45 protein-coding genes are annotated in these 55,032 nt (G+C 60.4%); 12 read left to right on the forward strand and 33 right to left on the reverse strand.

Features of this window, described 5'->3' with window-relative positions; all coding sequences use genetic code 11:
- Together SH809_17040 and SH809_17045 are read left to right on the forward strand one after the other, a co-directional pair.
- Positions 1–1,933: DUF1553 domain-containing protein (locus tag SH809_17040; GenBank protein ID MDZ4701421.1), on the forward strand; the 1,933-nt coding region annotated here is incomplete at its 5' end.
- A gap of 52 nt (positions 1,934–1,985) precedes the next feature.
- Positions 1,986–3,428: a DUF1501 domain-containing protein gene (locus SH809_17045; protein MDZ4701422.1), complete on the forward strand. Its 1,443-nt coding sequence runs from the start codon at positions 1,986–1,988 to the stop codon at positions 3,426–3,428.
- Between the two features lie 14 nt (positions 3,429–3,442).
- Here the strand turns inward: SH809_17045 and SH809_17050 are convergent, their stop codons facing one another.
- Complete coding sequence (locus SH809_17050; protein ID MDZ4701423.1) at positions 3,443–4,624, reverse strand: Xaa-Pro peptidase family protein; 1,182 nt, start codon at positions 4,622–4,624, stop codon at positions 3,443–3,445.
- Positions 4,625–4,806: 182 nt separating this feature from the next.
- Between SH809_17050 and SH809_17055 the strand changes: the two genes are divergently transcribed.
- Positions 4,807–6,123 (forward strand): amidohydrolase family protein, encoded by a 1,317-nt coding sequence (locus SH809_17055; GenBank protein ID MDZ4701424.1) that lies wholly within the window; start codon positions 4,807–4,809, stop codon positions 6,121–6,123.
- A 47-nt stretch (positions 6,124–6,170) separates the two neighbouring features.
- Here the strand turns inward: SH809_17055 and SH809_17060 are convergent, their stop codons facing one another.
- The 5 genes from SH809_17060 to SH809_17080 all read right to left on the reverse strand — a co-directional run bounded on the left by SH809_17060 (position 6,171) and on the right by SH809_17080 (position 13,121).
- Entirely contained in the window at positions 6,171–6,842 is a 672-nt protein-coding gene (locus tag SH809_17060; protein MDZ4701425.1) for a CBS domain-containing protein, read from the reverse strand.
- A gap of 387 nt (positions 6,843–7,229) precedes the next feature.
- A complete protein-coding gene (hflX, locus tag SH809_17065) occupies positions 7,230–8,552 on the reverse strand; it encodes a GTPase HflX (protein MDZ4701426.1) in 1,323 nt (440 codons plus the stop codon).
- Between the two features lie 124 nt (positions 8,553–8,676).
- Entirely contained in the window at positions 8,677–9,240 is a 564-nt protein-coding gene (locus tag SH809_17070; GenBank protein ID MDZ4701427.1) for a hypothetical protein, read from the reverse strand.
- Between the two features lie 120 nt (positions 9,241–9,360).
- Positions 9,361–11,490 carry a BatA domain-containing protein gene (locus tag SH809_17075; protein MDZ4701428.1) on the reverse strand — a complete coding sequence of 710 codons (2,130 nt, stop codon included), beginning with the start codon at positions 11,488–11,490 and terminating at the stop codon, positions 9,361–9,363.
- A 197-nt stretch (positions 11,491–11,687) separates the two neighbouring features.
- Positions 11,688–13,121, reverse strand: coding sequence for a T9SS type A sorting domain-containing protein (locus tag SH809_17080; protein ID MDZ4701429.1), 1,434 nt, complete (start codon positions 13,119–13,121; stop codon positions 11,688–11,690).
- A 230-nt stretch (positions 13,122–13,351) separates the two neighbouring features.
- Here SH809_17080 and SH809_17085 point away from each other — a divergent pair, with 230 nt between their 5' ends.
- On the forward strand, positions 13,352–14,911 hold the full coding sequence (locus SH809_17085; protein ID MDZ4701430.1) for an AbgT family transporter: 1,560 nt from the start codon (positions 13,352–13,354) through the stop codon (positions 14,909–14,911).
- 7 nt (positions 14,912–14,918) lie between these two features.
- Here SH809_17085 and SH809_17090 read toward each other — a convergent pair whose 3' ends face one another.
- Positions 14,919–15,680 carry a c-type cytochrome gene (locus SH809_17090; protein ID MDZ4701431.1) on the reverse strand — a complete coding sequence of 254 codons (762 nt, stop codon included), beginning with the start codon at positions 15,678–15,680 and terminating at the stop codon, positions 14,919–14,921.
- A gap of 192 nt (positions 15,681–15,872) precedes the next feature.
- Between SH809_17090 and SH809_17095 the strand changes: the two genes are divergently transcribed.
- Positions 15,873–17,252: a sodium:solute symporter family protein gene (locus SH809_17095; GenBank protein MDZ4701432.1), complete on the forward strand. Its 1,380-nt coding sequence runs from the start codon at positions 15,873–15,875 to the stop codon at positions 17,250–17,252.
- A 1-nt stretch (position 17,253) separates the two neighbouring features.
- Here the strand turns inward: SH809_17095 and SH809_17100 are convergent, their stop codons facing one another.
- The 5 genes from SH809_17100 to SH809_17120 form a co-directional block, all read right to left on the reverse strand.
- Positions 17,254–17,598, reverse strand: coding sequence for a pentapeptide repeat-containing protein (locus SH809_17100; GenBank protein MDZ4701433.1), 345 nt, complete (start codon positions 17,596–17,598; stop codon positions 17,254–17,256).
- A 106-nt stretch (positions 17,599–17,704) separates the two neighbouring features.
- A complete protein-coding gene (locus tag SH809_17105; GenBank protein MDZ4701434.1) occupies positions 17,705–18,121 on the reverse strand; it encodes a MaoC family dehydratase in 417 nt (138 codons plus the stop codon).
- 2 nt (positions 18,122–18,123) lie between these two features.
- Positions 18,124–19,281 (reverse strand): glycosyltransferase family 4 protein, encoded by a 1,158-nt coding sequence (locus SH809_17110; protein MDZ4701435.1) that lies wholly within the window; start codon positions 19,279–19,281, stop codon positions 18,124–18,126.
- 10 nt (positions 19,282–19,291) lie between these two features.
- Positions 19,292–20,197: a hypothetical protein gene (locus SH809_17115; protein MDZ4701436.1), complete on the reverse strand. Its 906-nt coding sequence runs from the start codon at positions 20,195–20,197 to the stop codon at positions 19,292–19,294.
- Between the two features lie 5 nt (positions 20,198–20,202).
- Positions 20,203–20,688 carry a hypothetical protein gene (locus SH809_17120; protein ID MDZ4701437.1) on the reverse strand — a complete coding sequence of 162 codons (486 nt, stop codon included), beginning with the start codon at positions 20,686–20,688 and terminating at the stop codon, positions 20,203–20,205.
- A 114-nt stretch (positions 20,689–20,802) separates the two neighbouring features.
- On the opposite strand from SH809_17120, the gene SH809_17125 reads away from it, so the two are divergent.
- The 3 genes from SH809_17125 (at position 20,803) to SH809_17135 (ending at position 25,173) form a co-directional block, all read left to right on the forward strand.
- Positions 20,803–21,750 (forward strand): hypothetical protein, encoded by a 948-nt coding sequence (locus SH809_17125; GenBank protein MDZ4701438.1) that lies wholly within the window; start codon positions 20,803–20,805, stop codon positions 21,748–21,750.
- Between the two features lie 112 nt (positions 21,751–21,862).
- Complete coding sequence (locus tag SH809_17130) at positions 21,863–22,588, forward strand: DUF3047 domain-containing protein (protein ID MDZ4701439.1); 726 nt, start codon at positions 21,863–21,865, stop codon at positions 22,586–22,588.
- Positions 22,589–22,677: 89 nt separating this feature from the next.
- Positions 22,678–25,173 (forward strand): MMPL family transporter, encoded by a 2,496-nt coding sequence (locus tag SH809_17135; GenBank protein ID MDZ4701440.1) that lies wholly within the window; start codon positions 22,678–22,680, stop codon positions 25,171–25,173.
- A gap of 13 nt (positions 25,174–25,186) precedes the next feature.
- On the opposite strand, the gene SH809_17140 is transcribed toward SH809_17135, so the two are convergent.
- The 6 genes from SH809_17140 to uvrA form a co-directional block, all read right to left on the reverse strand.
- Entirely contained in the window at positions 25,187–25,942 is a 756-nt protein-coding gene (locus SH809_17140; GenBank protein ID MDZ4701441.1) for an alpha/beta family hydrolase, read from the reverse strand.
- A gap of 17 nt (positions 25,943–25,959) precedes the next feature.
- The gene (locus SH809_17145; GenBank protein ID MDZ4701442.1) at positions 25,960–28,203 is read right to left on the reverse strand and encodes a DUF5916 domain-containing protein; all 2,244 of its coding nucleotides are present in this window, start codon (positions 28,201–28,203) and stop codon (positions 25,960–25,962) included.
- 2 nt (positions 28,204–28,205) lie between these two features.
- Complete coding sequence (locus SH809_17150; GenBank protein ID MDZ4701443.1) at positions 28,206–29,639, reverse strand: alpha-L-fucosidase; 1,434 nt, start codon at positions 29,637–29,639, stop codon at positions 28,206–28,208.
- 115 nt (positions 29,640–29,754) lie between these two features.
- Positions 29,755–30,855: a glycosyltransferase family 4 protein gene (locus SH809_17155; protein ID MDZ4701444.1), complete on the reverse strand. Its 1,101-nt coding sequence runs from the start codon at positions 30,853–30,855 to the stop codon at positions 29,755–29,757.
- Positions 30,856–30,982: 127 nt separating this feature from the next.
- Positions 30,983–32,185 carry a glycosyltransferase family 1 protein gene (locus tag SH809_17160; protein ID MDZ4701445.1) on the reverse strand — a complete coding sequence of 401 codons (1,203 nt, stop codon included), beginning with the start codon at positions 32,183–32,185 and terminating at the stop codon, positions 30,983–30,985.
- A 256-nt stretch (positions 32,186–32,441) separates the two neighbouring features.
- Positions 32,442–35,324, reverse strand: a complete 2,883-nt coding sequence (gene uvrA, locus SH809_17165; protein MDZ4701446.1) for an excinuclease ABC subunit UvrA — start codon at positions 35,322–35,324, stop codon at positions 32,442–32,444.
- 203 nt (positions 35,325–35,527) lie between these two features.
- On the opposite strand from uvrA, the gene SH809_17170 reads away from it, so the two are divergent.
- Both SH809_17170 and SH809_17175 read left to right on the forward strand, forming a co-directional pair.
- Positions 35,528–36,091, forward strand: coding sequence for a hypothetical protein (locus SH809_17170; protein ID MDZ4701447.1), 564 nt, complete (start codon positions 35,528–35,530; stop codon positions 36,089–36,091).
- Between the two features lie 139 nt (positions 36,092–36,230).
- A complete protein-coding gene (locus tag SH809_17175; GenBank protein MDZ4701448.1) occupies positions 36,231–36,701 on the forward strand; it encodes a DUF3565 domain-containing protein in 471 nt (156 codons plus the stop codon).
- A 1-nt stretch (position 36,702) separates the two neighbouring features.
- Here SH809_17175 and SH809_17180 read toward each other — a convergent pair whose 3' ends face one another.
- The 4 genes from SH809_17180 to SH809_17195 form a co-directional block, all read right to left on the reverse strand.
- On the reverse strand, positions 36,703–37,707 hold the full coding sequence (locus tag SH809_17180; protein ID MDZ4701449.1) for an STING domain-containing protein: 1,005 nt from the start codon (positions 37,705–37,707) through the stop codon (positions 36,703–36,705).
- A gap of 5 nt (positions 37,708–37,712) precedes the next feature.
- The gene (locus SH809_17185) at positions 37,713–38,879 is read right to left on the reverse strand and encodes a hypothetical protein (GenBank protein MDZ4701450.1); all 1,167 of its coding nucleotides are present in this window, start codon (positions 38,877–38,879) and stop codon (positions 37,713–37,715) included.
- A 303-nt stretch (positions 38,880–39,182) separates the two neighbouring features.
- A complete protein-coding gene (locus SH809_17190) occupies positions 39,183–40,421 on the reverse strand; it encodes a cysteine desulfurase-like protein (protein MDZ4701451.1) in 1,239 nt (412 codons plus the stop codon).
- Between the two features lie 149 nt (positions 40,422–40,570).
- Positions 40,571–40,984, reverse strand: a complete 414-nt coding sequence (locus SH809_17195) for a hypothetical protein (GenBank protein MDZ4701452.1) — start codon at positions 40,982–40,984, stop codon at positions 40,571–40,573.
- 245 nt (positions 40,985–41,229) lie between these two features.
- Here SH809_17195 and SH809_17200 point away from each other — a divergent pair, with 245 nt between their 5' ends.
- The gene (locus tag SH809_17200) at positions 41,230–42,396 is read left to right on the forward strand and encodes a pyridoxal phosphate-dependent aminotransferase (protein ID MDZ4701453.1); all 1,167 of its coding nucleotides are present in this window, start codon (positions 41,230–41,232) and stop codon (positions 42,394–42,396) included.
- Between the two features lie 5 nt (positions 42,397–42,401).
- Here the strand turns inward: SH809_17200 and SH809_17205 are convergent, their stop codons facing one another.
- Together SH809_17205 and SH809_17210 are read right to left on the reverse strand one after the other, a co-directional pair.
- On the reverse strand, positions 42,402–43,031 hold the full coding sequence (locus SH809_17205) for an HAD family phosphatase (protein ID MDZ4701454.1): 630 nt from the start codon (positions 43,029–43,031) through the stop codon (positions 42,402–42,404).
- Between the two features lie 94 nt (positions 43,032–43,125).
- Positions 43,126–44,049, reverse strand: a complete 924-nt coding sequence (locus SH809_17210; protein MDZ4701455.1) for a hypothetical protein — start codon at positions 44,047–44,049, stop codon at positions 43,126–43,128.
- Between the two features lie 195 nt (positions 44,050–44,244).
- Between SH809_17210 and SH809_17215 the strand changes: the two genes are divergently transcribed.
- Complete coding sequence (locus SH809_17215) at positions 44,245–44,742, forward strand: YdeI/OmpD-associated family protein (protein MDZ4701456.1); 498 nt, start codon at positions 44,245–44,247, stop codon at positions 44,740–44,742.
- Between the two features lie 26 nt (positions 44,743–44,768).
- On the opposite strand, the gene SH809_17220 is transcribed toward SH809_17215, so the two are convergent.
- The 9 genes from SH809_17220 to SH809_17260 all read right to left on the reverse strand — a co-directional run.
- On the reverse strand, positions 44,769–46,001 hold the full coding sequence (locus SH809_17220; protein MDZ4701457.1) for a glutamate-cysteine ligase family protein: 1,233 nt from the start codon (positions 45,999–46,001) through the stop codon (positions 44,769–44,771).
- The gene (locus tag SH809_17225; GenBank protein ID MDZ4701458.1) at positions 45,970–47,469 is read right to left on the reverse strand and encodes a RimK family protein; all 1,500 of its coding nucleotides are present in this window, start codon (positions 47,467–47,469) and stop codon (positions 45,970–45,972) included. The genes SH809_17220 and SH809_17225 overlap by 32 nt, the downstream gene beginning before the upstream one ends.
- Entirely contained in the window at positions 47,466–48,185 is a 720-nt protein-coding gene (locus SH809_17230; GenBank protein MDZ4701459.1) for a hypothetical protein, read from the reverse strand. Before SH809_17230 ends, SH809_17225 begins: the two co-directional genes overlap by 4 nt.
- A gap of 136 nt (positions 48,186–48,321) precedes the next feature.
- A complete protein-coding gene (locus SH809_17235) occupies positions 48,322–51,339 on the reverse strand; it encodes a hypothetical protein (GenBank protein ID MDZ4701460.1) in 3,018 nt (1,005 codons plus the stop codon).
- A gap of 269 nt (positions 51,340–51,608) precedes the next feature.
- The gene (locus SH809_17240) at positions 51,609–52,418 is read right to left on the reverse strand and encodes a hypothetical protein (GenBank protein ID MDZ4701461.1); all 810 of its coding nucleotides are present in this window, start codon (positions 52,416–52,418) and stop codon (positions 51,609–51,611) included.
- Positions 52,419–52,440: 22 nt separating this feature from the next.
- Positions 52,441–52,920: a hypothetical protein gene (locus SH809_17245; protein ID MDZ4701462.1), complete on the reverse strand. Its 480-nt coding sequence runs from the start codon at positions 52,918–52,920 to the stop codon at positions 52,441–52,443.
- Between the two features lie 240 nt (positions 52,921–53,160).
- Positions 53,161–53,655, reverse strand: coding sequence for a hypothetical protein (locus SH809_17250; GenBank protein MDZ4701463.1), 495 nt, complete (start codon positions 53,653–53,655; stop codon positions 53,161–53,163).
- Between the two features lie 602 nt (positions 53,656–54,257).
- Positions 54,258–54,758 (reverse strand): GNAT family N-acetyltransferase, encoded by a 501-nt coding sequence (locus SH809_17255; GenBank protein ID MDZ4701464.1) that lies wholly within the window; start codon positions 54,756–54,758, stop codon positions 54,258–54,260.
- Positions 54,759–54,771: 13 nt separating this feature from the next.
- Positions 54,772–55,032 (reverse strand): peptidase M48 (locus SH809_17260; GenBank protein ID MDZ4701465.1); only part of this gene is annotated, 261 nt, incomplete at its 5' end.

Here is a 55,032-nt window from a genome sequence, read left to right on the forward strand (position 1 = left end):
CCTCGACGAACTCCGCGACGACAAAACGGCAAACCTCGTCAGACCAGCCATGCCCGGCGCCATCGAAGGTGACCGAGAGAAACCGCCCTCCGTTGTCGAAGGCCGCTTCGGAAAAGCTCTCGAACTCACCGGCGACAGCTGGGTCGAGCTAAAAAATGAAGCCTACCACTTCGAACGCAACCAGCCGTTTTCGCTCAGCATCTGGTTCAAGATCGTCGGCGATAGCGCCGTAGGGCCTCTGGTGGGTAAAAGCGGTGGTTACTTCAACGGTAACCGCGGCTATGTCACTATGCTCAACGAAGACCGCACGCTGTCGGCCAGCCTGAACCACGTCTTCCCCGATCACTCCATCGAGGTCAAGACCCGCCTGCCCGTGCCCGCCGGCGACTGGGTGCACTACGCCCTCACCTACGACGGATCCAGCCGCGCCGCCGGCATTCGCCTCTACCTCAACGGCGAGGCGATGCCGACGGATGTGGTGGTGGATAATCTCCACAAGAGCATCAAGTACACCTACAACCACTACAAAAACGAACGGGAGAACTGGGGCGGCGCCGGCGAATTACGGATCGGGATGATCGACGCCAACCAGACCCGTCTCGAAGGGGTTGCGTTTGATGAATGGCAGATCTTCGCGGGCCGGCTTACCCTCCCGGAAATCCGCGAACTGTACGGCGCTGCGGGGGCACTCGGCGCTCTGGCCGCGATGCCGGCGGCATCCCGGACGTCTGACGAACGCACCGCCCTCCGCACCTATTATCTCGAACGCCACGAACCCCGCTACCAGCGCGCCATCGCTGCCGTCGAGACCCTCCGCGGCGATGAAAACGAGATCATGACCGACCAGAACGAGGTGATGATCATGCGCGACCTGGCCGAGCCCCGGCCCACCTTTATCCTCAACCGCGGCATGTACGACGCGCCAACCGAACAGGTCTGGCCCGGCACACTCGCCGCCCTGCCTCCCCTCCCCGCCGACGCCCCGAAAAACCGCCTCGGCCTCGCGCAGTGGCTGACCTCGCCGGAGCACCCGCTGCTCGCCCGCGTCACGGTCAACCGCTTCTGGCAACAATACTTCGGGCGCGGCATCGTGGTCACGCCGGATGATTTCGGGAGCCAGGGCGAATTGCCTACCCATCCCGAATTGCTGGACTGGCTGGCCGTCACCTTCCGCGAGTCCGGGTGGGATGTAAAGGCCTTCCAGAGGCTGATCGTGACCTCGGCCACCTACCGGCAGTCGTCCGTCGCCGGCCCCGAACTCCAGGAGCGCGACCCGGCCAACGAACTCCTCGCCCGCGGCCCCAGCTACCGGATGTCCGCCGAGATGATTCGTGACAACGCCCTTGCCGTCAGCGGCCTACTGGTGCAAACCGTCGGCGGGCCCAGCGTCCACCCCTACCAGCCCGAAGGCCTCTGGGAAGAACTGGCCACTCGCAACGAAACGACCTACAAGCAGGATACAGGCGACAAGCTCTACCGGCGGGGCATGTACACCGTCTGGAAACGCTCTACGCCGCCGCCGTCCATGATCAGCTTCGACGCCGCCGAGCGCAGCTTCTGCACAGTTACTCGCCAGAAGACGAGCACCCCGCTTCAGGCGCTCGTTCTGATGAACGACCCGCAGTACGTCGAAGCCGCCCGGATGCTCGCCGAACGCATGATGAAGGAAGGGGGATCGACGCCCGAAGAGCAGATCGTGTTCGCCTTCCGGCTCCTCACCAGCCGGCGCCCCGAGCCGGCCGAACAGGTGATGCTCGCGGACCTGCTCGAAGCAGAGCGCGCCACCTTCAGCGCCGCGCCGGCCGACGCCCGCGATCTGCTCGCCATCGGCGAACACCCCCGCGACGTGAACCTGCCGGCCCCCGAAGTCGCCGCCCGCACCCTCCTCGCCAGCACCCTCATGAACTACGACGAGGCGTTCATGAAGCGATAATGACGATCAACGTCCAATACTTTGCATTTTACACTTTGCATGTTGCACCGCTATGAGCCACTGCCAGAACTTCACCCCCAACTACTCCCGTCGCGACTTCCTGTCGAAGACATCCCTCGGCCTCGGCGCGGCGGCGCTGGCCTCGCTGATCGGGCCGCGCGAGCTGCTGGCGGGTCCGGACACGGGTGTTCTGGGTACCCTCCACTTCGCCCCGAAGGCAAAACGGGTCATCTACCTGTTCCAGAGCGGTGGGCCGTCGCAGCTGGACCTGTACGACTATAAACCGCTCCTCCGCGAGAAGAACGGCGAGGAGTTGCCGGATTCCATCCGCGGCGGCCAGCGCCTCACCGGGATGACGGCGCACCAGGCCTCGTTCCCCATGGCCGGCTCCCAGTTCGAATTCAAAAAGTACGGCCAGGCCGGCCACGCCTTCAGCGACCGGCTCCCCTACATCGCCCGCATCGCGGACGACCTGTGCATCGTGAAGTCGATGTACACCGAGGCCATCAACCACGACCCGGCCATCACGTTTTTCCAGACCGGCTCCCAGCTCGCCGGCCGGCCCAGCATCGGCTCGTGGATCAGCTACGGACTGGGGTCGGACAACGAGAACATGCCGGCGTTCACCGTTCTCCTCTCCCGCAGCAACAACGGCGACCAGCCGCTCTACGCCCGCCTCTGGGGCAACGGCTTCCTCCCCTCCCTCCACCAGGGCGTCCAGTTCCGCTCCGGCAAGGAGCCCGTCCTATACTTAAATGATCCCCCCGGGATCAAATCGAGTAGCCGCCGGCGGATGCTGGATTACCTGCGCGACCTCAACGAGGCCCAGGAGGCGCGCGTGATGGACCCCGAGATCAGCTCCCGCATCGGCCAGTACGAAATGGCCTACCGGATGCAGACGTCCGTCCCCGAAACGATGAATGTGGACGGTGAGCCGGACTCGATAGTTGACCTCTATGGCCCACAGGCGCGCATTCCCGGCACCTACGCCGCCAACTGCCTCCTCGCCCGCCGGCTCGTCGAGCGCGGCGTCAAGTTCGTCCAGCTCTACCACCAGGGCTGGGATCAACACGGCAACCTGCCCTCCGAGATCTCGAAACTAACCGCCGACGTCGATCAACCTTCGGCAGCGCTTGTTATGGACCTCAAGCAGCGCGGCCTCCTCGAAGATACCCTCGTCATCTGGGGCGGCGAGTTTGGCCGGACGAACTACTCCCAGGGCAAACTCACGGCCGACAATTACGGCCGCGATCATCATCCCCGCTGCTTTACCATCTGGATGGCCGGCGCCGGCGTACGCGCCGGGCTGTCATATGGCGAAACCGACGAGTTCGGGTATAACATCGCCGAAAACCCGGTCCACGTGCACGACTTCCAGGCTACCCTCATGCGCCTCCTCGGCGTCGACCACGAACGCCTCACCTTCAAGCACCAGGGCAGGCGCTACCGCCTGACCGATGTCCATGGAAAGGTTGTAGATGCGCTGCTGGCGTAAATCTCATTGATCATTCACCCCAGAATCCGAACCGGCTCCCACTGCATGGCCGTGGTGACGATGGGCCCCTGTTCTGGGTCGACGTACACATCCACCTCCGACCGCACCCCGAACTCGGGCAGGTAGATGCCCGGCTCCACCGAAAACCCGATGCCGGGAAGCACGGCGCGGGTATCGTGAGTTTCAATGTTGTCCAGGTTCATGCCCAGCGCGTGCGGGGTCGGGCTCACGCCCATGCTGTGGCCGGTGCGGTGGGTGAAATACGCGCCATAGCCGGCATCCACAATCACCTTACGCGCCACATCGTCGAGTTGCCAGCCCTGGAGCGGGTTGCCGGCCTTCCAGTCGGCCTGCAGCCTCTCGATCACGGCATCGCGCGCGGCGTTGACGGCGCGGTAGACTTCCAGGTGTTTCGCCGGGATGTCGTGGCCGGCGAAACCGGTCCAGGTGATGTCGCAATACACGGCGTGCGGCTCGGGCTCCTTCGCCCACAGGTCGATCAACACCCAATCGCCTTTCACAATGGACGCATGTTCGGTGGCCGAAGGTTCGTAATGCGGGTCGCCGCTGTGGGCGTTGACGGCCACGATCGGTCCGTGGTCGATATAAAGCCCATGCGCGTCGAAGCCGCGGCGGATGAACTGCTGCACATCATATTCGGTAACACTCCGCCCCGAACGCAGCTGTTCGCCGATGTACGCGAATGCTTCATCCTTCACCATATTAACGAGCCGGCAGGCGCGCATATGGGAGTCTACCGATTTCTTCGACCAGGCGGTGGCGGCCGCCTGAAACAGGTCGGCGGACGAGACGATGCCGGGCCCCATCGACCGGATGAGTTCGAGGGTGCCGCCGTCGACAAACGAGCTCATCGGAATTTCGCCGCCCGGGGAGTATTCCATGGCCACCGTACGCGCGCCTCCGAGCAGCCCGCGCAGGTTCGACTGCATGTCGGCCCAGCCGGAGTAGAGCGTCATCGGGTAGCCGGCGTCGCGGAAGAGCTGTTTGTCGAGCCCGTTGGCCAGCATCCGCGCCGATCCTTCGGCCGGGATCCAGAGGTAGTTGCGGCGCGACGTGGCCTGCGGCCCGCCGAGAAGATGGGCAAAAACCGGGTTGCTGCCTCGGAAATCAAACAACAACCAGCCATCGATGGCATGTGCCTTCATGAAGGCGCGCGCCTTATCGAGAACGTCCATAAAAACCAGAACCTGAAGGGTGAATGAAGCGGCCGGCTGGTTAGCGTCGCTAACTGCTACGCCAGCGCAGAGGTATGGAGGTGGAATTGCGTTGCTTGCGGCGTTGAACGTAAGGACAAAAAGGAGTAACGTACAACCCTCTTTGACGCGTCTTCGTCACGTAGTCCTAACCCTTCGCCCTCATGATCCGTCGAACCCTTCTCCTCGGGTGCCTGCTCGCGGTAGCCTCCATCGCCGTCGTCTCGCCGGCCCGTGCCCAGCGCACGCTCATCCACGCCGGCACCCTGCTCGACCCCGGCGTTTCGATGACCCCCATGACGCAGCGGACCATCGTCGTCGAAGGGGATCGGGTGATCGCTGTCGCGGAAGGTTACCTGACGGCCGGCGCCGGCGATACGGTGATCGATCTAAAGAACCACTTCGTGATGCCCGGCTGGATTGACTCCCACACGCACCTCGACGGTGAGTCCCGTAAAAACGACTATATGGACGCACTCCGGCTCTCACCGCCCTACAAGGCCCTGATGGCGACACGGTACGCTAAAACGACGCTGTTGTCCGGTTTCACGACGGTCCGCAACGTGGGTGGAAGCGATGGGGTCGACTTCGCGCTGCGCGACGCCATCAACGCCGGCGTCATCATTGGCCCCCGCATGTTCGTGGCCGAAGGGCTTTCCGTCACAGGCGGCCATGGGGATCCTTCAAACGGGCTTCGTGAGGACATCTTCGGCATACCGGGTATCGAGCACGGTGTGGTGGATGGAATTGACTCGGCCATGCGGGGCACGCGGCTGGGCATCAAGCGCGGGGCCGATCTGATCAAGATAACGGCCACTGGCGGGGTGCTTTCCGTGGCGCGGGACGGCTCCGCCCCATCGTTTCTTGAAGATGAAATCGCCGCCATTGTCGAGGTGGCGCGGGGGTATGGCCTCAAAGTGGCCGCACATGCGCATGGTGACGAGGGCATGCAACGGGCCGTCCGCGCCGGGGTGGCCTCGATCGAACACGGGACCCTGATGAGCGACGAAACGATGCGGCTGATGCGCGAGCGCGGCACCTACCTCGTGCCCACCATCATCGCCGGCCGTAGCACGGCGGATTCGGCAAAAATCGAGGGGTACTACGCCCCCCTCGTCCAGAAAAAAGCGCTCGAGATCGGGCCCATGATCCAGGCCACGTTCGGCCGCGCCTACCGCGCCGGCGTACCCATTGCCTTTGGCACCGACGCGGGAGTATTCAAACACGGCCGCAACGCCATGGAGTTCGCCTACATGGCCGAAGCTGGCATGCCGGCGATGGAGATCCTCCGAACAGCCACGTACAACGCCGCCGACCTCCTCGGCCAGCGCGCCAACCTGGGCACCCTCGAAGTGGGCAAATACGCCGACATCGTCGCCGTGGCCACGAACCCTCTCGAGGACATCACCAGCCTGCAACGCGTGGCGTTTGTGATGAAGGGCGGCGCTGTTTATCTCAGGCCAGGGGACGGTTCAAGGTGACATGTACAAGGTTTAATGAAGACACCTTATACCTTAAACCCCGAACCTTAAACCTCGAGATACCGCATGAACTCTTGCAGCCGGTACTTGAACTCGTCGTCGTTCTGATCATCGCTGAAATAGGCGACGACGTGGTACCCGTAATGTTCAAGCAGGTGGCGCACGCGCGCCGTGTCCATGACGTTGAGCTTAAGCGTCACCCGCATGGTGTCGCCTTCCTGGTCAACGGCCGTGTGCTCGGCCGCGGAGGAGAGGATCTTCACCCGGTCCTGCTCGACGATGTGGGCCAACTGCGCGAGGGAATAGTCGCGAGGGTTGACTTCAAGCGCGATGATCGCCCCGCTTTCCTGCGTCGCGAGCATCCGAGCGAACTGATCGAACAGGTTGTGACGCTTGACGAGACCCACGTACTCTCCATCTGCGCGGGCGACGGGTAGCGCCGTCAGTTCATGATCAACGATGATCTTGGTGGCGTCGAAGATGTGGGCGTCCGGCCGAACGCTGATGGGTTCGAGGCCGAGCAACGACGAGACGGGAGCGTCCGGGCCGAAGGCGTCGAGCAGCATGTTTTCGGAAATCATGCCCACCAGCATGCCGTGCTCGTCGACCACCGGCATGTGCCGAACCCGCATTTCCAGCAACAGCCCCAGCGCGTGCTCTACCGAATCGGTGGGGAGGAGCGGAGGGGTATCTTCACTGATCAAGGTCTGGATGGTCATGTCGGAGCCTCCTGTAGCGTGATCGACGCGTGCCTGGCACGTCGTCGTAAAAGCGGTTAATCGCGGAGCGATCGCGAAGGTGTATGCATCCTGGGGGCAATACACTGCCGCGTCGAAGGAACCACTACATACCGATAAACAATCGGCATGCCACGGTGTCGACGCGAAGGGACTGTCTTCGCCAGTATGTACGCAACGGACCGCGCCGGGGGCCGTCTGGTTTAATGGCACTTACGCGTATCGAGGGGTTGAACTCCGGCCGAAAGCTTAATGATTTCTTCAGGTACAGGCAACTCTCGTTAGCGACAAAATAATTGCCCTGTGGAGCACACGTCATGCGCCGGCAGGCATCGGGTGGTACTCCGGCCGGACGCGCCAAAACCTCGCTTACGTAGGTATCGGCGCAAATCCAGCAAACTTATCGACCATCCGGTGCACATCGCCGGCAAGTTCGCGCGCCACCCGGAACCGCAAACAGGCGATGGCTACTGGGGGTTCATCCTCCCCATTCGGTGTGGTGTAGAGATATTCTTCGGACGTTACATCGGCCAACTGGTGGAGCTGCGCGATCGTGCGAGACTCTGCCACGGGCACGTACGCGATGTGCTCCTCGAAATCGTCCTGGATAAGGCTCAACAGGGCCTCTTTCAGCCCATCCATGCCGATCCCGCGAAGCGCCGAGACAAATACTGCATGGTGGTACTCTTCGCGAAGCGCCATCAATAGCCCGCGCTCCTCGAGTCTGTCCACTTTATTAAACACCATGAGCGTCGGACTGTCCTGAGCGTCCAGTTCCTTCAGCGTCTGGTTGACCACCTGGATGTGGTCCTCGAAACACGGGTGCGTCACGTCGACCACATGGAGCAACACGTCGCTTTCACGGACTTCGTCCAGCGTGCTCTTGAAGCTCTCAATGAGACCATGCGGCAACTTGCGGATAAAGCCGACAGTATCGGAAAGCAGAATCTCTTTCCCGGGCTCCAGCTCGACCTGGCGTGTCGTCGGGTCGAGCGTGGCGAACAGACGATCCTCCGCGAACACACCGGCATCCGCCAGCACGTTCATCAGGGTCGACTTGCCGGCGTTCGTATACCCTACCAACGAGACGCGCGTAAACGCCTGTCGGCCCTTACGCTGCGTCGTCCGCTGTTTGTCGATCTTATTCAGCCGCTCCTTCAGCGTCGCGATCCGGTTGGAGATCAGCCGGCGGTCCGTTTCGATCTGCGTCTCACCCGGACCCTTTGTCCCGATGCCGCCTTTCTGACGGGAGAGGTGCGTCCACTGGCGGGTCAGGCGCGTGCGAAGGTACTCGAGCTGGGCGAGTTCGACCTGGGTCTTGGCCGTGGCCGTCTTGGCCCTGCGTGCAAAAATGTCGAGGATGAGCGCCGACCGATCGAGCAGCTTGCACTTGACCTGCTTCTCGATATTGCGCAACTGTTTCGGCGACAGATCGTCGTCGAATATCACCAGATCGGACTCCCGCTCGGCCACGAGTGCGGCGAGCTCCTCCACCTTCCCACTGCCAATGTAGGTGGATGCGTGGATTCGCTGGGCGACCTGTACGATCCGATCCGTCACGCGTGCGCCAGCGGTGTCGGCCAGCAACTCCAACTCATCAAGCGAATCGTCCATTTCTTCACGCGTATGGCCTGAATGAACGACGCCGACGACGATGGCTGTTTCCTGTTTCTGCGGTGTGCTTTCTGTCAACGATTCCCTCTACAGTCCCATGCGATCCCTGCCAGCGGCCCGTTGCCGGCGGCCAGGAGGCTTTCGGGAGAATGTGCCCTTATTATACCGGACGTGATGGTGTGGGTTGCACCGGCCCACCACCTCACCCGAATGCGCGCTCGATGGGCTGGATGTCCCTATTTTCGACCAGGCGCGAAACGAGTTTCCGGAAACGGTCCTCGTGCGCCCGGGGAACGACCAACTCGAAGCGCGACCGCCGGCCATCATCGTCCCGATAAAAGAATACATAGTGATTCAAACGCCGGCCCGGGGTGACGAAGAAGTCCTCCACACGCCCCCACTCCAGCGTGTCCCGAGGGTCGTGAATCGACCGGATAAGCCGGTAATCGGTCACAAGTACTGCCCGCGACATCCGAACCGCCAGACACCAGCACAGCGCGCCCAGGGTGTAGCCCGATCCGAGCCCCATCAACCGATAATCCTCCTCGAACGCGGCATACACCGTAAGCACGAGGACGACAAACAGAAACCCACCCGGCCAGAAAAAAAACGACCGACCGCTATACCACGAAAAGCGGATCGGACGGACCCGTAACCGATTCAGGATCGAAATCGCCATCAGCGCCCCGGTGGCTACGAGAAAGGCGACGAGCAGCGTCACCTGAAGGACCGCCAACACATTCGGGATGAAAGTAGACGGGGTCATACGTTTGGGTTCGCGAGTCGCCGGCCTTGGAAGCCCGGAGCCAGAGGATATGGGCCGGGAGGGGAGTGGGCCGTGGGCACCATCTAGTACTGTAGAACGGTTACACCATACAAGAACCGCTTACGCTGCAACAGCTTCGGGACGCCATTGGCGCGCCAGCAGCATTTCCGCAACCAGAAAAACCAACGCAAGCAGTAGGAAGACGTTCCATAACTCTATTCCGCTCCGCTCTTCATCCAGCTGCTCGAATACACCTTCGATCCCCTCTCCGGCTGCCACATCGAGCAGACGTACGGGAGCATCCGCTCCCGCGTCCAACCGTTCGATCGCCTCGTCCGCCGGCCAAACGGCCAGATCGGACTCCTCCGTTTGAAGGTTCAGAGCCACCCGGCGCACAAGCGTCTGGCCGGCATACACATCATATAAACCCGGCGCGGTGAGCGAGGGATCGTTTTCTACCAACACAGCGCCGAGCAGGCTCCGCTGCTCCGGCGTGAACTCCTCGCCGTCCGGCGCCCGCAGCACGATGGGCTCCACACCCACCACACCCGTCAGTCGCCACTCGCCCGGCTCGCCAATGACCAGGGGTTCGCCGGCGCCCGAGTCATCGGCCGTCAGATAAAACATGGAGCGGTACACGAGGGGGATGAACAGGCCCCGCCGCGGAAGATCGCTCCACTGGATGTTGGGGGCGACGGCCATCAAAAACACGATGCCTTCGCCGTGACGCACCTCCTGCAAGAAAGGGAAGCCGTTCGAGAGCTGGATGAGGGTCTGCTCGTTGCCAGCGCCAGCGGTGTAGTTCATGGCGTGCGTAATGAGCGGGCGCTCGACTACCACCCGCGCGGGGTCACCAGCGTCTTCAAACACGCCCTCGAACAAGGGATGCTCTAGATCCACCCGATCAAACGAGGCGATCGACGTCTCCCCTCCCAACGCGCCGCTGAATCCGCTGAATTGCCCCGCGCCAACGGCCTCGAACAGGGCGTTATAATCCGCCGCCTGGCCGGCTTCACCCGGATAAAACAGGAGCCCGCCCCCATCGTTCACATACTGGGCCAGGGCCCCCACCTCGCCGCTGGACAGGGTGCGGACGCCGACCAGCGCCACGGCATCGTACGAGCCGAGGGTCCGAGTGGCCAACGCCGTTTCGGAAATCGTCTCCAGGTTAAAGATGGACCGGCCACGCGTCAGTTCGGGCGAAAGCGCCAGCGTGATGAAATCGGTGGCGTGCCCCTCGCCGGCTACCACCAGCAGACGGCGCTGTTCGGGAACGTTGAGGGTGAAATACCGCACGTTGTCGCTCTCGAACGCGTCATCTTCGATCCGCACTTCACCCGGCAGCCACCCCCGCTGTTGGGGCGACACCGTAAACGAGACGTCGGTCGGCACTCGCGGCGGCAGGTCAGCCGCCGCCTGCGCCACCCGCTCGCCCTCCAGAAACACACTCGCTACGTATCCCTCCATCGCCGCCTCCCCATAGTTGACCAGCGTAGCCTCGATACGAACCGGCTGCCCCGCCTCGACGATCCGGCTCACCACGTGGGCCCGGGTGATCGCGACATTGGGCTCCACCCGACCGCCAACCGGCACCACATACGTGCGCACCGGTTCAGCCCCCGCTCCGAGCACCGTGTCGGCCAGCATGTGGCGCTGCAGGTCGGACACCACGTATAATTCGCGATTGAGGTGGGACGCGCCAGCCAGCACCGTCCGGGCGCGGTCCATCGCCTCGAACAGGGTGGCGGACGCCGGCTCAATCCCGATCTCACTCACCACATCCTGCGCCAGCGCCCGCGTGGTGATCGGCTCCTCTCCGTTGCCCAGCGACCCCGTGGGCAGGATAAATACCTCGTCGCCGGTCTGCGTATACTGGATGACGCCGGCGGCCAGCGCCTTCGCCTGATCGATGTACGCGCCCTGGGCATCGCGCACGGCCATCGATCGCGAATTGTCGATCACCACGGCGATGGATGTACGCGCCCGGCCACCCATCACGCCGGACAGGGCCCCGGTGATGGTGGGGCGCGCGAACGCCATGGCCAGACACGCGAGCGCCAGCATCCTAAGCGCCAGCAGCAACAACTGTTTGATGCGCACACGCTGCATCGTGCTCTTCTGGAGCTCTTTCAGAAAGGCCAGCGAGCTAAAATCCACCCGGCGCGGCCGCCGGAAGTTAAACAGGTGGATGATCAGGGGGATGGCGGCGACAAGAAGCCCCAGCAGCAGGAGCGGGTTGAGAAAGGTCATGGATGCGTTTGCGCGTGAGATATATCCCCCGTACACGCGGAAGACGTATCGCGTTCCATTCAACCAATGGATGGATCGAGCAAGCGATGGATCCTTGTATGCCTTGTCGAAAAACGCCCTCGCCGCATAACAAAAGAAAGACCTTTGGGGTTTTTAAACCCCAAAGGTCTCTTCCCAACACAGGCCGTGGCGAGGTCTCAGCGAATGAGCGCCACCGTATGCGTCATCGTCTTGCCGCCAGCCTCGAGGCGGACGAGGTACAGGCCGGCCGGCTTGCCGTCGGCATCCCAGCGCAGCTGCTGCATGCCGGCGGGGACGCTCGCGTCCACGAGCGTGGCCACGCGGCGCCCAAGCAGGTCGTATACCTCCACACGGAGGTATCCCGGCGCGTCAAGCGTCACGTCCACCGTGAGGCGGTCGCGTACCGGGTTCGGGAACAGGTCGACCGCCGAGACGGCGAACCCGCGGGGCGCGTCCTCAAGGGCCGTCGAGGTGCCGTAGTTGAAGAGACTGCGCGCGACATCCTCCCAGCCGGCGCCGTTCCATGACTGCGTGAGTGAGACCGTGATGTCGTTATCGCCGTCGAACGTATTGACATCGCGATCCTCATTCACCCATTCCGAACCGCTCCACGACTCGAACAGGATCTGCGTATCGTTGCCGGCTCCGTCGTAGGTGTACGTTTCGCGTGCGATCGGCGAGAAGTCGCCCGAAAGAACATCGGCCGTTTCCTGTACCCCCTGGATCACGCGACCCTGGTCGTCATAGGTCGTCACGTCGCGCGAAATGGAAAACCAGTCTTCGCCGGCCCAGAATTGGCTCGTGCTCGTCGATGTATCGCCCGACCAGACAGTTTCGATCCGGGTGCCGTTTGTCCAGACCTCCTCGGTCTCATCATAGATTTCCGTCAACGATTCCGTCTCGCGATCCTGATCGTCGAACGACGTCGTGATGCGGGATGAGTTCACCCAGGCTTCGTTCTCCCACGACTGAGTTAACGAAGTCGATTCGTTGCCACCGTCGTCGTAGGTGTACGTCGTTAATGTGGCATTTACCCACGTTTCGTTTTCCCAGCTTTGCGACAGACTGGTCGAAAGATTGCCCCCGTCGTAGGTAAACTCGGAACGCGATTCGTTGACCCACTGCGTCCCATCCCATTCTTGAAACAGGGAGCTAGCCTGGTCGCCTTCGACGTATTCGAACTGGATCCGGAAATCATTAACCCATTCCGTGCCGTTCCATTCTTGGCTGATGATCTCGGAAGGGAACTCAGCATCGGAATAGGTCAGCAGAAAACGGGAGCTGTCCGACCAGGCCTCGGCGACCCAGTACTGCTCGACGACGCTGGTGAGCCGTCCATCCGCCGACGCCAGGCGCAGGTCGGGCAGCAAATTCAGGCCGGCAAGCATGAGGCAGCGCGCCGGGCCGTCGGCCGGGAGTACGCTGTCCAGCGCCGCCACGCGCTGCTCGCGCGACGCCTTCGAGTACGGCGCGGCCGGGGTGATGTGGGCGTCGATGCCGGCCCGGAAGGCCGCGGCGGCAACGGACGTCTCGCAGGATTGCGCGCTCGACGGGCGAACCGCGACAAGCGCAAGAAATACCAACAGGAGTGCGGTAGCGATGCGTTTCATAGGGGTGTGGGATTAGCTGTGCGTGAGCGGATTTGCCAGAGCGCTCTTTCTCTCGATGTAGAGGATTTCCAATACGATCCCCCCATCGGGATAGTACCGCTAAAAGCCGAGAGAGACAAGTGTGTGATGGCGCATGCCCTGTTACATCACACACCCAACGCCCTAGTTTGGATTTGCCGGGGAAGAATCTTAAGCTAGCACGCCCTCCTTCCAGGTTCCGAGAGATCCTCATGGCCGACACCGACACCACGAAGAAAGCCCCATCGGGCCTTCTCAATCGCTTCTTGACCGGCATCGAGGTCGTAGGCAACAAGCTGCCCGACCCCTCGATGTTGTTCCTCATCGCCTTGCTGATCGTGTGGGTGCTCTCTGCCCTGCTTTCACCGATTGCGTTCACCGACATCGACCCGCGCTCGGGCGAGGGTATCCGGGTGAACAACCTGCTGACGGGGTCCGCGCTAACAACCTTCATGGCCAGCATGGTGACCATCTTCACCAGCTTCGCGCCGCTGGGGGTCGTGCTGGTGGCCATGCTGGGAGTCGGCGTGGCGGATCAGGCCGGCTTTTTTAACACCAGTATCAAGCTGCTCCTGCAGCGCACATCCGTGAACCTGCTCACGCCGATGGTGGTGTTTGTGGGCCTGTTGAGCCACAGCGCCATCGATGCCGGCTATGTGCTCGTCATCCCCCTCGGGGGCATCATCTTTTACGCCGCCGGCCGGCATCCGGTGGCCGGCATCGCGGCGGCCTTCGCCGGGGTTTCGGGGGGATTCAGCGCCAACCCGGTGCCGGGCGCGTTGGACCCGCTCCTCCAGGGCTTTACCCAGCCGGCCGCGCAGATCATCGACCCCACCGTGCTCGTGAATCCCCTCGGCAACTACTTCTTCACGTCCATCTCCAGCCTGCTCATCGTGGGCCTTGCCTGGTATGTGACGGATCGTATCGTGGAGCCCCGGCTGAACCGGACGAGCCCGGTCGATGCGGACGCGGAGCGGGCGCCGGCGATGGACGTGATCGCGCCGCGCGAACGCAAAGCCTTCTGGTGGGCGGTCGCGACAATGGGGATCGGCCTCGCCGGCCTCGCGCTGGCGATGTGGCCAACGGGCTCCCCGTTCCGCGACGCCAGCGGATCGCTGAACTCGTTCCAGGCGCCGATCATGCAGTCGATCGTCCCCCTCATCTTCCTCCTTTTTCTTATCCCCGGAGTGGTGTACGGGTACGTCGCCGGCGTCTTCACGAAGTCGAAAGACATGGTCGATGCCATGACGAAGTCGATGAACGGGATGTCCTACTACATTGTGATGGCCTTCTTCTGTTCGCTGTTCGTGTACGCCTTCGGCCAGTCGAACATCGGCGCGCTGCTGGCGCTCAAGGGGGCGTCGCTGCTGAAAGCACTGGCGATGCCGGGCTGGGTGACGATCCTCGGCATCATCCTGCTGACGGCCTTCGTGAACCTGTTCGTCGGTTCCGCCTCGGCCAAGTGGGCGCTCCTCGCGCCCATCTTTGTCCCGATGCTGATGCAGGTGGGCATCTCACCCGAGCTCACACAGGCCGCCTACCGCGTCGGCGACTCGTCCTCCAACATCATCACCCCACTGATGCCCTACTTCCCGCTCGTGGTGGTGTACTGCCAGCGATACGTAAAAGCCTCCGGCATCGGCACGCTGACGGCGATGATGCTGCCCTATACGGTCGTATTCCTGGTGTGCTGGACGGCCTTCCTGATCCTCTACTGGACACTCGGCATCCCGCTCGGCCTCGGGGCATTTTATACGTACCCGGCGCCGTGAGGGGGTGTCACTGCTGCTTCAGCTCCTCCAGCCACTCCTTCAGCCGGCCGTTGTTCGGGTTGAGCTCGATCGCCTTTTCGACGCTCTGGATCGCCGCCGGCGTGTCCTCCTTGGCGACGTAGGCTTCGCCCATGACCGCGTACGTCTGGCTTGAGGTCGGGAAGAGCTCGGCGTTCATCGCCAGGAAGCGCAGCGCCGCGTCCGGGTTTTCGGCGTCGAGCAATTGCTGGGCAAGGCGGACGAGGGTCGGCTCCTGGAAGTTGTACGAGAACCCGCCGAGGTACTGTTCGCGTAGCCGCTGGTATTCAACGACCGCTTCTTCGACGCCTTTCTCCGACACATAATCGGCCAGCATGTCCTCCAGCAAGGCCGGCCGCGTCACGCCGCGGTGGCAGGTTTCGCAGGTCACGTTCAGCTTCTCGCCCTCACCCGGCGCCTCCGCGATGAAGTCGGTATTGACACTGTGCACCATCCGCATCATCACGCGGGAGACCTCCTTCACCTCCTTGTCGTCCGAGGCGAAGTCGAACGTCGAGGGGGGCTTGCCTTCTTCGCCGACATGGCAATACAGGCAGCGAACGCCCAGCGCCCGCGTGAACCCTTGCATGACACGGCGGACCTCGGGAAGCGGCATGTCTTCGGGCAATACCTTCAAGTTTTCAGCTTTCTCATCCTGCCCGCCAGGACCCGGCTGAGCCTGGACGACGGTAACGAGGGCGGCGAACACAAGGCTCATGAGAACGATGCGCTGTATCAGACGATGGAGCATGGACGTGTGCGTGATGGGCGTGACGATGGGTAAGACGTAGTACAAACACTCAAGGTAAGCCCTCTCCCGCTCCCATTCAAGGCACGCACGGATGCCCCATCCCACGAAAAGCCCCGCCGGCGGATGGCAACTATCCCGCGGCTTCATTTTATTCCGGCACATTCCCGTCAAGCCGTGTTGTCTATGGATTTCATGCTGCTAGCCATCCTGGGTTACGTTCTGATGCAACTGGGCATCGGGGCCTATATTTCTCGCCGCATCAAGACAGAGGAGGATTACCTCGTCGCCGGCCGGAGCCTCGGCTACGGGCTCACCACCTTCACGCTTTTCGCCACCTGGTTCGGGGCCGAAACCTGCATCGGCGCCGCCGGCGCTATCTACACCGACGGCCTCTCCGGCGGCAGCGCGGACCCATTCGGCTACGCCCTGTGCATCCTACTCATGGGTCTGGTCTTCGCCGTCCCGATCTGGAAGCGCAAGCTGACGACCCTCGCCGACTTGTTCAGGCAGCGCTATTCGACCACCGTCGAACGCACGGCGATCGCGCTCATGATTCCTGGATCGATGTTCTGGGCCGCCGCGCAGATCCGCGCCTTTGGTCAGGTGCTTTCGGCGACATCGGGGATAGACGTGACGTTGACGATCACCATCGCCGCCGGCATTGTCATCGTTTACACGATGTTTGGCGGCCTGCTGGCGGATGCCTGGACGGACCTCGTGCAGGGCATCGTGCTCATCGCCGGCCTGGTGACGCTTTTTGTGATTGTCGCCGGCAACCAGAGCGCCGGCATCGGCGCGTTGATCCAACCGGAACAGCTGCAGCTCTTTGGCGGGCCAGAGGTGGGTTGGCTGGAGGTGCTCGAAACCTGGGCGATTCCCGTGATCGGATCAGTCACGGCGGCTGAATTGCTCACCCGCGCTATCGCGGCGCGGTCTCCACAGGTCGCCCAACGGTCGGCCTTCATGGCCGGCGGGGTCTACCTGCTCATCGGGCTGATTCCGGTCACGATCGGACTGATCGGCGCTTCGCTTATGCCCGGCCTCGAAGATCCGGAACAGCTTCTCCCCCTTGTCGCCCGGCAGTACCTTCCGCCAGTCCTGTATGCTCTGTTTAACGGCGCGCTGATTTCTGCCATCTTATCCACCGTGGATAGCGTACTGCTGGTGGCCGCTTCCCTCCTGTCGCACAACATCATCGTCCCTCTGCGTCCGGGGTTGACCGAGCGCCAGAAAGTGATCATCGCGCGGGCGTCGGTGGCTGGATTCGGTGTGCTGGCGTACATCATGGCGATCCACGCGGAAGGCGTCTACGCGCTGGTGGAGGAGGCTTCCGCGTTCGGCAGCGCCGGGCTGTTCGTGATCATCGTGTGCAGCCTGTTTATCCCCTGGGGCGGGGTCTACAGCGCGATGAAGGCGCTTCTGCTGGGAATCAGTGCGTGGGTGCTGGGGGCCTACGTCCTCGATACGTCGTATCCCTATATAGTATCCCTGCTGGCAGCCGGCGGTGGGTATGCGGCGGCGGCCTTCGTAGAGACACAAGTAACCGCCCGGTGGGCAAAGGCCCCGGGGTGAATCAACGGTACCGCATGCGAGTGCCGTGAGTGAGTGAGAGTAGGATCTCGTCGGCGGAGAGCCCCTCGGGGAAGTACACACCCGAAATCTTGGCCGTGTGGATGCTGGCCCCTTCGAGGTTGCAGGTGCGCAGATCCAGGCCTCGCAGGTCGGCCTGGCGGAAGTAGCCGTTTCCGAAGTCGATATTCTCGGCATCGATCCCCCGCAGGTCGAGCCCGCGGAAGTCCATACCGGTGAAGTCGTAGCTCGGAAACCCGGCACGCTGGGTGTTAAACTCTTTGATCAGCCGAAGCCGGATAAGCTGATAGAGCCGATCCTCGGCAATGGCAGGTTCGACATGTGTCATACCGTACCTCTCGCGTTGATGGAAGGAAAGCGACGGCGCCGGCCCCGAGGGCCGCGCCCGTCACGCGCAACAGGTACGGAAGGACAACAGGCGTGCCATGGCGGCCTCAGCCGGCGGTAGAGGGCGGAATCAGCGTCGCCTCGCCTCCCACGCACATCTTGCCTCCGCTGTATACGTATAGCTTGGCGCGGATGTGTTTTCGATTCTCCACCTTTTCGGCAATCTTTACCTCCACGGTAATTTCGGAATCAACGACGACGGGGCGCAGAAACTTGGCGGACAGGGCCACGGCCACGCTGCCGGCGCCCGGAAAATCACGGCCCAGCACTTTTGATACGATGCCGAGCAAAAAGACCCCGTGGACGATCGGCTTGCCGAATGTCGTCGTCGCGGCAAACGCCGGGTCGATGTGCAGCGGATTGTCATCCCCCGACACGTCGGCGAAGGCCTGGACATCGGCCTGGGAGATGGTGCGGGTAAAGGAGAAGGTATCGCCGACCTTGAGGCTTTCGTAGGTGTGCATTATCAATGGGTATCGATTCGGGTGGGGGTGGTCATCTGGCTGAATATGCGCTCGGCGACGGCGTCCCAGGTCGACTCCTTCACGACGCGCTCGCGCCCCTGCCGGCCCAGCCGGCGGGCGAGGTCCGTGTCCTTCAACAGACGGAGGATGCCGGCCGTCAGCGCCTCGACGTCGCCGGGCTCGACGAGCAGGCCCGTCTCCCCGTGGCGTACCGCATCCGGAATGCCGCCCGAATACGTGCCAATTACGGGTTTTTCGCAGGCATTGGCTTCGAGGAATACGATGCCGAAGCCTTCGACCTCGGGCGGTTCGCCGCGGCAGGGCATGGTGACGACATCGGCCGCGTTATAATACTGTACGATGGCGGCATAGTCGACCCCCGCCAGAAACCGCACGTGCGACTCGATGCCGAGAGATACGGCGAGCGCTTCGAGCCGGGCGAGGTCGGGGCCGTCGCCTACCACCAGATAGATCAGATCCGGCACTTCGTGCAAGACACCCGGCAGCGCCCGAAGGGTGGTATCGACCCCTTTACGAGCGACGAGGCGGCAGACGGTCAGCAGCACCACTTTGCCGTTGAGCCCGAGCCGATCGCGAAGGGCGGTAGGATCGAGTGGGGCGAACAGTGCCGGGTCGGTGCCGTTGTTCACGACCGTGATGCGGCCGGCATCGACCCCCGCTTCGCGCAGGAGATCGCCCGTATAGCCACTGACCGGAAAGAGGCGCTCGGCTTCGGCGAAGACGCGCCGGCGTAGCCCGTTGTAGCCGGCCCGCACAAATCCGGGTGCCCGGTTCGGCTCAAAAAGAATCTCGCGGCCATGTACCGCGACGAAAAGGCGCTTCGGCGTCCCAAAGGGGTGCATCAGCACCACCGGCAGGGCCGAAAACCACTGCGCGCAAAACGCCGTGTCGAGCCGGCGCCGACGCGCGAGGCGCGCCGCATGGCGGGCTGCGTGGAAGGGAAACCAATCGCTGCTGGAGGATACTCGGTGCACATCGAAGGGCAGTAGGGCGTCGAGTTCCCGGGCGCGGGGGTAGTCCGGGGCAAGGACGACAAAGTCGTCCGTCCAGCCGGCGAACCGTCGCGCCAGCTCACCGGCATACGTCTGGATCCCCCCCAGCGCCGGGGGGAAATCCTGTGTGACAAACAACAACCGCATCAGGTCCTCCTCATCCTTCCTGCGACTCCAGGCCGCCGGTCAAGCGAAGCGGCTGCGCGAGGCCCGGGATCCCCCGCATAGCCGCGTTCGCCCAGCGGTCCCACGGGAATCCCAACACCAGGATCGCCACATTATTGGCCGGAAAATTGATGTTCATGGTGAGGAGGATGCCTACATGCATCGAAAATAGAAGCGCGGCAATGTAGGGACGCGCGCGTGGAAACCAGGTCAGAAATCCAAACAATTCCGTGAGCAGACCGAATGCCAGGATGGCGGTAGCCAGCGAATGAGAAGCCAGCGCCAGTTCCTGCAACATACCAAATTCCACGGCCCCCGTCATTGAAAAAGTGTCCACCGTACGTTCTGCGATCCACATCCACAGGTGACTGCCATCGACCCAGTGGGGCCCGGTGCCGATCAGCTTGCACAACGCCGCCGACGTATACCCCAGCCCGAGCGTGAAATAGCCGAAGCCCATCGCAAAACGTAAGGACCGTGTGCGGGTTTCGAAGGCGAGTGCCCCGAGCGCCAGACCCAGCAGGCAGATGCCGGCGATGTTCGAACCATGCGAAATCTCCCCGAGGCAAAAACGCGCCACGTACTGGACATGCATGAACAACAGGCTGGCGAGATAACCGTACCTCCAGATGCCAAAAAACCCCATCAGCACGGTCCCGGTCATCAGGCCGGCGTTCACCAACGCCGCCGGCCCGTTGAACATAAAGGAGATGTCGATATATTCAGCGATGCCCAGCGGAAGCACCACGTCGCTGATCTTGTCGATGTACAGACCCCAGCTCCAGGCGAAATAGATGACCCAATATACCACAAAGGCCTCGAACGCCCGGTGGTGGAGGGATTCCCCGGAGGTGAGCGGGCGATCGAAGCCAAACAGGTTCTCTGAGAAGGCAGCCATGGCGTTCAATTGGAAGCAAGCTCGAGGGACAGGTTAAACCGAGTCGTGTCGGGAGCCAGCAAGATGAACGGCGTATAGTGGACCTCGACTTCGTCCTGGTCGACCAGCCGGCCCTGCACCCGCATCACCAGGAGGGATCGCTCCTGCGTCGCCTCTCCGAAGATGGTGCGCAACGCAGCGACCCGATCGGCGTTCCAGGTGCTCGATTTGGCGACGAAGTTGGCGACGTCGTTCTGATTTACTCCCGTCGGATTGATCGGGAACGCCTCGCCAGGCAGGTCGTCAATCGAGACCGTGTGCCAGAGCAGCGAATCCGGTACGGCGGAGACATCTCGCACGATGGCGCGAGTCCACGTCCGCCCTCCCTGCGAAAACATGGGGTAAATACTAAACGGCCAGAACTCACCCAGGTGCGTGGCGACCAGCAGGGCGTAAACGACAATCGTTCCTCCCAGCAGCCGGCGCGCTCTTACAAGTGGTGCGGGGCGCATATGGATAAGGGGGTTCGGTGATACGTGATGTACCGCCTTTCTTCCGGCCGGATCCCTGGCGAATACATCAGATTTCTGTAAACAGCGCCCGCGGAGGCGAAGGAGTCAATCAGCATGCAACAACCCACGCTTCGCGACCGATGGTCCGCCCTCGCCGCCACGCGCGCAGGGCGCCACACCATCCGCGCCGTTCGTGTGGTGTTCACGCTGGGCATCTTTATTTACCTGATCAAGACGCTCCGCGACATCGGCTGGGGCCATATCACAGCGGCGATGCCCACCCACCCGCTGTTTTACCTCTGCGGCCTGCTGGTCTACCTCTCCATCCCCCTCACCGATGTGTTAACCTATAGCCAGGCCTGGGGCCGATCCCTCTGGTTCGGGATGCCGGCGTTTATTCAGAAGCGCATCTACAACCAGGATGTACTGGGCTACTCGGGGGAGGTGTTTTTCGCCGGCTGGGCGCAGAAACAGCTCCGACTACCGCTGGCGGACGTCCTGCGCACCGTCCGCGACCACAACATTCTCTCGTCCGTCGCCTCCACTCTCGTCGCCATCGGCCTCGTCGCGCTCTACCTTTCCGCCGGTGAAATCCGCCTGAAGGACCTCTTCGGTCAGCGGACACTATCCATTACGCTTGCTGCCGGCGTGGGACTGCTGGTCATCATTCCTCTCGCCATCCGGTTTCGCCACTACCTCTTTGCCATGCCCCGCCGGCTGGCACTCACCGTGTTCACCATCCAGTGCGCGCGTCTGCTCGCCGGCCAGGCGCTGCGTATCGCCCAGTGGAGCCTCGCGATGCCGGATGTACCGCTGCAGGTCTGGTTCTCGCTGGCCGCTGCCGCCCTCGTCCTCAGCCGTATTCCCATCGTACCCAGCCAGGATCTCCTCTTTCTGGGTATCGGCGTGGAAATGTCCACCATGCTGGGCATTTCCCAGGCCGCCATGTTCAGCATGCTGGCCGTTTCGAGCGCTGTCGACAAGCTGCTCAACCTGAGCCTCTTTACCTACTTCTCGATGCGTAGAATCGGCCAAAAACCTGCCGAAAAAGAGCCTTTTTAGAAGGTCCGGAAACAACGGTGGACCCTTCGCCCTAGAACCAGCACACCACCACCACATGATTGGTCCCTCAGTTGCGCGTCCGTTCCCCGATTGAACGAGAAGACAACACACCATGGTTGGAAAGTTACTTACGCCGGTCAGCCTCGTGCTTGCGCTTGCCGGCTTAATCCCCCGATCCGCTGCGCCGTCAGCTCAAGAGGCCATCACTATCGACGACTTCGAGTCCTACTCCGACGGAAGCCTGCCCACCCGCTGGAAATACCTCCAGGAACAAGAACTGGTATGGCTCGATCCGAGCCATATGCGGCCGAACGAGCAGTTTTATGTGACCCAGGATCCTGGCAACAACTTTCTGCGGGCCTATACCCACGACGAGGCCGTTCACCTTACCATGGCGAACGAAAAGGATGGGTTCGACTGGGACCTGCGTACCCATCCCGTGCTCCGGTGGGATTGGCGCGCCCTCCAACTCCCGAAAAACGCCCGTGAGGATTCCGAGCAAACGAACGATACCGGCATCGCCCTATACGTGTATTTCTCGTTCGAAGGGTTTATCATCAAACGGCCGAAAGGGATCAAGTACACCTACAGCTCTTCACTGCCGGTTGGCACGGTGCTCAAACAAGACAAGTTACGCGTCATCGTCGTAGCCAATGGCGCCGAAGGCTTCGGTCACTGGATGCGCATGGAACGCAACATGATCGACGATTACCGCGCTGTATTTGGCGATGATCCACCCCACCGGCCGCTTTCGATCCGCCTCTGGAGCGATTCGGACAACACCGGGGATTTCGGCGAAGGCGATTTCGACAACATCACGCTCGTGCCGGGCTCGTGACAGCCACGGCGCCCGTTCCCGGCGTCCCGCATCCTCCCACAACGGGTTGGATGTAATCCATCATACCGCCGGCAACGACCAGGAGGACTATGCACCGATTTTTTGAAGCGCTCCGACCGCTCATTCGATTCACCGTCCAGCATCCGCTCTGGATCCTCGCAATCGCCGGCCTTTTTACCGTGTTGGGTCTGTACAACGCCCGGCTACTCCGCGTCGATACCGATTTTGCCAACCTTCTCCCACACGATTACCCCAGCGTACAGGCCCTGGAGCGCCTCCGCGACACCGTAGGCAGCGAAAGCGGAGTCGATGTCGCCATCGTCAGCCCCTCGTTCGAAGCCAACCGACAATTCGCGGAGCAGTTCATCCCCCGCGCCCTCGCGCTTCGTGACGAGGAAGGCGGAGAGCCGGACTTCTCGCGAGTCGACTATCGCCATGAAACGGATTTCCTGAAGGACAACGCGCTCTACTTTGCCACGGACGCTGAACTCGATCAGCTCGAATCGTTCATCGACGATAAGATCGAGGAATCGCGCCTCGCAGCCAATCCCTTCTTCTTCGACCTGGAAGATGAAGAGGAAGAACCCGAGCCCGACTCGACGGCCCAGGCCATGGAGAAGGTGTACGACGACCTCGTCGGGAATGACTACCCGATTTCGGACGACAGCACGACGCTGGTCCTCCGCTTCATCCCTACGGGCTCCGCCACCAACATCCGGTTCATCGAACGCGTCTATGCCGACCTCGATGGGGTCATCGCCGAACTCGACCCGTCCCGCTTCCACCCGGACATGGAGGTCGTCACCGCCGGCCGACTCCTCCGTCAATACACCGAAATCTCGGCCATCACGAATGACGTGCGGCGCTCGTTCGGCGCTGGCGTGTTCACGGTGTTATTCGTCGTCGTGCTTTATTTTCTCTACAAAGGCTATCGTGCCCAGAAACACGGCGGATTTTCATGGTCCATCCTGCTTCGCCAGGCCGCCCGTATACCGGTCCTCGCCCTCCTCATCGCCATCCCGCTGCTGATGAGCCTCTCCTGGACGTTCGGTATCGCCTATGTCGCCTTCGAAACGCTCAACCTGATGACGTCCACCCTCGGGTTGGTTCTGTTCGGCCTTGGGATCGATTTCGGCATCCACTTCTACGCCCGGTACACCGAGGAACGCGGTAAGGGCAAATCCATGCCCCACGCGGCCGAGGATACCTTCGCCAGCACCGGGCAGGCCATAACGGTAGGCGCCCTTACGACCGCTGCGGCCATGTATGCACTTACGCTGGCCGATTTCCGCGGCTTCAGCGAGTTTGGCTTCATCGCCGGCACGGGGATCATTCTGGCGCTGCTGGCCATGCTGCTGGTGATGCCGGCACTCATCTCGGTCTTCGAACGCACCGGCCTGCTTCACTTCGGCGCGGTCGAAGCAGCCACAATTTCTACCCGCTATGCGCCCTTTCCCGCTGTAAAAACGATCCTGGCCGTCAGTGTTTCAGCCGTCGTCCTCGCACTCCTCTTCTTACCGCGTGTTGCCTTTGAATACGATTTCGGCACGCTCGAACCCACGTACGAAGCCTATAACGCCCGTCGCGATTACATCAACCGCGTGTACAATGACGGCGAGCGCCGCAATCCGGCCTATATCGTCGTAGACCGCCCCGAAGAAGTCCTGCCGCTCGTCCAGACTATCCGGGAGAGCGCCGCAGCGGATACCATATCACCCACCGTGCGCGAGGTGGAAAGCCTGCAGGAACGATTCCCCACGCTCCCCGCAGGACAACAGCGCAAGCTCAGCCGCATCGAAGCTATGCGGGAGCGCCTGGAAGACCCTTTCCTGAGCGCGGATTCATCGGAAGGCATCACCAGGCTCCGGCGCTCGGCCCAGACCAGCGCGCCGATCGACTTGAGCGTCGTGCCGGGCTACCTGAAGGACCGCTTCACGTCTCGCAATGGGGAAATCGGCAACTTCATCATCATCTACCCCTCCGTTGGCCTGTCCGACGGCCGGCAATCGATCGCTTTCTCGGACGACATCGGCCGCGTGGAAACGTCGGATGGCAAGGAGTATTACGCCAGCTCCTCCTCGCTCGTCGCGGCGGACATGCTCCGGCTCATGCGCTCCGAGGCGCCATGGATGGTCCTCGCCACCTTCGTGATCGTCCTCTGCCTCATGTACGTGAACTTCCGTTCGATCCGCTGGGCAGCCCTCGCTACCGTCCCCCTCTTAGTCGGCGTCCTCTGGATGCTGCTGGCGATGGAGTTTTTTGGGCTGAAGCTCAACTTCTACAACCTGATCGTCCTGCCGGCTGTGCTGGGTATCGGTAACGATGCGGGCGTCCACATTGTGCACCGTTACCGCGAGGAAGGCCGGCGCAGCATCATGCACGTGCTTCGCTCGACCGGCGAACATGTCTCAATGGCGTCGCTGACGACGATGATTGGCTTCTCCGGATTGCTGCTCAGCTTCCATCCAGGGCTGCACTCGATCGGCCAGCTCGCGGTGGTTGGCATCGGCGCCACGCTCCTCTCCTCCATGATCTTCCTCCCGGCCCTCCTCCAGTGGATGGAAAACCGGCAGCCGGCTGCCTGATCCATCCATGTCGTTAACGCGTGGCTTCGGACGCCTCCACCGCGCCCAGCAGCGTGAGCAGCGCATCGTCCAACGCCGCCTGCTGCACCTCCCGCGTGATCGACGCCCGCCCATCCCCCAGCTGGCGCCCGTACCAGGCAAACTGGGCGTGGTTGGCGCCAGCGACGCGCACCCACTGCGTGTGCGCCGGCAGATTTATCCCGAACGTGTCGATTTCATCTTCAGAAGCGAGGCCATCCTCCGAGCCATATACTTTCATGACCGGAATGGTCAGCGAACGCATGTCCTCTTCGCGGGGATGTGAGGTGGCGACAAGAAAGAGCCCGTCGAGCGCCCCCGCCTCCTGGCGCGCGAACGCCAGCGCAAACTTCCCGCCCAGCGAGTGACCGCCGGCGACCCACCGGCGATCCGCATCCGCCGCCATAAACGCCCTGGCCCGCCCATAGATCTTTTCTTGTGCTCGTTCAAACCACGACGCCATCAGCGGCACGTCTATCAGCACCACCTTGTAGCCGGCTTCAGCCGCCGCCCGCGCCATGGGCACATAGGCCTCGGTTTCGACCATCGAGCCCGGGAAAAACACCAGCGCCGTCCGGTGGGTGTCGGGCGCCGGCGTAAAGGAGTAGCCGGCATCCGTGGCTTCGACCGTCACACGAGCGTTGGTATGAAACATCGCCGGCGAAACGCCACGCGCCTGCATGTTATAAAACAACCAGCCCAGCACGGCGCCCCAGATCCCAAGTAGGGTGAAACGGAAGATGCGGCGCATGGAAGTCAGGGTCATCGTTACAACATCACCAGATACGTGAGCTTGAATACCCCGACCCGGTCGTTCAGGAGCAGGTCTCGCCGGGGATCAAACAGGACGTCGCCCCCCCGGGCAAAGTGGGACGACGTGTTGAACACCAGAAAGAGGTCGCTGCCCGGTGTGTGGATCCAGTTGATGCGGATGTTCGCCTGCAGATCGTGCGAGAAGTTATCATATTGAACCAATGCGCGGGCAAACAGCTTGCGATTGAGCGCTCCCAGGATCGACATCGACACCGTTGTCGCCTCGAAGGCGCCCTTCGCCACTGGAAGCCTGATGATCGAATGTTCGAGGAACGACTCAAGCGTCAGATGCCGCGACTGGCGGAATCCGATCGATCCTCCAAAGTCGGTGCGTGTACCGCTGTAAAAATCGCCCCGCGATGCCGACGCGACCGCGAACAACCGCCGGCTCGAATCCGTGTTGCCGACGATGCCGAATTCCCCGAACGCATAGTCCCCCGCCGAGATTTCGGCGTCGGGCGTGATCAAAAAAGGCTCTTCAAGCCGCTCGAACTGCCGGTTGTAAAACACCCGGACGAAGTCGCGACGCTGCAAATCGAACCGTACCCAGTACTCGCCTTCCGTAGACTGTTTTCGACCATCCTGCCCTTCGATATACGCGAAGTCGGCGTTCAAATACAGACGTCGCAGAAAAGGCAGCCCGTTGATGGCGACCAGAGGCGCATAATTCAGGTTACTGGCATACTGCCGCATATCCCGCCGGCGGACGAAGCCAAGCGCCGGATTATAGGTTTCACCGACGCTCGTGAATGCGGCCTCAGCCCCGTATAGATCGTTCTGCAACCGCAGACTCGCATGACCGGCCGCGTCGTCCAGTGCCCCGTTGCTCTCCCACACCTTCGTGTACCAGGCATTCACCGCGCTTGAGCTCCAGAACCGGTACTGCGCGTCGAAGCCGGCGGCGCGGTTGTAGTAGCCGGCCTCCTCGAAGTTGGTGACAATGGCGCCGGCCGTGCCACGCGTCAGAAAATCCGTTCGAACGCGCGCCACGGTGTTATTAGCGGAGCTCGTCCCCAGGAAGTCCCTCATCTCCTCACCGGTCTCGATATTGAGCAGACCGACAGAGAAACGCCCGACCTGTCCCGTCAACCGGCCACCGCCCAGGATCTGGTTAGTAAGCCCGATGCGCCGGGAAAAGAAGGTCTGGGTAGATCGCGGATTCCCGTGGTCGAAGAGGCCGGACCGCTCGAGGAAGAACTCACGTTTCTCGGGGAAAAAGAGGTTAAAGCGGGTCAGGTTGATCTGCACATTGTCGTCCTCGACCTGGGCAAAATCGGTGTTGACCGTAAGATCGAGCGTCAGATTGGAGGTGATGCCGTACTTGAAGTCGACCCCCAGGTCGCGCGTGAGGTCGACATCCGTGGCCTCTACCGCCAGGTCAGGACGGACTTCCTGGACGCCGGCGATGATATAGGGCTTGATCTCGATATTCTTTCCACGACGGATATCCTTCAGCCCCGTGAGGGTGCCGTACTGCGAAACGGCGGCGAGCGCCGTGAAGCTGGTGCCGAATTCGAGCCCGATATGCGGCCAGACAACGCGTTCATTCTTCCGATTCACCATCCGCGAGAGCATCAGCCCAAATTCGACCTCATCCCCCTTCGGAAACCGAAGCTGCCGGAAGGGAATCGATACCTCGAGGGTCCATCCGTTCTCGTTGATCACGGTCTCGCTGCGGTAGACGGCGTCCCACGAAAAACTGTCGAGCGTGAGACCTTCGTCGGAGATGGTGGCATCGTCCTGAGTACCCAGCGCGTTCATCTCGAACAGATAGGCATTCCGGTTATCGTTAAACGTATCTAACCCGATATAGGCGTGGTCGTCGCGGTCGTTTCGGCCGCCGCGCTCCAGATTCTTGGCCCGGATGAGTTCGGGGCTGCCGTCGTAAAAGGTGAAGGCGACATACAGGTTGTCCCGGTCGTAGGCGATCCGTGCCTCGGAGTGTTCGGTCCCCACGGCGCCATCCTCCGGCCAGATCTGAAAAAACCCGGTCACCGGCTCGATCGTCTGCCAGTAGGGTTCGTCCAGATGCCCGTCGATTTGGGGCGGGGTATCGACGAAGAAGGCGACCACCTCGCGGGGCGTGGTATCGGGTGTGCGGAGGCTGTCAACCGCTGGCAGATCGGCGGACTGCGGTTGAGCCAGAACGGCCAGGGGCGAAGCAAGAGCAAGCAACGCGCTTGCGAGGAGGATACGCATGATTACAGAGCAGTGTCGAGATATAAACCAAAACCAGCCAGCAGTGGACAGCCGCGGGCGTCGAGGAGGGTGATGCGGAGTCGGCCGGCGGTTGTCGTCGCAATCCGATCCAGCTTCCGGTAACCGATGGTAGTACCTTCCACGAGGGTCGACCATTGCCCGTCGCCTTCGGCTTCCACCCGGTACGCCCGTACGCGCTGACCGAGGTGGATGGGTTCGTTGAGGCGGATGACGTTAAACGTCTGACCGGCCGGTAAATCGACGATCACGGAGGCGGAGCGCACGGTATCGTCCGTCGCCCAGTAGGTCTCCATGTGATCGTCAAACAGGCCCGCCGGCCCAAACGCGTCGTCGCCGCCGCGCTGATTGGACACCATGGCCGTCGCGCCTCGTGCGAGGTCGTTCGTGAACACGGCCTCCCGCGCGGCCTTGAATTCCTGGAGCCGACGCACGTCCGCGTCATCCAGCAACCCCGCGCGGTTGGGGGGAATATTGAGGAGGAGTACGCAGTTTCGGCCTTCGGATTTGTAGTAGATATCCATCAGGTCGGCCACGGACTTGGGCTCCTGGTCCGCATGAAAGAACCAGCCGCGCCGGATGGACACGTCGCATTCGCCCCCCACCCAGTCCGGTCCGTCGGCGTCGCCTTCGTTGAGGTATTTCTCGATGCCGGTCGCGCCGATGCTCACCTTGGAGCGGTCGAAGGTCGACCAGCTGGACTCGCCGGCGAATCCCCGTTCGTTGCCGATCCAGCGCACATCGGGGCCGGCGTCGGAAAACAGGACGGCGCCGGGCTGGAGTTGCCGCACAGTCGCCCAGAAGGCGTGGAAGTGGTAGTTCATCGCCTTTGCGTTTTCACCCTTGGCGCCATCGAACCACATTTCAGTGATCGGCCCGTACTGCGTGAGGAGTTCGCGAAGCTGGGCCAGATAAAAGGCATTATAGCCGGCCTCGTCGCCATAGGACGGCTCGTGCTGGTCCCACGGTGAAAGATAGAGCCCGAGCCCGAGTCCTTCCTCCCGAACCGCCTCAGCCAGTGCGCCGACGACGTCGCCCCCTCCGCCCATCCACGAACTGGACGCGACGTCATGATCGGTATACCGACTATTCCAGAGTGCAAAGCCATCGTGATGCTTGGCAGTCAGAATGACGGTCGAGAACCCGGTCTCGCGTGCCACACGCGCCCACTGGCGGGCATCAAAACCCGCCGGCTGAAACAGGTCTGGCGACTCCGTGCCGTCGCCCCATTCTCGATCCGTAAACGTATTCACCCCAAAATGCACGAACATCCGCATGCCGCCCTCCTGCCAGGCAAGCTGGCGAGCCGTGGGGATGGGCAGGATCGGCGCGGGCGGTGACACCTGCTGCGCGCTTACCGGCGCAGCGCACAGGAGCAAGGCCAGAAGGCAATAAACGACGAGCGGGCTGGTCGACATGATCGGTCCGATTACTGGAATAGAGGTCACCAAAAGTACTAAACGATTCGGTAGGATGTGTACCCTTGCCCGCCAATTCTGCCGGCGGTCTATGCCAACCCCATGGCCGGGGACGTCAGCAACTGCATCGCAGCACGTCCACATATCTCCGCGCGACCGCCTCCCAACTATACGTTTGCCGTGTATATAATGCCGCCCGTTCAGACGCCAGTTCCAGGGCTCCACGATCCCGATCATAGCGCAGGATGGCCCGGACAAATCCGGCGGCATCACCGCTCTCGACAAAATGGCCGTTTTCCCCTTCGGCGATCACGTCCTGGATGCCCTCGAGCCGAGAGGCGACGGCCGGCAGCCCGCTAATTCCGGCCTCTAGCATCACCACGCCGAACCCCTCCATGGTCCCTGGAACCGGTATGTTAGGCATGATAAAGAGGTCAGCGCCCCGGTAGAGGCGCATGAGGTCGTTATCGGACACGCGGCCGAGCAGTCGTACGCGATCCGCCACCCCGAGCCGTTGAGCGGCGGCCTGGATGATGGGCGTCTCGGGCCCCTCGCCGGCGAGCCAGACGTGTACATTGGCCGGCAACAGCGGCATGACGTGTTCGACAAACCACGCAAACCCTTTTCGTTTCACCTGCCGGCCCACACTACACAGCAGCAGTGCGTTTTCGGGCAACATACGGGCCGGGTCGCCGAGGGCCTGCACCAACTCCCGGCGCATCGTCGGACGGGCCCCGAGCGGCGCAAACCGATCAAGCTTGACGCCGTTTGGCACCACGTGCAGCTTCTCCGGGGACAACCCTCGATCCGTACACTGGGCGCCCGTTGCCCGGCTGACGGGCAAGACGGCGTCGAGGGCGTCAAACACCTTCGGCACAAAACGCTGATAGGGTCCGAACGGCGTGGTTACATCCTGCCCGTGTACGATCGCCGCCGTTCGGATCCCGGCCTGACGCAGCGCCGGCTGCACCCGCGTGGCGACAGAAGCCGTGACCATGGACGAAAACAGGACCACATCCACGCTCCGTTCTCGCGCCACACGCGCCAGGTGATGTCGGACTCGCCACAGGAAAACGGGGATCCGCGCATGGGTCATCCGCCAGGACGTACGCAACAGCAGCCCGCTCAGCTCCAGGCCGTCCATTGACGCAAACGCATCGAACAACTCAGTCGCCACACGCTGCATCCCCCCAATGTTGGCGAGGGGGCGATCCATGGGTGGGAAGGAATGGGAGACAAACAGGAGGCGCAAGAACTGTCCGGATCGAAGGTTCACGATTCATCAAACGGCAACATACGGCGGCCGGCGGATACCAGGAACGGTTGAATCGTGAAAGCGCGTCTCAAACGCTGCCGGCCATGGCGGCGGCAGGCGCCAGATCCAGCGTACGCGTCGGGATTTCCGGATGCAGCAGCGCCTCGTAATAGCTCTCGATTTTCGCGAGAATGAGGGGCCAGGCATATCCCCGTGCGCGATCCAGAGCCTGGTGCCCCATGTGCGTGCGCAGGAGCGGGTTCTGGACAAGCTTGCTGACGCGATCCAGAAATGCCGCCGCGTTGAGTGGCTCGGCCAGGTATCCCGTAACGCCGTTTTTCACCAGCGAGCGGCTTCCGGTAGCGTCCGCACAAACCGTTGGCAATCCCGACGCCATCGCCTCAAGGGTGACATTGCCGAACGTCTCGGTATGGCTGGGGAAGAGGAACATATCCGACGACGCGTAGGCACGTCCAAGTTCTTCTCCGCGGAGAACACCCGCAAATACGGTATCCGGGAGGCGCTGCTGGAATTCGGCCCGGGCGGGGCCGTCACCCACGACCAGGCTTTTGTGCGGAATGCCGCGCGCTTTCAGGCCTTCTATGACCGCAGCGAATGTATCGAGCCCCTTTTCGACCACCAGCCGGCTCACGAACGAAACCACCACGTCCTCGTCGGCAAACCCCATCTGCCGACGCCAATCCAGCGAACGGCGCGATGGATTAAAGATACGGGTGTCGACCCCGCGTTCCCACAGATACAGCCGCTCGGATATTCCGTGCCCACGTAATACATCCGCCATCGATTGGGACGGCACATACACTTGCCGGCACTGCGCGTAAAACCAGCGCAGGTACTGCCAGACGGCGGGTTCGAGCCACGTCATCCGGTAATAATCGAAATACGACGTGAAGTGGGTATGGTACGAAGCGACCAGCGGTACATTCATCCGCTTCGCCATCCGAATCGCGCCGATGGCCGGCAGATCGGGCGAGGCCAGATGAATAATCGAAGGCTTGAAGGCTTTTAGCTCAGCCCGCATGTGTCGGGTCAGGCCGCGCGAAATCAAATACTCGGGCCGGCCGGGCATCGGGAAGGAGCGGGTCGGGATAATGCGTCCAGGCGCCGAGGGGAGCGCAGGGGTGTCTTTGGCCGGCGCGAAAACGAGCACCTCGTTACCGCGCGCCTCAAGATGGGAGACCAGACGGTTGAGCGTCAGCGAAACGCCGTCCGCGATGTGGTTGTAGGCGCCTGAAAAAAGGGCGATGCGCTTGGGTGTCAGGGGAGTCACCGGGTTCGTTGCACAGAAACTCTTCAGTACCGGGTACGCACGTGGTGATGCATGGACATTCGGCGCAGGGATCGAAGTGGCCTATGCCGGAAGCCTGTAAACGTTCCAGTAGACTACGAGATCATCGAACGTCTATATCCTATTAGACGCATACGACGACCGCTACGTACCCTCTCGAACGATGTTTCTTTACGGCGTTGCACGTATACGGCGTCTCGTCCCGTTCAGATGCGCCGCAGGTCCTCCCTGTTACACGTCACAACAACGGCTTCAGGAATACTCCGGTTACGCTGTTCGGGTTTTCGGCGATGGCCTCTGGCGTGCCTTCGGCGGACACAAACCCGCCCCGTATGCCGCCCTCCGGGCCCAGTTCGATCAACCAGTCGGCACTCTTGATGACATCCAGGTTGTGTTCGATGATGATCACCGAGTGGCCGGCTTCCACCAGCGCCTGAAACGCCCCGAGCAGCTTCCGGATGTCGTCGAAATGCAACCCGGTAGTCGGTTCGTCGAATAGATACAGCGTCCGCTCATGTGTCGTTTTTCCCAGGTGAGCCGCCAGTTTGATACGCTGCGCCTCGCCGCCTGAAAGGGTATTCGCCGGCTGCCCCAGCGTCAGATAGCCAAGCCCGATCTGGCGTAACACGGTCAACTTTTCAACCAGCCCGGTGTGGCCGGCGAAAAACGCCACGGCCTCGTCGACCGTCATGTCCAGGATATCCGCTACGTTTTTCCCCTTAAACGTGATCTCGAGGGTGTCCTGTTTGTACCGCTTCCCTTTGCACGCTTCACACTCCAGGTACAGATCCGCCAGGAACTGCATCTCGATCTTGACGATGCCCTCCCCCTGGCAGGTTTCGCAGCGTCCACCCGGGACGTTGAACGAAAAGTAGCCCGGACGCAGGCCGCGGATCCGCGCCTGGGACGTCGCCGCCAGCAACTCCCGAATCGCGTCGAACGCCTTGATATACGTCACCGGGTTCGACCGCGGCGAGCGGCCGATCGGGCTCTGGTCGACCATCTCGACATGCGTCACCAGGTGGTGCCCCTCGATGATATCGTGTTTTCCGATCCCGGACTCGCCATCGTGCTCGCCCTTGATCCGCCGCAGCCCCTGGTACAGGGTGTCGTGAACGAGGGTAGACTTGCCCGACCCGCTCACGCCGGTCACGCACGTCACGATTCCGAGCGGAAAGGTCGCGTCGACCCGCTTCAAGTTGTGCTGCCGCGCGTTGCGTACGACGATCACGTCCTCTGGATTCACAGGCCGGCGGTCGGTCGGAGGCTCGATCCGCTTACGCCCGCTCAGGTACGCTCCGGTCAACGACACCTCATCCACCAGGATCTCGGGATACGTGCCCTGAAACATCACGGCGCCTCCCAGTTTCCCCGAACCCGGGCCCAGGTCCACGATCTGATCCGAACGCCGCATCATCTCGGCCTCGTGCTCGACGACGATCACGGTATTCCCGATGTCGCGCAGGTGCTCGAGGATCTTGATCAACCGGCCGGTATCCCGCGGATGCAACCCGATCGAGGGCTCGTCGAGTACATAGAGCGATCCGACCAGCGACGAGCCGAGCGAAGTCGCGAGATTAATGCGCTGGCTCTCGCCGCCCGATAGCGTCTGCGAGAGACGGTCGAGCGTAAGGTAATCCAGCCCGACCTCCACCAGGTATTTCAGCCGTTTCCGGATTTCTTCCAGCAACCGGCCGGCAACTTCCTCCTCGTACGGCGAAAGGGTCAGGCCCTCGAAAAAAACGGAGGCGTCTCTGGTCGTCAGCTCACACAGCTCGCCGATGTGGTGGCCGGCGAGTTTGACGTATAACGCCTCCTTACGCAAGCGGTACCCGTTACATTCCGGGCACCGCATATAGCCCCGGTAACGTGAGTGGAAGATGCGGTAGTGCATCTTATAGGCGTTTTTCTCCAGATACTGAAAAAAGCCATTGATCCCAACATAACCTCCCTTGCCCGCCCATACCAGGAGTTTGGCCTGTGGCGAAAGCAAGGTGTACGGCATGTCCAGGTCGATCTTCTCCTCGGAGGCCATGCGGACCAGGTCCTTGAAATACGTGCCCCACTTGGCCGAGCGAAAGGGCGCCACCGCCTGCTGTCGGATCGACAATTCCGGATTGGGGATGATGAGGTCCTCGTCCAGCCCCTGCACTCGACTGAATCCCTGACATTTCTTGCACGCCCCAACGGGATTGTTGAACGAAAATAGATGCGGCGTAGGCTCGTCGAACCGGATCCCATCGCGGTCGAAGGTCTCGCTGAATGTCAACGTCGAGCCGTCCCTGGCCTTCACCACGCATCGCCCGCCGCCTTCGCGAAACGCCAGCTCGATGGAGTCGGCCATGCGCGATAGCGTCGGCTCGTCCCCTTTCTTCACCGCGAGCCGATCCACCAGTACCAGCAGCCGCTCGCGTGCCGTACGCACCGAGTCCGTCGCAGTCTCATTGAGATCGATGATGGTTTCTTCTCCGCCAGACTGGGCCTTTTTGTCCGTCGGCAATGCCAGAATCCGGAAAAAGCCGCGCTGTTTAAGGGCCTCCAGTTCTTTCTTCGCCGGCACCCCTTTGCGATCTGGAATCGGAAAGCAGAGGTAAAACCGAGCCCCATCTTCCAGTTGACGATCAATGGTCTCGGCGGCAGAACGGGGTGAATCCTTGGTCACTTCCTGACCGCTCACCGGGGAGATTGTCTTACCGATCCGGGCAAAAAGCAACCGCAGATGATCGTAGATCTCCGTCTGCGTCGCCACGGTCGATCGCGGGTTACGTGAGGTGGTTTTCTGCTCAATGGCGATCGCCGGAGCCAATCCCGTGATCAGGTCCACATCCGGCTTGTCCATCCGCTCCAGAAACTGCCGAGCATACGCACTCAGGCTCTCCACATACCGCCGCTGCCCCTCCGCATAGATGGTGTCGAACGCCAGGGACGACTTCCCCGAACCGGATGGTCCCGTAAATACGATCAACTTGCCGCGCGGCAACTCGATATCGATGTTCTTGAGATTGTGCTGACGCGCACCGCGAATGACGATGCTGCGTCTGGACCGCTCGCGATCCTCGTTCGACGCCCGGGAAGCAGCCGGCGCTTCAGGAAATGGGATGAGGGCGGACGCTTCGGACATGCATGTTGAATGACTGGCCTTAAAAACAACCCTCTTGTATGCCGGGAGTGACGATAAGATGCCGGCCGACTATCCTATTTCGGGCGAAACGGCAGTTAAGGTAAAAAATATGTGCGATATATGACATTCCTATCCATCTTGACACCCAGGATCCTTCTCCTCTCCCAGGTCGTGCAATGCGGATAACTTTATCCCCGGCACCCATGAGTCGATGGCGACACCTCCATTTCGTGCATAGTGGGGCCGGCTCGGTCGTGGGTGATCTTTCCTCTTTTCGCGAACGCATGACCGCGACGGCCCGGCCGGCTGCTGCTGAATTGGCACGCGTTTACGGCCTTCGCGTTGTCCCCATCCCACCCCATCGGCCCTGCCAGCGCATCGATCAGCCCGATCTCATCTTTACTACCCGTGCGGCGAAGCAACGCGCATTGATCCATGATATCGCCGCTCACCACTCACAGAGTCGGCCGGTCCTCGTTGGTACGGCCAGTGTTGCCGAGTCGGAGGCGTTGGCCGAATCCTTGCGCGAAGCCGGGATCGCCTGCCGGGTGCTCAACGCCCGAAACGACGAGGAGGAAGCGGAAATCATTTCGAACGCTGGCCTCCCCGGCGCTATCACCATCTCGACGAACATGGCAGGACGCGGGACGGACATACGGCCTGGCGGCGCCGACGAGCGGGAACGAGCACGTGTTATTGCCGCCGGGGGCTTGTATGTTATCGGTTCGGACAGGGTAACTCGGCGTTTGCTGCTGGCGCCGTACTGATGACCTGGCCCATCCTGCTCCTTTGGGGCGCCGCCCGCTGGCTAAAACGGTGGCGAGCGCTCCGCGCCTATCGTTTACTTGTACCCGGCGCCGAACAGCGACGTATCTTATAGCCCTGCGCACGCTACCGGAATCAACTATGGAACGCCACATCGCCGATTTCCATCTAGATGACGAGGGCGACTGGGTCGCCGAGCTCGATTGCGGGCACCACCAACATGTCCGTCACAATCCGCCGTTTTTCGAGCGACCCTGGGCCGTTACCTCGGAAGGCCGTGCTTCGATGATCGGCGCCCCACTCTCCTGCATCCTCTGCGACCGGATGGAGCTGCCCGATCAGTTCGTACTCCATCACCACTCGCCGTTGTTCGATCAGGACACGGTGCCGCCGGCGTTGCTCAAGGCACACCAGCTCAAATCCGGCGTGTGGGCACGCATCCATGTGATGGAGGGCTCGCTCCGATACTGCATCGACTCACCTTCACCGCAGACAATTCTGGTAGACCCCGAGCATCCGGGTGTGGTCGTCCCGGATGTGCCGCACCACGTGGAGCCGATCGGCAAGGTCCAGTTCTTTCTCGCTCTATACTCCAGCGCACCGGCCGGCTGAATCACGGCGCCGCATCGTCCAGTTCGTTGAGGTACAGGATGTGCACGTTGTCCCGGAAGTCTGCGGCCGCCGGCCGGCGCAGGAGCATGCGCAATGTCCGCTCAAAGTTCACAATCTCCCGCTGCTCCAGTTCCTGAATCTCCTCGTCCGTCGCGTTCTCGGGCACTGCCAGCAGAATCGCCTCCCGCGCCGCTCGCAGCGTCGTCGGATAGTCGTATAATGCCGCCCGGCCATTTCTCAGGGTTGAGTCGACGAAAAACGGGAAGGTGCGGGACTTCGACTCGCCCTCCAGTTCGACGCGGGTCAACCGATTCAGCCGGACGAACTTCGCGAAGCCCTCGTGCGAGGCATCGGAGCCTTCGTTGGGCAACACGATGTGGAAATCGAACATGTCCCCGGTGAGATCCACCACCTGATCGGCGATCCTGAAATCCTTCAGACCATATAACTTCCGGCACACCTGCAGCACGAAGTTATTGAAGTAACCAATGGCAAGGGACGTCGACGGCAGGAGCGTGATCTCCAGTGTCTTCGAGGCGCGTTCGATCGCCTGGACGAGTTGCGTGGCCACGCGACTGAGCGACTCGTCGTACTCCAACCCGCGCTCCAGGGTCGCGCGTAACTGGGTGATGCTATTCAGATCCGAGGGTAGCAGCACCTCGCGTCGTTCGCCCCCCCGGTTGTCGGTTATGACAAGCATCAGGCTCTTGCTCCGCCCAAGCGCACCCATGAAGAGGCCCAGTTCGAACAAGATGTTCGTCCGAGCCGAATACCCGACCTGTTGTCGCAATTCGATCACGTCATCCGGCGTCGCGACCATCAGTGCAAAGTCCGACCGGAGCACCTCGCGTCGCAAGCCATCCAGCGGATGATCGCCAGGGAAAAAGGCGTCTTCCCACACTTTCACATCCAACCGATCCTCCACGAGCCGGCCGATGGCGCGTGCGACGGGTAGCCCCTCCGTCGACGAACCGATGAACAGGTTGGGCTTTTTGTCGATCGCCATACGGGTCACTCCTTCATGTCTATCAGATGCAGGAACACCAGGTCGCTGTAGCTTCGCAGCGCGCCGGCGTCGAAAGATGCCAGCGTCGGCAGAATGGGTTGCATCAACTGCGTACTGATATGGCCGGAGACGCTCTGCGGATGTTCGTAACTAAATCGATTAAAGAGACTGCGAACGAACACGCTGGTAGAATCGAGCGGCAGGGCGCGCACATTCTCCAGGTACGTGCTGAAGATCCCATCCGATACCAGGTAGAACTCGACATTCGATGTGTAAAACAAACGAACGGTTTCGTTCTGCTCCCTCAAATACGCCCCGATCTCCCGCAGAGCATGCGGCCCTGCAAAATTCCCTACCACCGGGACGATCCGGTCCTGGCGCTGCATGTCCCGAAGAAACGCGTAATCCTCTTCGCTCGCGAGGTAGTGCTCCTGCCGGCCGTCGAGGTCCTGCCCCAGCATAAGCTGGCGATAGGTGGGATAATAGGATCGCGGCGATCGGTTGTGACTTGTAAACCGTAACTGGAGGCCTGCGGCTATAAACTGCCGGTGAAACCGCTCGATGGTATCAAGGGACGCCTCGTCCAGGGGAACACCAAACGACCGGACGGCATCAAGCACCCGGCGGATCGCCTCGTCCTCCACCGCTACCTCTCGGGGCTGGGCTTCGATCGCGTCGAGCAGGGCTTCCAGGGTGACGGGCGGCCGCTCGGGTACGGTGCGCCCCACATGAAGCGCCAGATAGGTTGCGCGATCATCCGACAATTCGAAGAGCGCTTTGTATAGAAGATGAAGTAGCAGGTTGTCGCGCCGGATATCCAGGATGATCGCGATGCTCGGCCGCTGTCGTGCGATGTACGAAAAATTCTGCCCCGGCCCTACACCCAGGTAGGCCCCCCCCTCAATGCCCTGCCGGCGCATCGCTCCAAGTACATGGAGGTAAGAGGTCTCATTCGATATCAGGTTGTCCGTGTCGAAGTACCCGCTCTCCTCGGAAAGCCGGGCAACCAGGCCGGCAAAGTCAACCGTCCCGCTCCCCCCCTGCGCCGCGGCTACGTCCGATGGCGCCGGCGCGTCCTGTCCCCGACACGCCTGCGGCACAACAGCCAGTACCAGCCACACCATCTGGCACAAGACCCAACTTGTTCGAGCGCGCGTCTTTCGGTATCGCATCGATTCCTGTGTTGTGCTCCGTCAACGACACCCCCGGGACCGTATTTCAGGCACCGAACAGCTCACATAACGGGCTATAAAAAAGATGGAAATAAATCCTGGTCATCCCTTAAAAAATGAGGCTCATAAAATCGATCAAACCGTGTACGTATACAGCGCGGGATGCTCAGGAACGTTTTATCGGGCTATCTTTCCCATAAGTATCACAAAAACAAAGCATTATACCTACTGCATTTCATGCCCGGGAACAGTGCCTAATTTGTGACCCTAAACTGTTTATTTACAAGTACTTAAACCGCTTCGCTACCGCGTGATAGCCTGAATGGCTTCGATGAGCCGATCGATTTCCTCGTCGGTCGTGTAGCAGGCACAGCCGATGCGCACCAGACCATCGGGCGCCAGTCCTAATTTTTCAATAACGGTCATGGCGTAGAAGTCTCCATGGGATGCAAACAGCGCGGAGTCCACAAGCCGGCGGGCGACCTCCTCGGCGGGAAGGCCCCGCACGGTAAAGACGACCGTGGAGGTGCGCGACCCATCTGGCGGTTGTCCGTACAGCCGGACCTCGGAGATCCGACCCAGTCCTTCCCACAACCGGCGTACCTGCTCGATACCGCGGTGATGAAGGACCTCAAGCGCACCAGCGAGACGTTCGCGTCGCCCACCGGCGTCCGGAGCGAGGCCGGCCAGAAAATTCACCGCTGCAGCCGCGCCAACGATCCCTTCGTGGTTTTGAGTGCCGGTCTCAATCCGGTCCGGCGCCGTGTTCGGAGCGGGGAGCAACTTGGGGACATCGAGCCCCTGCAGCAGTTCCATGCGGCCATACATCACGCCGACATGTGGGCCATAAAATTTGTAGGCCGAGCACACCAGAAAGTCGCAATCGAACGCGCCTACGTCCACCAGCTTGTGAGCCGCATAATGGACAGCATCCACATAATACAACGCGCCGGCCGCATGAGCGATTTCCCCAATGCGGGCGACCGGATTCACCGTGCCCAACGCATTTGACGCCGCGCCGACGGCAACGAGTCGAGTGCGGGAGCCGATCTTGGCCGCGAGATCGTCCATGTCCAGGACGCCGGCCTCGGGGTTCATACGGACGGTCTGGATGGTCACGCCTCGCTCGCGCGCAAGCGCTTTCCACGGATCCACGTTCGCGTGGTGATCCAACTCCGTAACCACGATCTCATCTCCCGGACCCCACATCCGGCCAAGTGCGCGCGACACGTGGAAGGTGAGCGAGGTCATGTTGTTACCAAACACCACCTCGTCGGGACGCGCATTGAGGAAATCGCCCAGTGTCTGCCGGGCCCATGCCAGCGCCGCGTCGGTTTCGACGCTTGTCGGGTAACACCAGTGGGTATTGGCGTTATGATGGCAAAGGTACTCCACCATCGCTTCAGCGACCTGGCGGGGGACTTGCGTGCCTCCCGGACCATCGAAATAGGCCACAGGTCGACCGGCGTGATGGCGCTGAAGTGCCGGAAATTGCGATCGGATAACCTCGACTGAGGCTACGTCGGGCAGGGATTCGGTCATGGCGTCGGTTTCGTTCGTAGACTTCGTCGGGAAGATACGAACGAAAGCGCCGTTGGGCATGCTCTGGCGCCAGCGCCGCAGAAACGATTACGTTCCAATTGGCGACGTCAGAACCCTGCTCCCAGCCTCACCGACGCTAGGCCTACTGCTTACCCGGCCAGCGCACGGGCCTCTGCCTGGTCCCGCTCGCGCATCTTTCGCTCCAGCAGGAGCCCCATGCCCACGATTACGATCGGGTACATGAGGAACGTCATGCCCGTTTCTGTCAGAAAGCCAAAAAACGACAGAGGCGCCGGTCCCAATAGAGCGATCGCGAGGTCAATCGAAAAACTAACCGAGAAACACAGCATCCCAAAGATGACGCCCTCACGGGCGAACGCTTCTTCGGTGGACCCCAGGTACAGCAAGCTAAAGAATACGCCGCATAACCCCATGCTGAGTGGCATGACGGTATCGAAGAGTGGATGCCCCTGCTCGCGCAAAGGGTGGATGGCGGATGAAGTGATGTAGGGGATAAGCCAGCCCATGAATGCATATAGCAGGGCTTTAGGACGTGCGTGCATGGTATACCTCCAGCGCTTGTAGCGCATTTGAGAACTGATACCGATTGTGAGACGATACACTATGTCGAGACAGAGGTGCCATGGATGCTGACGCTCTACAGGTGGATTCAACAATAACACACAGAGTTGCGGGTCATTTCCAGTCAGACGTGTAGGTGTTTTTTCCCACCATTTTATGCGCCTTGTAGGGTATTTCGCCTCCTCGAAAGGTATCTTCCCCTTACATGAACACCCTCGGCAGACCCATGGCGCACACCCAGTCGACGCGCATGCAGCGCGTTCAGGATCCCATTATACCCATCGTCGCCCGTCTCATTCGAGACAACGCGGGAACGATTTCACTGGGCCAGGGAGTAGTCCATTACGGCCCGCCCCCACAGGCGCGTGAGGCGCTGGCCGGCTTCTGGGAGTCGCCCGCTAACCATCTCTACAACAGTGTGCAGGGGATGCCGGCGCTCCGGGCGCGCATCACGGAAAAGTTGGCGCATGAGAATCAGATCGTGGTGGAGGACGAGCGGCAGCTATTTGTCACCGCCGGCGGCAACATGGCGTTTATGAATGCGCTTGCTGCCATCGCCAGTGCCGGCGATGAGGTGATCCTGGTGGCGCCGTATTATTTCAACCACGAGATGGCGATCACGATGTTGGATTGCCAGCCCGTGATCGTTCCGTCCGATGAGCGCTATCAGCTGGACCTGGAACGGATCGAACAGGCCATCACCCCCCGCACCCGGGCCATCGTGACGGTTTCACCCAACAACCCCTCGGGCGCCGTGTATCCCGAGGCAGATCTTCGCGCTGTGAATGCCGTCTGCGCCCGGCGGGGCATATACCACATCAGCGACGAAGCCTACGAGTACTTTACCTTCGGAAACACGGTCCATTTTTCACCCGGTAGTGTACCCGAGGCCGGCAATCATACGATTTCGTTATTCTCCCTCTCGAAAGCCTACGGGTTCGCCGGCTGGCGCATCGGCTACATGTGCGCTCCGGCGCCACTCCATATGGCCATCGCGAAAGCACAGGACACGATGCTCATCTGCGCACCCATCGTCTGCCAGCTCGCGGCCGCTGGCGCCCTGGAAGCCGGCCGGGCTTACTGCACGCCCTTTATCGCCGAGATGGGCCGGCTACGCGACCGGGTGCTGAACGCTCTGACCCCTTTGGGTGGGCGGGTGCGTATCCCCTCGCCGGATGGGGCCTTTTATGCGCTTCTGCGCCTGGATACCCCGCTGGCTCCGCTGGTCCTGGTGGAGCGCCTCATTCGCGAGCATCGGGTCGCGGTCATTCCCGGCACGGCCTTCGGTATGATGGACGGGTGTTATATCCGGGTAGCCTTCGGAGCGCTCCTAAGCGAGACGGTAGAAGAAGGCGTAGGCCGGCTCGTAGAAGGACTACAGCGGCTGATATAGACCCGTTAGAGCACTCCCATCAATTGCAATCCGCCCTCCAGCTGCTCCGGGGATTCATAAAGCAGCGTTTGAAATCCGAGCTGCTCGGCCACTTCGATATTGGCCGCCTTGTCATCGACAAACAGGCATTGCTGCGGTTTGCGTTTTATGCGGCGCAACAGGATATGGAAGATCGCCGGATCAGGCTTGGCTACCTTTTCTTCCCCGGATACAACCAGCTCCTCGAACCAAGACAGAAACGAGAACCGACGCTTCATGATTGGAAAGGTCTCGGCGGACCAGTTGGTTAGCGCGCACAGGTAACTATCGCCCGCGTGAAGCCTGGATAAAATGCGTACGGTTTCGTCAATCGGGCCCCCCACCATCTCATCCCACTGCGCATAATAGGCCCGAATGAAGGGATCGTAGGCGGGATATTCTTTAATACGCTCGGCGATGGCCCGCTCGAACGTGATGCCCCGATCCATCTGCTCGTTCCATTCCGCTGAGCAGATATGCCTCAGGAAGTACTCCATTTCTTCGAGATCGGACCCGAATAGCCGGCGATAGAGATACCGCGGGTTCCAGTCGATCAGAACCCCACCCACGTCGAAGACAATCACTCGTTTGTCCCGGGAGATAAGACGGCTTTCCATGATTTGCTGGCTGTCGAACAGAGTTTACGGGCCGGGGCCCGCTGTATCTGTTGAAGTATCGGCCGCCGCCAACTGGACGATAATGCCGAGTGGTTCACGTGAGATGCGTCTTTACAAACGCGGCCGCGCACTCCATCATGGTGCCAAAATCCGGATTCCGCGCCTCCAGCACGAGCGGTTCACCCGCTGGCCCGTGCGGCGCGAGTACATCCTTCTCCAAAACAAGCGAAGCATGCCGCACACCTCGCTCCTTTGGGATTCGGTAGAAGCAGGTGGTGGCCTCGCCACCGGTGTGATGAGAAACCAGTAGTTCCACTTCGCCTATATCCGTGACCGTATCGGCTTCCGAGTGGGCGACAAACAGGGGCTGCGCGATGTCCGCGTACTTCTCCCGGTCCGGATACCGGTCTTCGATATACCCTATGAGGCGGGCCAGCGCCGCCGCGCCTTCATAGTCGTGGCGCGAATAACGATAGGGATTGATCCCGATGAGCGGATGCTCGCGATCCTGGCGATCAGCCATGTACTTGACGAGGGGCGTAAACCGGAGGAGCGTTTCCGTGAAGTTTCCCAACGGGCCGGCCAAGTCCAGTGCGGCCGAGAACAAAAACAGTCCTCCTGTGATCATCTCGGGCGCCGTGATCGCCTTGTACACGCCGAGGGTGGCGCCGGTTGAAAGCCCTCCGATCGATACACGCGGAGCCAGGCGTACGGCCAGTTCGGTGATGAGGTCCACTTCCCGCATCCACTGCTCGGGAGTTACGCCTTTCATCCCATCCGGTGCTTTGAGTCCGTGCGCCGGCAGGAGCGGCAGGAGGACGTCGAAACCCATTGCATGCAATTGACGGCCAACGGCATCCACGTAGTATGGCGAGTCGGTCAAACCATGCACGAGAACGACCGCATTTCCTACCTGGCGTTCGTGCAGGTACAGGCGCGGTTCGCAGCCCGGCCGAAGTTTACCTTCAAGCGGTTCGTAGTGGCGATTCCACAGATCGCGAATTACGCGTTTCGGCATAGGTGATATCTCGGGGGACTATCAGACAACGAGTAGTACAGTGGACTCCGCGCAAGCGTGTCTCCTACAACGCATGCCGAGTGCGCACGTTCACGGCGTCTACGCCGCGTTTCGCGGTGAAACGAAATCTAGTGCGGCCGGGTTAATTTAGGCCCATTCCACATAGTGTCCACCTATCCACCGAGTCGATTTCCCATGGCTCCGCCGTCCAATGAACCCTTTGCCGCGGCTGTATTACGGCAAATCGGGGGATACAACTCCCACTACCTCCTGATCCCGCCGGAGATCGCGGATGGATATCGAAGCGCCGGAGTTAAACGCGTCATCGCCACGTTGAATGGCCGACCGTTTAACCGCGCCATCCTGGGTAATGCCGATGGGGAACGGTTCCTGGTCGTGGGATTACCCATCCTGCGTGACATCAAAGCCCGGCCTGGCGATATCGTCATGATCGAACTCATGCCGGACCCCGAACCCGACCGCATCGAACTGGGCATCGAGTTTACCGAAGTGCTGGAACTGGACGACGAGGCCGCGGAACGTTTTTACAGCTTCACCCCCGGCCGTCAGCGCTCGATGGCCTATTACGTCACCAGCGCCAGGAGAGAGGAAACCCGCATCAAGCGATCGCTCGATCTCGCACACAAACTCAGAACGCGTACGCTGTACGGAGACCGCGAACAGGAGCTATGAACAGTGTTTGACTCCTTTGCCTGGCCTCAGGCATCGAACAGCCTATTCTCCGCCAGGCACATCGCAAGTTCTCGGTACGTCTCGCGGATGGCCGCCGGCGTCGGTTTTGCGCCCAGCCGACGTATGATGCGACTCGAAAGTGAGCCTCGGGCCAGCACGGCCTCCAGCACATCAACCAGCTCGGGTTCCACATCAGCCCGGACCTGCTCGAAGAGGTGCTGCCACACGCTGCCGGCATCGGCCGAGAGGGCCGATAGGCCCATTGTCGCCAGATACGCTTGGTCGCGGATGATGGTGCGTTCGCCGGTGCAGATCACGTCGAGGAAGAGGGCCGCAAGATCGTCCTCATGCCAGCGCTTCTGCGCCTCGTAGCCACACCAGCGCTGATCCACGAGCGCCCTGGTGACCGCCGCGATCCCGGCGGTAATGGCCAGATCGGCGGCCGGGCACTCCTGAATGTCGACGATGCGGATTTCGATCGCGCTGCGGTCAAATCGAGCAATCGCTCCACGCGAGTTCATGAACGTGGATTGCAGGATGCCCTGGCCGTCAAAGGGCGCGATACCTTCCTGGATCGGGAGGTAGATTCGCTGGTGGTAGTCGGCCTGCGTGAAAACCGCCTCCGGGACCACCTTGCCGGCGATTGCAGGAATCCGTTTCTGGTTATGCCGATAGGTCTCGAGCCGGCTATCTAAGAATCCGGTATACGCCCCATCCAGCAGGGGTGTGCTGGCACTTAGCGCCGGGATGATGGGGAGCAGGAGGCGAATGGCCGCGTGTAGCCGACCGAACTCGTCGTCTCCATCAAACGGCAGGTTGATGTGAGTGCTCTGGAGGTTCGCCCATCCGTGTCCCCGGCAATCGAATATCTCGTTGTAGAGTTGGTAGACCTCGTTGAATTCGTGCGGCCAGAGCTGTGTCTCCTTGAACGGATCCATGAACGGATGGGCTCCGGTCGGCATCAGCATGGCGCCAAACGGCGCCAGATGGTCGTTCACGGCCTGGACGTTAGCGGCAAACAGCGCCGATAAGCCGGCAAGGGTGGGTGCTGGCCCGTTGGTTTTAAGCTCGATGACATGATTCACGAGCTCGTTCGACCAGCCGATGGCGCCATTTTCGATGTCATCATACGTGCCCGACACCGCAAATAACATGGCATCGACAATCGGGCGGATCGCGAGGGTATCGCGGTCCACCACCATGTATTCGAGTTCGACCCCGAAGGCCTCAAACAGGCCGTGACGACGGTTGAGCGGCATGCGCAATACCGAGTTTGGCTTCTATGCGCGTTTTTAAGGCCTGGATGATACGGACATAAAGCTCGTCTTTCAGCACATTGTCTTCGACCCCGACATCGATATTCGGGTTGTCGTTTACCTCAATCAAATAGGGCTTGCCATCAATTTCCTTCAGATCCACCCCGAACAGGCCATCGCCTATCAGGTTCGTGGCTTTTAATGCGGCCTCTACGATAGCCGGCGGAGCGTGTTCTACCGGGATCGTTGCATATTCGCCCATGATATCCTCCTTCTCCCCATGCCAGTTATAAATCTGCCAGTGCCCCTTCGCCATGAAGTACTGGCAGGCGAACAACGGCTTGCCGTCCAGGATGCCAATCCGCCAGTCAAAAGTAGTCGGTAAATACTCCTGAGCGATCACCAGCTCGGATTCACTGAGCATCCGGTCCACTTCCGCTTTGAGCTCCGCCGACGTTTGTACCTTTTTCACACCCACCGAAAACGACGAATCCGGCAGCTTCAGGACGCACGGAAGCCCCAATTCTTTCTCTAACGTATCCAGATTGTCCGCATGTACGATGACTGTTTTCGGCGTGAGGATCTTGGCCAATTGGAGCACTTCCGCCAGATAGACCTTGTTCGCGCAACGAAGAATGGCCTTCGGCGTGTCGATCACGGCCATCCCTTCGGACGAAGCCCGGCTCGCAAACCGGTACGTGTGATGATCGACCGCTGTGGTTTCACGGATAAACAGGGCGTCGAACTCGCCGATTCGGCTGTAGTCCTCTCGCGTAATCAATTCGACGCTGAAACCCAGTTTTTCCGCGGCGTCGACGAATTTCTGGATGGCCTTGGGGTCCGACGGCGGCGATTTCTCCTCGGGGTTCACCAGTATCGCGAGGTCGTACAGGAATTCGCTCGCCTTCGTTTTATCGTACCGTTTCTTGGCAAAGTACTGCCGCGCCGTCTGTTGGACGAAATCCACATGACTATCTGGAATCTCACTGCGGTCGATCGCGCGAATGCTCTGTAAGATCCATTTTTTCAAGCTCTTACTCCACGTAAAACGAGCCCTCAGCAACGGCGCCTGGAACAGTTTGTATAGCTCGAGGCTGAGCCGGTCGTGTTGCGTCGCAATGTTTTTACCGAAGTAGATACTCAGCACGAACTCCTCCCCCTTGATCCGTCGGAGGCTCCGTTGAATGAGATCGTCCAGCTCGTCGGACTCAACACGTACCACCGACGGGTTCTTCAGGTCCTGAATGGTCTTCACATTTGGGATTACCTTGTGGCCGCGCGCTTCGGCGAGAAGCGAGACATAATAGCCGCGCGACTGGTAGCTGTAGCTCCGGCACAGGTTAAACACCCGTACGTTCTTGAGCGCGGCGAATTCGGGATTGGTCAGGTATTGCTTGGCGGACACGACCTCGACGCCTGGCACATCGAGCGTCCAGAGTTTAGGGTAGTGTACTACGACGAGCTTTTTCATGGAGACGAGAGTGGGGATATCATCAACAGATTGGCATCGTACGTCACGACGCCCAGCATGATGGCATTCACGAGACGATTCAGGCCGACCTTGTAGTAACTCTGGCCTGTAAGCGGATTACGCTTGTAGGGATCGGCAACGATCACGGAGCCGTTTTCGAAACCACAGAGCACCACGAAGTGCCCCATCGGCTCTCCTTTGAGATCATCGTATACAGACTGATCCAGATGGTTGGTGTACTCTCGAGTGCAGGCGTACAGGTAGGTGGCGCTGAGTCCGGCGAGGATTGGAAGCCGACGGTCGAAATACCGTCGCAGCAGTTCATGGGTCAGATCCTCGAAGAGAAAGCTGCCTCCGGCTTCGAGGAAAGCGATGTAGGCATCCGTCGTTGCTTTAAACTTCTTTCCCGTTTTATAACGGAGTTGATCTTTCAGCTTTAGAATCAGCGTTTCATTAGGCAACAAATCCCAGCTCGGGTCCAGAATCTTGAGGTTGTATGAGTAGATCTGCGCCTGAAACCCGCGACGGAGTGCATCCAACCCGAGAAAAACCGCCAGCGTCCCCCCCTCCTCCAGATTTTCCACCGAGCCGATCACTTCCTCAAGCTGGACTGGGTCGCCGAAGTACTGATAGACCGCCTGAAGACTCGTCGGACCGCACGTGACATCGTCGGGCTGTTCGAGCATCTTGATGTCAAGTACCGGAGAGAAGGGCATGGCGGAGGAGCAGGGCTGGGTATGGTGCGGATCAATCGAAGTTGTGCGCCAATGTTCCAGCCGTCCGTGAGGAGCTGGCGATACATGGCGTGGAAGCGGTCCCTGATTCCGGCCCTCCGCTAACGAACAATTCCTATCAACCCTTCCTCGCTTCACGCAAACGCCCCGCAAGATGCAGGAAAAGCAATAGTAAGCCTACCATGAATACAAACTTGAGCCAGAGGGGCATCGGCTCCACCAGGCGCGATCCTTCACTCGGCCTGGTTTGGTCCTGCTGGACCTCTTGCCCGTGCGCCACGGGCACTACCTCGGAGCAGGTGGCCATCTGAACAAAAAGGTAGTTCTCTTTGGTCTCTCTCGGGGAGACGATTGCGCAGAGACCTGACTGATCGGGGGTGGAAGCTCCCCTCGCTTCCTGGACAAAGCGCCGGCGTGCTTCGTTATCGTGACGCAAGCCGTAGGGCAACACCATCAGATGGACCAGCGTTCCATCCTCCGCATCAAATGCCGTATACACCTCCCCTACGCCTCGAGTGCCCGCCTTGTCCAAAATACGGTATTCCAGAAAGAGCTGGCCAACAGGCCATTCTGTCCGCTCTTCGGGCCTTTTCATAAGTGGTAGCCCGTTCTGGCCTCCCTCTTCGCCGGCCGTCGGTGCAATCACACGACCCGCTGAGGGTGGTGCGACCGGTTTTAATTCGAGCACGCCCGTTTGCACAATCTGAATTGGTTTCCGTTTTGGAAGGACTTTAATATCAACATGCTGATTGGCACCTGGCGCCAGGTCGTACTCGTTTTTTTTGAGTTCTATATAATGATTAAGTGGAAGTGAGGCCGGCTCTATCGTCAGGGTCCAGCGACCCGGACGCAGATCGGTGTACGAGAATTGGCCTCTCCGATCCGTCGTCTGGACGAAGTGTTCGGGTCCGTTGCTGATCTCGACACGGATGCCAGCCAATCCTCCTGACTGCTGAATGCCATTACCCCCCTCTGGCCCTTCGACAAAGAAATACTGCCGGACTCGACCTGATATGGATACGCTGCGGACTATCATTATATCAAGTTCCGTCACTTTGTCGCTTATGGCCAGCTCAATCGGGAGCGCTTGTGTCGGGAGGCGATCCAGACCTATGGTGGAGCGGTCGATAAACAGGTAGTGTGTGCCCGCACTCGGGTAAAGGAACTGATATTTCCCCTCCGTGTCGGTGAGCGTGTGGTTTTTTCCAAGCCTCAGCAACACGTCGGATATCCCTAAGCCGGTCTCTCCATCGATGACGCGCCCTGAAATCATTTTAGGCGAAGCTTCCCTCCAAGTGGGCACATCCAGCGGAACCGTATAGCTCAACGCATAGTCGCTGCTACCATGCTTGATGCCGCCGCCGAATGTGTTGTAGCGTGTTTTAAACGAAATGATATGACCAAAGGGTAGGCGATGGTCGTAACCAATCGTTGCCTGGGTGTATTCGGGCAGACGTGAGTTCTTTTCTATACTCGTGTACAAGCTCACATCCATACGCGACCGCCCTGAAAGGGTGACATTAGCGCTTATGTTCGCCAGCCAGCGCTGCTGCTGGCGAGCGCTGTAGCGTGTTTGACCGTCGAGATGTTCTACGGACAAGTTATAGGCAATCCGGGGCATTTCGATGCGGGAGCGCAGTTCGATGCGTTGGTACGTGCCCGTGTTATCAATGCCCGAGCTTTTTAATCGATTTTGCCCTTGCTCGAATACGCCTGTCAAACCAAAGCCCTGCGCCGTGAAGCCGGACGAGACACGTATGGCCGTGTAGGTGCGATCTTGTTGGGCTACATGCTGAACCTGGTCGTCATAATACACGTCAAAAAATGCCGATCGCTGAGCAACCCGGCGCCATAACCCACCTCCGAATCGATAGGCTCGAGTCGTTCGATTCGCCGGGTCCGCGATGGATTCGCTTTCAAAGCCTCGCGACTCGGCCCGCCAACTGCCCTCGAAACGCAACCAGCGCACGGGTCTGAAGATGAGATTCGCTGAACCGAGGTCAAGATCGCTGTAGTAGCCCGGGTATAGTGGATCGGCATGGACCAGACGGGCTCCGTACGCAATCAGGGACTGGTTGCCGACTAGTTCAAATGAGGCGGCTTTGGTCAACTTCCCCAGTCGACGTCCGACCCCCACTTCGGTGTCGATCTGTGTGTTGAGTGCCGGCCTGACTACGCCGCGTAGTGTAACGGCCTGCCCTTCCACATAACCTGTCCGACGAAGGGCGTTAGCGCTCAATTCTGTTATCGAATTGAGCCTGTAACGCACAAAAGCGGTCTGTTGGCCTTGTTCCCCGACCGTTTGCCGGCCCTGACCGTGGAAGGCGCCAATCCCAAAGCGCCCGACACTCGTTTCTCCGCCTGCACCGAACAGATACCGGCCCCATTCGGTTAGTGGCGACAGTACATGCGTTTGATCACCAAGTCGTAGGGAGCCTTTATCTCCTGAAAATGCCAGCCGATATTCATCACGTAGCCCAAAGGACGAGCGGTCACGCCGATCGGGTGCGCGCAATAAAATATCCATTGTAGTCCCCCCTGGGCTCCGGCTCCGACCGGTCACTTCCAACTGCGTTCCGGCTCCGCGTTGATCCCCGGTCGTTCGCAGGGTGGTCGCCAGTGGGTATTCGCGAGCGACTCGCGGGACGTGCGGGGCTCGGGGAATCACGTCAATACGTGTAGACGCGTCCACCGTATGCTCGGGGGCATCCCGTACCGAGGCCTCGACTCGCAACGCATAGTGTGTCGTGACAGGAATTAGACGTGGCGTTTCAACGACCAGAGCAAGTTGACGTGATCCCCCGACAGGAAGCTCGATCGAGGAGGCCTCGAGGGTTGATTTCCAGTTTAAATTCCCCCTGGCGCTTAGCAGGACGGTGATCTCTCTGTTACCGCGATTATGGAGGAGAATGGTGGCCCGGATGGGTTCGCCGGCGCGCACATGACGCGGGAATTCAGTAATCTGAATATCAGCGAGGCTCGACGGACGGACGGACACCTCTACTTCCGCCTCGGCGGAAGATTCAGCGTCTCCGTCATACCATACGGTAAGCCGTATCACATAAGGCGTCGGTTCCGCCTTTTCTGGCACTTTGAAACTGATCAGGCGAGAGATGGAATCCCGGGCGGCGACCATGAACTCGGAGGGGGGGATGATGGCGCGCCAGCCATCTGGCACTTCGACCGCGGAAACAACAAGGCGCTTTTCCGGATCGGTGCTACTGACTCGAAAAACGGCGGTGTATACCTCTCCGGGCACCGCCTCCACGAACGTAGCGCCGGCGACATCTACCCGCACCCCGCGACTCATCTGTCCAGTCGCTGTTGACCCCACCGCCACGCTGATCGACAGGAATGAAAGGAGGAAGATACGGGACGCGATATATCCTTGGCAGTTTCCCACTGTTATAAGACGAGCGTATACTGAGCTCCAACGATGTAGTCGCCAGCGGCCTCGACAACAATGAGTGCCTCATAGTTGCCCTTCGCGAGGTGGTTTAACTCCATGCGCTGCATGACCGATGTGCCTGGATATAACCGGAAAGAACTCCCCATGAGGCGCTCCTTCTCGCTGCCGGCCGCATCGTAGATCTCTACCCAGACGGACGGACTGATCATCGCGTCTCCGGTGTTTTCAATTATGACTTCCAACACCTTGCGGCCATCCGCCTCGGCGATCAAATCAACCCCCGTAAATGAGACATCATAGCGCGCCTGTTCCTCGATGTGCGTGGCCACTTGAACCCCATAACGCATTACCTGGCGTACACCATATTCAACCGCTTGAGGCTTCCTGGGCAGACGCGATTCGGAGTCTCCAGCCTGTATAGGCTCTACCATCAACATGCTCCAATACGTGCCAGACAAGGGCTCCCCACCCACCGACTCGGGTACCGTCACCGAATAGTTGACGGGTATGGTTTCGCCCGGGGGAATAAGGAGGAGGGCAGGGCTGAAGTCGATCCAGGTAGCATTCGAGCGCAGCGTCGATCCAGGTTCACCGTATTCATTGGTGCCATCGGCGTAAAACAGATAGTCGGTCTGATATATCTTCGCTTCTTGCGGCTGTGCCGTATCGTTTCTGATGAGGATCTCAGCGTGGTAGATCATTCCTGGCTTCACCGGTTTATCCTGAGCGAGTCCGGTTCGAAGCGAGATCTGACCACGCGCATCGGCTGCCATACAGAAGAGAAGCAAGAGAAGGCTGCGTCGCATCGTCGACATAGGGTTTTAATGCTTATTGTGCCGTCAGTGTAAATGTAATCGTATGAACGTCATCCCCATTGGCTGCACTCGTTCCCTGCGCAGCCGTGGCTTCAGCACGGTACTGAAGCGTCCCGCTTCCTATTACACTCTTGCCAATCGATTGTATGAGATCAATGGCGGCCATCCCGTCTGCAAGCGACCGTTCTGGTTGGGCAGTCCCCTCCACCACGCCTGTCGCTACCAGGTACAAGGAAAAGGACTGACCGGGACAGGCCGTGGAAACCGTTATTTTGAAGGCGTTCTGGGTGCCGTTGGTCGACCAATCGAGCCTGGTTGCGGTATTCGTTACCGATTGAGGTTGTGATCCCGCAATGGCCGAAACGATAGTGAGTGTGGGGTTGCCTCCCACCACGGTAAGCGACAACGGGGGTGTTTCGTTCATCCAACCCACCCCCAGCAACAAGGCCAACACACCGGGCCCCGCGGCGGCGAAAGCCAGCTTTCGATTCATTCAGTTTGTGTGAACTTGGCTCGGCGGGATTCATCCCGCGGTATGCAGAAGAAATGCGATCAAGACGCTGATGTGAATGCGCCCATACTACGCAGTCAGTTTATGGCTGCGGAGTCTACGTGAAATGAAAACCCGTTATTCTGAAAATCAAGGCCGCTTTATTACCAGGAAGCGTATTGAAGAGCGGATAACATACCTCGACGGGCATCGTGGTTGAAGTGAAGAGCAGCAGGATGCGGCTCAAATATTTGTAATCGTAAGGGTGACCGTATGCGTCTCGCCGGCAGGCTCATTGGGCACGGCGGCAGCGGTTGCCGCTGCCGTGTATTTGATTTGCAGTGCCATTCCGGTGACACGCGTAATGCCTGTAACAAGGTCTGATGCACTCCCCGACGTCAGGGTGACTTCTCCGGCTGATGTGGCACCAGCTGGTTCCGTCAATTCGATAGCGAGGCTGATGCCGGCTGCATAGTCTACATCCAGCTGCCCGGTGATCTTCTTGTTCGCCCCATTACTCGTGATGTTGTACGTTGTCGTGAGGTCGGTCGCATCGTCGGGCGCGCTGCCGGCCGTCGCTGAATTGATCGTGATGGTCAGGGTCGCAGCTGAAACGGTGATCTCATTAATCTCCTGAACGACCACTGTCACGTTTTGTGTCTCGCTCTGAGCAACAACCAGCGGCGCTAGCCACAGGCTAGCAATCAGAAGAGTTATGACAAGTTTGAAGCTACGCATCTTGGCTACGGTAAGGCTTTGATACTGTCGGGCACGTCTGATCACCCACTCTCCCAGGGATCGGCCATCGCGATTCAGCCTTTAAGTGTTTTCACTTACGACATTAATGATCGGGTTTTCTGTGGATTTCATGCGGACGGGGGCGGTTTTCGAGGCGCGATGCGGCGGTTCCCACGAGCAAAAGAGCGAAGAGGACCGCTGAATCGACACATAAGGCAGGCGGCGTCTATCAAAAACATCCTGACGCTACTTCGCACGAAAATGCAAATCGGATACCATCACTCCGTCCGCAGCCCCTGGCCGTCTTTTGTCGATCGCGGGTGCTTAATCGAGCTGGCAGAAGGAAAATCCTGCCGATGGAAGGTGCGACTGACTCCCTCCCGTAGGGCTCCCCGAAGGGCGGAAGCAGACGTCTTCTCCGGGTGTTGCATCGTAGCGCTGCCCTCAACCCATCAACCAGGTAACGTGTGTGACGTCACGGTGCAATTATTAAAACACATATGTAATGACATATGATTATTTTGGACAAGGGCTCCCCGACACAGCGGGTGTGTGGCCGTTGAATCCAACGTCATGCTCCTCCTGAAGGATGTGACCGTGTGTCAGGAGGTAATCTCGGCGAGGGTCTTCTCGAAGTACAGCAGGGCTGGCGTAGAATCAGCCGTGAGGGGTGGTTCTATCGCCTGAAATCCGAGCGACTCATACAGTGCGATGGCCGATGTCATCGTCGGCAGGGTATTCAGGCGTATTTCGCTGTAGCCCAACACTTTTGCGCGTTCTATGAAGCGTTCGACGAGTAGTTTGCCCAGTTGTTTACCTCTGTACGCCGGCCGCACATAGACGCGTTTGAGTTCGCAAGCGCCATCGGAAAGTGGTCGAAGCGCCGCGCACGCCGCCGGGTTACCTTCCCATTCTACCAGAACCAACACCCCTTCCGGCGGTGCGTACCGTCCCGGTAGTGAGTCGAGTTCGGCCTCGAAGGTTTGAAAGCAGGCCTCTGCGTCTACCTCCGCCCGATATTCGAGAAACAGAGTCCGAACAACGTCCAGATACGGAGAGAGGTGAGCGGGTATGAACTCGGCTTGCTCGGGTTGTGGCTTCATGGGTTGGAACGGGTTAACGGGGAATCTTCAGCTTCACACCCGGGCCGATCGGAGTATCGAGGTTTACCTGATTCATGATAGCGATATCAAGATCGCTGAAACCGCGGGGGAGGGGACTGGGCAGAAACGTGCTGAATGCCCCGCTGCGTGTCGTTGTGGTGATGTCGATGCGGGTTGGCTGGACATTGATTTTTTTCTGATCCGTCAGGGCCTTGAAGCCGCCAAAGGTGGTCTGGAAGGCCGGCGCATACGTGTCATAGTCCGCCGCCGCGGC

Source organism: Rhodothermales bacterium (assembly GCA_034439735.1).
Lineage (GTDB): Bacteria > Bacteroidota > Rhodothermia > Rhodothermales > JAHQVL01 > JAWKNW01.

Bases quoted from the DNA above. Each gene is read 5' to 3' on its own strand.
- SH809_17150 (MDZ4701443.1), bottom strand. From the start codon at position 29,639: ATGTCGACCAGCCCGCTCGTCGTTTATTGCCTTCTGGCCTTGCTCCTG.
- SH809_17135 (MDZ4701440.1), top strand. From the start codon at position 22,678: ATGCACCGATTTTTTGAAGCGCTCCGACCGCTCATTCGATTCACCGTC.
- SH809_17110 (MDZ4701435.1), bottom strand. From the start codon at position 19,281: ATGCGGTTGTTGTTTGTCACACAGGATTTCCCCCCGGCGCTGGGGGGG.
- SH809_17170 (MDZ4701447.1), top strand. From the start codon at position 35,528: ATGAGTCGATGGCGACACCTCCATTTCGTGCATAGTGGGGCCGGCTCG.
- SH809_17080 (MDZ4701429.1), bottom strand. From the start codon at position 13,121: ATGAAACGCATCGCTACCGCACTCCTGTTGGTATTTCTTGCGCTTGTC.
- SH809_17085 (MDZ4701430.1), top strand. From the start codon at position 13,352: ATGGCCGACACCGACACCACGAAGAAAGCCCCATCGGGCCTTCTCAAT.
- SH809_17140 (MDZ4701441.1), bottom strand. From the start codon at position 25,942: ATGCGCCGCATCTTCCGTTTCACCCTACTTGGGATCTGGGGCGCCGTG.
- SH809_17200 (MDZ4701453.1), top strand. From the start codon at position 41,230: ATGGCGCACACCCAGTCGACGCGCATGCAGCGCGTTCAGGATCCCATT.
- SH809_17155 (MDZ4701444.1), bottom strand. From the start codon at position 30,855: ATGGATCGCCCCCTCGCCAACATTGGGGGGATGCAGCGTGTGGCGACT.
- SH809_17130 (MDZ4701439.1), top strand. From the start codon at position 21,863: ATGGTTGGAAAGTTACTTACGCCGGTCAGCCTCGTGCTTGCGCTTGCC.
- SH809_17145 (MDZ4701442.1), bottom strand. From the start codon at position 28,203: ATGCGTATCCTCCTCGCAAGCGCGTTGCTTGCTCTTGCTTCGCCCCTG.
- SH809_17220 (MDZ4701457.1), bottom strand. From the start codon at position 46,001: ATGCCGCTCAACCGTCGTCACGGCCTGTTTGAGGCCTTCGGGGTCGAA.
- SH809_17125 (MDZ4701438.1), top strand. From the start codon at position 20,803: ATGCAACAACCCACGCTTCGCGACCGATGGTCCGCCCTCGCCGCCACG.
- SH809_17195 (MDZ4701452.1), bottom strand. From the start codon at position 40,984: ATGCACGCACGTCCTAAAGCCCTGCTATATGCATTCATGGGCTGGCTT.
- SH809_17230 (MDZ4701459.1), bottom strand. From the start codon at position 48,185: ATGCCCTTCTCTCCGGTACTTGACATCAAGATGCTCGAACAGCCCGAC.
- SH809_17070 (MDZ4701427.1), bottom strand. From the start codon at position 9,240: ATGACCCCGTCTACTTTCATCCCGAATGTGTTGGCGGTCCTTCAGGTG.
- SH809_17175 (MDZ4701448.1), top strand. From the start codon at position 36,231: ATGGAACGCCACATCGCCGATTTCCATCTAGATGACGAGGGCGACTGG.
- SH809_17050 (MDZ4701423.1), bottom strand. From the start codon at position 4,624: ATGGACGTTCTCGATAAGGCGCGCGCCTTCATGAAGGCACATGCCATC.
- SH809_17205 (MDZ4701454.1), bottom strand. From the start codon at position 43,031: ATGGAAAGCCGTCTTATCTCCCGGGACAAACGAGTGATTGTCTTCGAC.
- SH809_17210 (MDZ4701455.1), bottom strand. From the start codon at position 44,049: ATGCCGAAACGCGTAATTCGCGATCTGTGGAATCGCCACTACGAACCG.
- uvrA (MDZ4701446.1), bottom strand. From the start codon at position 35,324: ATGTCCGAAGCGTCCGCCCTCATCCCATTTCCTGAAGCGCCGGCTGCT.
- SH809_17250 (MDZ4701463.1), bottom strand. From the start codon at position 53,655: ATGCGTAGCTTCAAACTTGTCATAACTCTTCTGATTGCTAGCCTGTGG.
- SH809_17090 (MDZ4701431.1), bottom strand. From the start codon at position 15,680: ATGCTCCATCGTCTGATACAGCGCATCGTTCTCATGAGCCTTGTGTTC.
- SH809_17190 (MDZ4701451.1), bottom strand. From the start codon at position 40,421: ATGACCGAATCCCTGCCCGACGTAGCCTCAGTCGAGGTTATCCGATCG.
- SH809_17100 (MDZ4701433.1), bottom strand. From the start codon at position 17,598: ATGACACATGTCGAACCTGCCATTGCCGAGGATCGGCTCTATCAGCTT.
- SH809_17120 (MDZ4701437.1), bottom strand. From the start codon at position 20,688: ATGCGCCCCGCACCACTTGTAAGAGCGCGCCGGCTGCTGGGAGGAACG.
- SH809_17060 (MDZ4701425.1), bottom strand. From the start codon at position 6,842: ATGACCATCCAGACCTTGATCAGTGAAGATACCCCTCCGCTCCTCCCC.
- SH809_17185 (MDZ4701450.1), bottom strand. From the start codon at position 38,879: ATGCGATACCGAAAGACGCGCGCTCGAACAAGTTGGGTCTTGTGCCAG.
- SH809_17240 (MDZ4701461.1), bottom strand. From the start codon at position 52,418: ATGCGACGCAGCCTTCTCTTGCTTCTCTTCTGTATGGCAGCCGATGCG.
- SH809_17115 (MDZ4701436.1), bottom strand. From the start codon at position 20,197: ATGGCTGCCTTCTCAGAGAACCTGTTTGGCTTCGATCGCCCGCTCACC.
- SH809_17075 (MDZ4701428.1), bottom strand. From the start codon at position 11,490: ATGACCTTTCTCAACCCGCTCCTGCTGCTGGGGCTTCTTGTCGCCGCC.
- SH809_17215 (MDZ4701456.1), top strand. From the start codon at position 44,245: ATGGCTCCGCCGTCCAATGAACCCTTTGCCGCGGCTGTATTACGGCAA.
- SH809_17045 (MDZ4701422.1), top strand. From the start codon at position 1,986: ATGAGCCACTGCCAGAACTTCACCCCCAACTACTCCCGTCGCGACTTC.
- SH809_17105 (MDZ4701434.1), bottom strand. From the start codon at position 18,121: ATGCACACCTACGAAAGCCTCAAGGTCGGCGATACCTTCTCCTTTACC.
- SH809_17055 (MDZ4701424.1), top strand. From the start codon at position 4,807: ATGATCCGTCGAACCCTTCTCCTCGGGTGCCTGCTCGCGGTAGCCTCC.
- SH809_17235 (MDZ4701460.1), bottom strand. From the start codon at position 51,339: ATGGTCGCCGCCCGGGATTCCATCTCTCGCCTGATCAGTTTCAAAGTG.
- SH809_17180 (MDZ4701449.1), bottom strand. From the start codon at position 37,707: ATGGCGATCGACAAAAAGCCCAACCTGTTCATCGGTTCGTCGACGGAG.
- SH809_17225 (MDZ4701458.1), bottom strand. From the start codon at position 47,469: ATGAAAAAGCTCGTCGTAGTACACTACCCTAAACTCTGGACGCTCGAT.
- SH809_17255 (MDZ4701464.1), bottom strand. From the start codon at position 54,758: ATGAAGCCACAACCCGAGCAAGCCGAGTTCATACCCGCTCACCTCTCT.
- SH809_17095 (MDZ4701432.1), top strand. From the start codon at position 15,873: ATGCTGCTAGCCATCCTGGGTTACGTTCTGATGCAACTGGGCATCGGG.
- SH809_17245 (MDZ4701462.1), bottom strand. From the start codon at position 52,920: ATGAATCGAAAGCTGGCTTTCGCCGCCGCGGGGCCCGGTGTGTTGGCC.